Source organism: Clostridium sp. Marseille-Q5894, from assembly GCF_946902305.1.
Taxonomy (GTDB): Bacteria; Bacillota_I; Bacilli_A; order Erysipelotrichales; family Coprobacillaceae; genus Thomasclavelia.
On sequence record NZ_CAMPPT010000009.1, the window covers coordinates 1 to 57,671 of the forward strand.

Annotated in this window: 43 protein-coding genes (1 of these 43 running past the window's edge); 37 read left to right on the forward strand and 6 right to left on the reverse strand. The window is 30.4% G+C overall.

Annotated elements, in window-relative coordinates; translation table 11 throughout:
- Positions 1-229 precede the first annotated feature (229 nt).
- The 7 genes from OC535_RS12415 (at position 230) to OC535_RS12445 (ending at position 14,522) form a co-directional block, all read left to right on the forward strand.
- The gene (locus tag OC535_RS12415) at positions 230-1,468 is read left to right on the forward strand and encodes an AAA family ATPase (protein WP_498823957.1); all 1,239 of its coding nucleotides are present in this window, start codon (positions 230-232) and stop codon (positions 1,466-1,468) included.
- Positions 1,455-2,129 (forward strand): RloB family protein, encoded by a 675-nt coding sequence (locus OC535_RS12420; protein WP_498823958.1) that lies wholly within the window; start codon positions 1,455-1,457, stop codon positions 2,127-2,129. The genes OC535_RS12415 and OC535_RS12420 overlap by 14 nt, the downstream gene beginning before the upstream one ends.
- 433 nt (positions 2,130-2,562) lie before the next feature.
- Positions 2,563-3,231 carry an HAD family hydrolase gene (locus tag OC535_RS12425; RefSeq protein ID WP_024721327.1) on the forward strand — a complete coding sequence of 223 codons (669 nt, stop codon included), beginning with the start codon at positions 2,563-2,565 and terminating at the stop codon, positions 3,229-3,231.
- Entirely contained in the window at positions 3,228-3,908 is a 681-nt protein-coding gene (locus OC535_RS12430; RefSeq protein ID WP_024721328.1) for a DUF554 domain-containing protein, read from the forward strand. The genes OC535_RS12425 and OC535_RS12430 overlap by 4 nt, the downstream gene beginning before the upstream one ends.
- 148 nt (positions 3,909-4,056) lie before the next feature.
- Positions 4,057-6,750, forward strand: a complete 2,694-nt coding sequence (locus tag OC535_RS12435) for a purple acid phosphatase family protein (RefSeq protein ID WP_498823959.1) — start codon at positions 4,057-4,059, stop codon at positions 6,748-6,750.
- A gap of 48 nt (positions 6,751-6,798) precedes the next feature.
- A complete protein-coding gene (locus tag OC535_RS12440) occupies positions 6,799-7,965 on the forward strand; it encodes a YibE/F family protein (RefSeq protein WP_498823960.1) in 1,167 nt (388 codons plus the stop codon).
- Positions 7,966-8,153: 188 nt separating this feature from the next.
- Positions 8,154-14,522 (forward strand): GH92 family glycosyl hydrolase, encoded by a 6,369-nt coding sequence (locus tag OC535_RS12445; RefSeq protein WP_498823961.1) that lies wholly within the window; start codon positions 8,154-8,156, stop codon positions 14,520-14,522.
- A gap of 314 nt (positions 14,523-14,836) precedes the next feature.
- Here the strand turns inward: OC535_RS12445 and OC535_RS12450 are convergent, their stop codons facing one another.
- Positions 14,837-15,121 (reverse strand): transposase family protein, encoded by a 285-nt coding sequence (locus OC535_RS12450; protein ID WP_498823962.1) that lies wholly within the window; start codon positions 15,119-15,121, stop codon positions 14,837-14,839.
- Between the two features lie 995 nt (positions 15,122-16,116).
- Between OC535_RS12450 and OC535_RS12455 the strand changes: the two genes are divergently transcribed.
- Positions 16,117-17,358: an IS256 family transposase gene (locus OC535_RS12455; protein WP_498822983.1), complete on the forward strand. Its 1,242-nt coding sequence runs from the start codon at positions 16,117-16,119 to the stop codon at positions 17,356-17,358.
- 102 nt (positions 17,359-17,460) lie between these two features.
- Here the strand turns inward: OC535_RS12455 and OC535_RS12460 are convergent, their stop codons facing one another.
- Both OC535_RS12460 and OC535_RS12465 read right to left on the reverse strand, forming a co-directional pair.
- On the reverse strand, positions 17,461-18,414 hold the full coding sequence (locus tag OC535_RS12460; RefSeq protein ID WP_498823963.1) for a PD-(D/E)XK nuclease family transposase: 954 nt from the start codon (positions 18,412-18,414) through the stop codon (positions 17,461-17,463).
- Positions 18,415-18,539: 125 nt separating this feature from the next.
- Positions 18,540-19,346 carry a PD-(D/E)XK nuclease family transposase gene (locus OC535_RS12465; RefSeq protein WP_498823964.1) on the reverse strand — a complete coding sequence of 269 codons (807 nt, stop codon included), beginning with the start codon at positions 19,344-19,346 and terminating at the stop codon, positions 18,540-18,542.
- Between the two features lie 322 nt (positions 19,347-19,668).
- Between OC535_RS12465 and glpK the strand changes: the two genes are divergently transcribed.
- The gene (gene glpK, locus OC535_RS12470) at positions 19,669-21,162 is read left to right on the forward strand and encodes a glycerol kinase GlpK (RefSeq protein WP_024721333.1); all 1,494 of its coding nucleotides are present in this window, start codon (positions 19,669-19,671) and stop codon (positions 21,160-21,162) included.
- A 56-nt stretch (positions 21,163-21,218) separates the two neighbouring features.
- On the opposite strand, the gene OC535_RS12475 is transcribed toward glpK, so the two are convergent.
- Positions 21,219-22,538, reverse strand: coding sequence for an aspartate kinase (locus tag OC535_RS12475; RefSeq protein WP_227053700.1), 1,320 nt, complete (start codon positions 22,536-22,538; stop codon positions 21,219-21,221).
- A 346-nt stretch (positions 22,539-22,884) separates the two neighbouring features.
- On the opposite strand from OC535_RS12475, the gene OC535_RS12480 reads away from it, so the two are divergent.
- The 5 genes from OC535_RS12480 (at position 22,885) to OC535_RS12500 (ending at position 30,253) form a co-directional block, all read left to right on the forward strand.
- Positions 22,885-23,562, forward strand: a complete 678-nt coding sequence (locus OC535_RS12480; protein ID WP_498823965.1) for a DUF969 domain-containing protein — start codon at positions 22,885-22,887, stop codon at positions 23,560-23,562.
- Positions 23,559-24,569 (forward strand): DUF979 domain-containing protein, encoded by a 1,011-nt coding sequence (locus OC535_RS12485; RefSeq protein WP_498823966.1) that lies wholly within the window; start codon positions 23,559-23,561, stop codon positions 24,567-24,569. Before OC535_RS12480 ends, OC535_RS12485 begins: the two co-directional genes overlap by 4 nt.
- Positions 24,570-24,579: 10 nt before the next feature.
- Positions 24,580-25,221, forward strand: a complete 642-nt coding sequence (gene pcp, locus OC535_RS12490; protein ID WP_227053699.1) for a pyroglutamyl-peptidase I — start codon at positions 24,580-24,582, stop codon at positions 25,219-25,221.
- On the forward strand, positions 25,221-25,646 hold the full coding sequence (locus OC535_RS12495; protein WP_227053698.1) for a gamma-glutamylcyclotransferase family protein: 426 nt from the start codon (positions 25,221-25,223) through the stop codon (positions 25,644-25,646). Before pcp ends, OC535_RS12495 begins: the two co-directional genes overlap by 1 nt.
- Positions 25,647-26,560: 914 nt before the next feature.
- A complete protein-coding gene (locus tag OC535_RS12500) occupies positions 26,561-30,253 on the forward strand; it encodes a LamG-like jellyroll fold domain-containing protein (RefSeq protein ID WP_498823967.1) in 3,693 nt (1,230 codons plus the stop codon).
- 264 nt (positions 30,254-30,517) lie between these two features.
- Here OC535_RS12500 and OC535_RS12505 read toward each other — a convergent pair whose 3' ends face one another.
- Together OC535_RS12505 and OC535_RS12510 are read right to left on the reverse strand one after the other, a co-directional pair.
- Positions 30,518-31,759, reverse strand: a complete 1,242-nt coding sequence (locus tag OC535_RS12505; RefSeq protein WP_498822983.1) for an IS256 family transposase — start codon at positions 31,757-31,759, stop codon at positions 30,518-30,520.
- Positions 31,760-31,881: 122 nt separating this feature from the next.
- A complete protein-coding gene (locus OC535_RS12510) occupies positions 31,882-32,532 on the reverse strand; it encodes a B3/B4 domain-containing protein (protein WP_024721809.1) in 651 nt (216 codons plus the stop codon).
- Positions 32,533-32,659: 127 nt separating this feature from the next.
- Between OC535_RS12510 and OC535_RS12515 the strand changes: the two genes are divergently transcribed.
- From OC535_RS12515 to OC535_RS12625, 23 genes are all read left to right on the forward strand, one after another.
- Positions 32,660-33,325: a response regulator transcription factor gene (locus tag OC535_RS12515; protein WP_498823968.1), complete on the forward strand. Its 666-nt coding sequence runs from the start codon at positions 32,660-32,662 to the stop codon at positions 33,323-33,325.
- On the forward strand, positions 33,322-34,329 hold the full coding sequence (locus tag OC535_RS12520; RefSeq protein ID WP_498823969.1) for a sensor histidine kinase: 1,008 nt from the start codon (positions 33,322-33,324) through the stop codon (positions 34,327-34,329). The genes OC535_RS12515 and OC535_RS12520 overlap by 4 nt, the downstream gene beginning before the upstream one ends.
- A gap of 73 nt (positions 34,330-34,402) precedes the next feature.
- A complete protein-coding gene (locus tag OC535_RS12525; RefSeq protein WP_024721812.1) occupies positions 34,403-35,170 on the forward strand; it encodes an ABC transporter ATP-binding protein in 768 nt (255 codons plus the stop codon).
- On the forward strand, positions 35,157-37,151 hold the full coding sequence (locus OC535_RS12530) for an FtsX-like permease family protein (protein ID WP_498823970.1): 1,995 nt from the start codon (positions 35,157-35,159) through the stop codon (positions 37,149-37,151). Before OC535_RS12525 ends, OC535_RS12530 begins: the two co-directional genes overlap by 14 nt.
- A gap of 119 nt (positions 37,152-37,270) precedes the next feature.
- Positions 37,271-37,885, forward strand: a complete 615-nt coding sequence (locus OC535_RS12535; RefSeq protein ID WP_498823971.1) for a pentapeptide repeat-containing protein — start codon at positions 37,271-37,273, stop codon at positions 37,883-37,885.
- Between the two features lie 88 nt (positions 37,886-37,973).
- Complete coding sequence (gene typA / locus OC535_RS12540; protein WP_498823972.1) at positions 37,974-39,797, forward strand: translational GTPase TypA; 1,824 nt, start codon at positions 37,974-37,976, stop codon at positions 39,795-39,797.
- A 462-nt stretch (positions 39,798-40,259) separates the two neighbouring features.
- Positions 40,260-43,523: a glycoside hydrolase family 3 N-terminal domain-containing protein gene (locus tag OC535_RS12545; protein WP_498823973.1), complete on the forward strand. Its 3,264-nt coding sequence runs from the start codon at positions 40,260-40,262 to the stop codon at positions 43,521-43,523.
- Positions 43,524-43,751: 228 nt separating this feature from the next.
- The gene (locus OC535_RS12550; RefSeq protein WP_024721817.1) at positions 43,752-43,970 is read left to right on the forward strand and encodes a DUF6465 family protein; all 219 of its coding nucleotides are present in this window, start codon (positions 43,752-43,754) and stop codon (positions 43,968-43,970) included.
- 155 nt (positions 43,971-44,125) lie between these two features.
- A complete protein-coding gene (locus OC535_RS12555; protein WP_498823974.1) occupies positions 44,126-44,284 on the forward strand; it encodes a hypothetical protein in 159 nt (52 codons plus the stop codon).
- Positions 44,285-44,286: 2 nt separating this feature from the next.
- The gene (locus OC535_RS12560; RefSeq protein WP_227052255.1) at positions 44,287-44,796 is read left to right on the forward strand and encodes a methyltransferase family protein; all 510 of its coding nucleotides are present in this window, start codon (positions 44,287-44,289) and stop codon (positions 44,794-44,796) included.
- A gap of 258 nt (positions 44,797-45,054) precedes the next feature.
- Positions 45,055-46,479, forward strand: a complete 1,425-nt coding sequence (locus OC535_RS12565) for a hypothetical protein (RefSeq protein ID WP_498823975.1) — start codon at positions 45,055-45,057, stop codon at positions 46,477-46,479.
- 4 nt (positions 46,480-46,483) lie between these two features.
- Positions 46,484-47,527 (forward strand): class I SAM-dependent methyltransferase, encoded by a 1,044-nt coding sequence (locus tag OC535_RS12570; protein WP_498823976.1) that lies wholly within the window; start codon positions 46,484-46,486, stop codon positions 47,525-47,527.
- A gap of 174 nt (positions 47,528-47,701) precedes the next feature.
- Complete coding sequence (locus OC535_RS12575; protein ID WP_498823977.1) at positions 47,702-48,430, forward strand: DUF4430 domain-containing protein; 729 nt, start codon at positions 47,702-47,704, stop codon at positions 48,428-48,430.
- A gap of 13 nt (positions 48,431-48,443) precedes the next feature.
- Positions 48,444-49,283 carry an energy-coupling factor transporter transmembrane component T family protein gene (locus OC535_RS12580; RefSeq protein WP_227052260.1) on the forward strand — a complete coding sequence of 280 codons (840 nt, stop codon included), beginning with the start codon at positions 48,444-48,446 and terminating at the stop codon, positions 49,281-49,283.
- Positions 49,276-50,796, forward strand: a complete 1,521-nt coding sequence (locus tag OC535_RS12585; protein WP_227052262.1) for an ABC transporter ATP-binding protein — start codon at positions 49,276-49,278, stop codon at positions 50,794-50,796. The genes OC535_RS12580 and OC535_RS12585 overlap by 8 nt, the downstream gene beginning before the upstream one ends.
- Complete coding sequence (locus tag OC535_RS12590) at positions 50,793-51,479, forward strand: ECF transporter S component (RefSeq protein WP_498823978.1); 687 nt, start codon at positions 50,793-50,795, stop codon at positions 51,477-51,479. The genes OC535_RS12585 and OC535_RS12590 overlap by 4 nt, the downstream gene beginning before the upstream one ends.
- Positions 51,479-52,594 (forward strand): prenyltransferase/squalene oxidase repeat-containing protein, encoded by a 1,116-nt coding sequence (locus OC535_RS12595; RefSeq protein WP_227052265.1) that lies wholly within the window; start codon positions 51,479-51,481, stop codon positions 52,592-52,594. Before OC535_RS12590 ends, OC535_RS12595 begins: the two co-directional genes overlap by 1 nt.
- 191 nt (positions 52,595-52,785) lie before the next feature.
- Positions 52,786-53,055, forward strand: coding sequence for a phosphocarrier protein HPr (locus OC535_RS12600; RefSeq protein ID WP_024721824.1), 270 nt, complete (start codon positions 52,786-52,788; stop codon positions 53,053-53,055).
- 38 nt (positions 53,056-53,093) lie between these two features.
- The gene (gene ybaK, locus OC535_RS12605) at positions 53,094-53,573 is read left to right on the forward strand and encodes a Cys-tRNA(Pro) deacylase (protein ID WP_227052267.1); all 480 of its coding nucleotides are present in this window, start codon (positions 53,094-53,096) and stop codon (positions 53,571-53,573) included.
- 2 nt (positions 53,574-53,575) lie between these two features.
- Positions 53,576-54,073, forward strand: a complete 498-nt coding sequence (locus tag OC535_RS12610; protein WP_498823979.1) for a cob(I)yrinic acid a,c-diamide adenosyltransferase — start codon at positions 53,576-53,578, stop codon at positions 54,071-54,073.
- Positions 54,074-54,175: 102 nt separating this feature from the next.
- Entirely contained in the window at positions 54,176-55,861 is a 1,686-nt protein-coding gene (locus tag OC535_RS12615; protein ID WP_498823980.1) for a phospho-sugar mutase, read from the forward strand.
- Positions 55,862-56,894: 1,033 nt separating this feature from the next.
- Positions 56,895-57,557, forward strand: coding sequence for a response regulator transcription factor (locus tag OC535_RS12620; RefSeq protein ID WP_498823982.1), 663 nt, complete (start codon positions 56,895-56,897; stop codon positions 57,555-57,557).
- Between the two features lie 99 nt (positions 57,558-57,656).
- On the forward strand, positions 57,657-57,671 hold the start of the coding sequence (locus OC535_RS12625) for an ATP-binding cassette domain-containing protein (RefSeq protein WP_498823983.1). The gene runs 897 nt beyond the window's last position; only the first 15 of its 912 coding nucleotides appear in the window; the start codon lies at positions 57,657-57,659; its stop codon lies off the right edge, out of view.

Sequence of the window (57,671 nt, forward strand, 5' to 3'; positions counted from 1 at the left end):
TGTTGTTTTTTTAATAGTTATTTTGTAAGACCATCCCCCTAAAGTTGACCCCCAAAGTAGCCCCCTAAAGTTGTGACCCCTAAATTATTTGAATAGCCTTAGATAGTCAAAATATGTTGACTATTTTTTTGTGTTTTATAATTATTAAATGATTTTTAATGACATATTTGTGTAAATTTCTCAAAAAAATTGTTATAAAATAAGAAATATGCTATATTGGAGGTGTAGGATGGTGAGTTTTATGCTTGTGCAATTTACAGTAAAAAATTTTATGTCATTTAAGAATGAAAATATTTTAGATTGGAGTGCAGTTAATGCTTATAAAGAACATAGTGATAATTTAATTTTTGTTTCAAATAAAGAAAAGTTTTTAAAGGTTATGTCAATATATGGTGCTAATGCAAGTGGTAAAAGTAATATATTGATGGCGTTTAGATTTTTTCGGAAAATTATTAGGGATTCTTTTAGTAATGCAAATAATGAATCTTTTGAAGAAATAAATAGTAATAGTATTTTGAAGAAGTATTATCAGCCATATGCTTTTTGCAAAGAAAAAGAAGATACAGAGTTTGAATTAATTTTTATTATTGGCGATAAGGAGTATCAATATGGATATTGTTATAATGATCAATGCATAAATTATGAATGGTTGTATCAAACATCATTAGAAACTAATCGAAAAAAGATAATTTTTGAAAGAAGTAGTGATAATATTGAATTAGGTTCATCAATAAAAAAAGAGTGTCAAAAATATATAAATGAAATTGATAATGATGTTTTAGTGCTATCTTTTTTTAATCGTCTTAAATTAAAAAATAAGTTATTTAATGATGTTTATAATAGCATTATTAAAGTCCTTGTTTTTTGTGATGAGTTTGATGATATGTATTCTCATTTATTAGTAGATATTTTAATTACATTTATTGATAATGAAAAAGATAATTTATTGCAATATTTAGAAGCAATTGAATCTGGAATAAGTGATATTAAATATAGGAAAGATAAAGATAAAGTAAGTATTTATACTTATCATAAGGGATTAGATAATAATGAATATAAACTAGATATAGATAATGAATCTGCTGGTACTGTTAAAAGTTTAGCTTTATATGCTTTAATTAAAGTAGTAATAGCTAGTGGACAAGCTCTTTTTTTTGATGAATTAAATATTAAACTGCATCCATTGTTGCTTAAGTTTATTATTGATATGTTTAATAACAGTAGTACTGGTGCGCAGTTGATATATACTACACATGATGTTACTTTATTGAGTAATAAATTTTTTAGAAGAGATCAAATATGGTTTACTCAAAAAGATCAATATGGTATATCAAAATTGTATTCTTTCGCTGAATTTAAAATAAGAAATGATGCGTCTTTTGAAAAAGATTATTTGGGTGGTGTTTATGGAGGAATACCGTATTTAAAGGATTTTGAAATAGGGAGTGAAGATAATGGGGAAGGATGATATATTTAAGAAAAAGAGAGCCGAAAGACGAAAAAGAAAATTTGAAAATAGGCAGCCACATGCTCATTCTTATTTGATAATTTGTGAAGGTAAGGAAACTGAGCCAAATTATTTTAATGGTTTAAATACAAAGATTCAGAAAAAAATAGGTGGTCAAATTAAAATAGAATCTATCCCAATTATTGATGTTATTGGTGAAGGTCAAAATACAACATCATTAGTAAATATTGTTGAAAAAAGAGTTAGGCAAGCAAAAATAATATATGAGAATATATGGATAGTATTTGATAAAGATGATTTTGAACAATTTGATAAAGCAATCAAGGAAGCTGAATCAAAGGAATATAAGGTAGCATGGAGTAATGAATGTTTTGAATTATGGCTATTATTACATTTTTGTTATATAGATAGTGCACTTTCACGGAAGGTATTATTTCAAAAAATGACAGAAATATATAATGATTATGGATATAATCATAATTATCAAAAAAATGATCCAAATATTTATAAATTTTGTAGTGAAGTTGGAAGTGTTAAAAATGCTATAGGAAATTCTAAAAGACTTATGAGTAATTATAAACCAAGTCTTTCTCCCTCAAAATGTTCTCCAGGGAACACTGTGTATCAACTGGTTGAAGAATTAATAGGTTATTTAAATTAAAGGAATTAGCAAATACTCATTTTATTCAAAATAACAAACGAGAGTGCGTATATTATTTAGTAATGAGTTTAGAGTAATATTTTGTGGTCAATCTAAATCCTATATCCATCAAGATCTAATGAGGAATTGTTACCCATTCAGGATCGGGTAAATCCTCTATTTTCAATTTTCAGTTGTACCTTATCTAATGAGGAATTGTTACTTTTTGCTTTTTCATAGAAATATTATTATTAAATAATAGTTGCACCTTATCTAATGAGGAATTGTTACTCAGCTGCGTATCATGCAATGCTGGAAATTAATTCATGTTGCACCTTATCTAATGAGGAATTAATAAGTTATTTATTTAAAGAATTAGTGATAATTGTTTTATTTAAAATAATGTAGTAAGATAAAAGAGCGTATATACGCTCTTTTGTTGTGGAGGATGGAAATGGAGTTAAAAGTAGTAATATTTGATATGGATGGGTTGATGTTTGATACTGAACCGATTGGGGCAAAGTGTTTTAAAACAGCGGCTAAAAAGTATGGTTATATAGTTGATGATGAATTTCAGATGGGATTGATAGGGATGAATGTTCATGATCATGTTCTTAAAGTTAGGGCTAAGTTTGGTGATGATTATCCAGTATTTGAGATAAGAGATTTAGCAAAGAAGTTAAAAATGGAGTATTTTTATGAATATGGCTTACCAATCAAAAAGGGTTTGAAAGAGCTGGTAGCTTATTTAAAAGAAATGGGAATCAAAATTGCGGTGGCTTCGTCATCGTCAATTGATTTGATCAATGAGTATTTAGAGTTATCAAAGATGGAAAATGAGTTTGATTTTGTGATTGGCGGTGATGCGGTGCTTCATGGTAAACCTAACCCAGAATTGTTTTTAAGAGTATTAAAACATTTTAATATTAGTAATGATGAGGCATTAGTATTAGAGGATTCTTGTAATGGTATTATGGCTAGCCATAATGCTGGAATACCAGTTATTTGTGTACCGGATCTCGTTGTTAATGGACCAGAAATTTTAGCCCTTACATATAAAACTTTACCGTCTTTATTTGAAGTTAAAGATGAGATTGCAAGTATTTTAGGAGATAATAAATGATAGGAACGATTGTAAATACAGCTGCGGTTATTATTGGCGCAAGTATTGGCTTATTGATAAAAAAGGGGATTCCTAAACGAGTTGGCGATGCGTTGATGAAAGCATTAGGATTATGTACGCTTTTTATTGGGATTAGTGGTGCTTTTAAAGGTGAAGATACGCTAGTGATGATTATTTCCATGGTTTTAGGAACTTTGATCGGTGAGGCTGTTGATATTGATAAACATGTTAATAGTGGGGTTAGAAAGATTGAAAACCGGTTTACAAAGAAAAATAGTGAGAATAGTATTTCTCAGGGCTTTATTACAGCTAGTTTATTGTTTTGTATTGGTTCAATGACGATCGTAGGGGCCATGAATGCCGGTCTTTTAGGTGATAATACAATGTTATTTACTAAATCGACTTTAGATTTTTGTTCATCGATCATTTTTGCTTCGACTTTAGGAATCGGGGTATTGTTGTCAGCGGGATTTGTTTTAGTCTATCAAGGGGGATTGACGCTTTTAGCGATAGCTGCTGCGCCCCTGTTAAGTACGACTGTAATTAATGAGATGACTTGTGTGGGATCTTTAGTTATTATTGCGACAGGACTTAATTTATTAGGGATTACGAAATTGAAATTGATGAATTATTTACCGGCGATGTTTTTACCGATCATTTTATGTTTGTTTATGTAATTTGTTAAAGAAATGTTATTTTTAGGATAACATTTTTTTCTTTGTTTTAAGATTAAGTTAAAATAATTAAGTGTTAGTAAAGTCTATTGTTTGCTGGATTTTTGAGTGCTAAGATGTGCCTGTAAAAATTTTACAAGGAGAAATGGAAATGAAAAAACAAAAGAATAAAGCATTAAAAGTTTCAATGGCAACTTTAGCATTATTAATGGGTACCGGTTATGTAGCTAACAGCTATCAAGTATTACCTACATATGCTGATACTGTAAAAACAACTGAAGCAGTTAATTTGATCAATGCTTCAACAACATGGAAATATTTAGATAACAACGTTGATCCTGGTAGCACTACAGATCGCACTGCCTGGACTAAAGCTGATTATCAAGATGCTGACTGGAAAAGTGCAGCTGGTAAATTTGGTGCTAAAAATGGTCAATTAGCTAGTTTAGGTGGTAACTTTACACCAACCGTATTATTAAATCAATATATTGAAGGAACTAATGACGATATTCCAGCATTCTTTTTTAGAACAACAGTAAATATTGATAGTTTAGATAATCTATCTTCAATTACTGGTAATCTTTATTACGATGATGCAGCTATCGTTTATATCAATGGGGTAAAAGTAGCCGCATTTGATGAACCAGCTGGTGGTTTTGATTCAAATATGTCTTATGGTGGTTCTAACGCTAGCACACCAAAAACTGGTGAAATCAATCTAACTAAAGAACAATTAACAGATGTTTTAAAAACTGGTGAAAATGTTATTGCTGTAGAACTTCATCAGGGAAGAGCCAGCAGTTCTGATATGTATTTAGAATTTGCTAATTTACAAATGAATTATGGGGAACCGGAAGTAGAAGTTGAACAAAAAGCTCTTAACTTAACAGTTGGTGAAAACGAATCAGAAATGAATCTTACCTGGTATGCAAATACTAGTGAAGCTGGAGTGGTTCAATTAGCTAAAGCTGGAGCGATGATCAATGGTGAATTCCCAAGTGAGTTTGTTTCAATCAATGCTACTAGTGATCAATCAAATGATAATGGTTTCTACTACAATCAGGCAACTATAACAAATCTAGAAGAAAATACTAAATATGTATATCGTATCGTAAATGGTGATAAAGTAAGTCAAACTTATGATTTTACAACAAAGGATTTTGATGGAAGTTATAACTTTGTCTTTGCCGGAGATCCTCAAATTGGTGCTAGTGGAAATGAAGCAAGTGATACTGAAGGATGGGGTAAAACATTAGAAGATTCTGTTGATAAATTCAATCCAAACTTCATTTTATCAGCTGGTGACCAGGTAAATACAGCTAGCAGCGAGTCTCAATATAGTGGTTATTTAGAACATGAAGAACTTACCAATGTTCCTCAGGCAACAACTATTGGTAACCATGATTCAAGTTCAAATGCTTACTCACAACATTTCAATTTACCAAATGTTAGTGATAAAGGTGCCACTACTGCTGGAAGTGATTATTGGTATGTTTACAATAATACTTTATTCATGGATATTAATACCAATAATATGTCAACAGCTCAACATAAAGCATTTATGGAAGAAGCAATCAATGCTAATCCAAATGTTCGTTGGAAAATCGTGGTCTTCCACCATTCAGTATATTCAGTAGCTAGTCATGCGGTTGAAAGTGATATTTTACAACGTCGTGAAGAATTAACACCAGTATTTGATGATTTAGGAATTGATGTTGTTTTAATGGGACATGACCATGTTTATGTTCGCAGTAATATCATGAAAGGAATGCAGGTAGTTACTGATACAAGTAACCTTGATAGTGTAACTGATCCTGATGGTATCTTATATGTAACCGCAAATTCAGCTTCAGGAAGTAAGTATTATAATATTAAAACTAATATTAGTACAGAATTCGTGGCTAAGATGGATCAATCTAAACAACGTTCGATTTCAAATATTGAAGTAAGTGATGATCAATTTAAAGTAACAACTTATTTATATGATGCTAATAGTGATAATTGGGCAACATTAGATACTTTTACAATTAATAAAACTGTTGCAGCAGCAGCTGATAAAGCGTTCTTGAAAATTGCTATTGAAGAAGCTGATAAGATCAGTCAAACTGATATCGATGCTTTAGTTCCCGTAGTAGCAAATGAATTTATGGCAGCTCTTGCTAATGCTAAAGATGTTTATAATGATCCTAATGCTACTCAAGAACAAGTCGATGATGCCGGAACACGTTTGGCTTACATCATGCATTTCTTAGATTTCAAAAAAGGTGATAAAGAAGCTTTACAAAAAATAGTAACAACGATCGAGGGACTAGATGAAACTAAATATACGCCAACTACTTGGCAGACAATGTTACCAGCTTACGAAAAAGCAAAAGAAGTGTTAGCTGATGAAAATGCAATGCAGGATGAAATTACAAAAACGCAAGAAGCTTTAGTAAGAGCATACATTGATTTAAGATTGATCCCTAATAAAGATCTTTTGAATGATTTAATTAAACAAGCTGAAGGTTTAAAACGCGAAAATTATAGTGAAGCAAGCTGGAACCTATTACAAAATACCATAAATTCAGCACGTGAAGTTTTAGAAAATGAAAATGCAACTGAAGAACAAGTTACTGATGCTCAAACAACATTAAGTAAAGTTCTTGAAAGTATGGTAATGAATGAAACTAATAAAGTTGAAAACACAACGACAAAACCAGCAACAAGTACATCTGTTAAAAAAGGTGATAAAGTAGCTACTGGTGATAATAATGATCTATTAGCTTATGGAACATTGTTATTTACGGCTTTAGGATGTTCAGTAATTATATTTAAATCAAGAAAAAATAATCAAGAGAATTAGACAGATATAGTGGTAATGATATTACCACTATATTTTTAGAGGTAATACATGGAAAAGTTTATTAAGGAATTGAAAGAAAATAAAATTGTAATAATAGTTATTTTATTGACGATGATAGTCTCATTATTATTTAATAATTATTTAAAAAAAGATTATTCAAGAGTTAATAATGATACTACTGATTTTGTTAAGGGAGAAGTTGTTGAAGTGACCAGCAGTAGTATTGAATACGATGAAGAGTTAAAAATTAATCTTGGTAAGCAGGTTGTTAAAGTTGAAATCTTAGCAGGAAAGAACAAAGGAAAGACGGTGACGATGGATAACTATTTAACGGCTGCTCACAACATTGAAGTTAAAGTGGGAACTAAAGTTATTATTTCGGCTGATGAACCAGATGGAATTGATGCGTATTATACGGTTTATAATTTTGATCGTAGTTTAGGAATGATCATATTTACATTGATCTTATTTATGGCCGTTATTACGATAGGTAAAGGAAAAGGGGTAAAATCAATTATTGGTTTAGCTTATACTTTATATTTAGTTATCTTCTTTTTATTACCAACGGTATTTTCTGGTTATCCGCCCGTATTTATGAGTGTGATTTGTGTGATTCTTTCAACGATCGTAACTTTAATGTTGTTGAATGGTAGATCTAAAAAAACTTATGGAGCAATAATTTCAACGATCTTAGGCGTTGTTTTAAGTGCAGGATGTTTTTATTTGATGTCGCTTATTTTAAGTATTAATGGTTTTAGTAGTGATGAAGCTGAGAGTTTGGTCTTGATTACAAGAGCGACTAATTTACAGATCAAAGAAATATTATTTGCGGGAATTTTAATTTCTTCATTAGGAGCAATCATGGATGTTGGGATGTCAATTGTTTCATCGTTATACGAGGTATATCATCATCAGCCTAATTTAACGCGAAAAGAGTTGTTTAATTCGGGAATTGAAATTGGTAAGGATATGATCGGAACAATGACTAATACATTGATTTTGGCTTTTACGGGAAGTGCTTTTATATCGTTATTAGTGTTATTTTCATATAATGTCGATGCTTTACAGCTATTGAATTCTAATTATATTGCAATTGAATTTGCTCAAGGAATTGCGGGGACTTTAGGAATCGTTTTAACAGTACCGATTGCTTCCTTTATTGCAACGATGATCTTGATTAAAAATAATGAGGATGAAGAGTTACTGATTGATTAAGTATAGAATTTTTTATTCCTATTAATAATCTTTTCATCTTTCTCAATATAAAAATTATCTCAAATAAATTAATTAATTGCTTATTTTTGTAAAAAAAAGTTACAAATTTACTACCTTATTTAAAGATATGTCTCATGATAAAATTGATATATCAGGAAGATCAGATTAAAAATATAAAGGAGGATACGATGAAAAAATTTAAAAAACTAGCAATTATTGCTTTAGTCGTGACAATGATTACTAGCTATATTCCGGTTATGGCAAAGGAAAGTACAGATGACGAAGATTACACTCAATATGTTGATCCTTTTGTGGGAACTGATGTCGACTATGGACAACAATTTCCTGGTAGTGTTGTTCCTTATGGGTTAGTAAAACTTAGTCCGGATACTTATCCCCATACTAATGATGATCATGCGGGATATGACTATAGTAAAAACAGAATTGCCGGATTTTCACATACTCGAGTTGAAGGCGTAGGTGGACAAGGTGCTGGTGGTGATGTTTTAATTACACCGACTTATGTAAATTATACAAGACGTCCTGAAGCGAGCAGTAAAGCAATGTTGTACTCACATGATCAAGAAAGTGCAACACCAGGATATTATGAAGTAGAATTAACACCTAAAACAGGTAGTGATGAAAACGCTGTTGATAATGAAAGCTTAGGAAAAATTAAAGCAGAAATGACAAGTGCAATTAGAACGGGCTTTCATCAATACACTTTTCCTGAAGATGGCAGTGTATCACTATTAGTCGATTTGAACTATACATATCACGGCACAGATATTCGTAATGCAGTGATGGAAATTGATGATTCTAATGATGATTTTACTGCAATAAGTGGTCGTTTTAGTGGAAAAAATGTTAGTGGTCATGGAAAATATACACTATATTTTTATTTAGAAACGCAACAAAAAGTAAGTTCATTTAAAACATGGAATGGTAGTCGGCTTTATGATAAAGATAGTCAAACTGGAAATGATCTAGGTGTCATTTTGAATTTTGATGCTAAAAGTAACGAACCAGTTAGAATCAAAGTTAGTCTTTCAACTGTAAGCAGTGAACAGGCTAAAATTGATATGCATAATGAGATACCAGATTGGGATTTTGATCAAGTTAAAGCTGATGCTAAAGATGCTTGGAATGATGTATTAGGAAAAATCAAAATCGAAAACTCAGCTCAAAGTGATCCTGATGGTTCATTGAAAAAATTATTTTATACCCATTTATATCGGATGTTTATGACACCAGTAAATGCGACAAGTACAAGTAATACTTATCGGGCTACTGATGGTAAAGTTTATGAGGCTAATGATTATGTCCATTATGATTCATGGACATTATGGGATGATTTTAGAAAATATCCAATGATCGGTCTAGTAGTACCAGATGTTTATAAAGACATTATTCGTTCTTTAGCTGATACTATGACTACAGGAATCGGAACTTGGGGAATCGATAGTCAAACAGTCCCAACAGTAAGAACGGAACATGCGGTAGCTTTATTAGCTGATGGGGCAGCTAAGGGATACATTGATTATGAAAATTTATTACCAGCTTATCAAAAAGCCAAAGAAATTGCTGATGCAACAGTTAACAGCGAAGTTGAGGCTTTAGGATATGTACCTGGTAGAGTAGATAAAACAGTTGAATTTTCTTATGATGATTGGGCTATTGCTTTATTGGCAAAACAATTAGGTAAAGAAGATGATTATCAAAAGTATTTAAAAAGATCATTTAATTATTTAAATTTATATCGTGAAAACGCTGTTGGTGATATGGGTATTTTATGGCCTAAAGATGCAAATGGCAATTGGATGAGCGCTGATCCTGAACGTTATGGTGATAATGGTTTGTATCAAGGAACTTTATGGCAATATACCTGGTGGGATTCTAATGATGTAAATGGTTTGATGAATGCGATGGGTGGTAAAGAAAATGCTTTAACAGCTCTATCATATTTATTTGGGGAACAAGATCCAAATAATGGTAAAGCTATGTTACATACTAATACGAATGAAATTGATTTACATACCCCTTATTTATTTAACTATGCTGGTAAACCTAGTAAAACCCAATATTGGATCAGACAAATATATACTAAGGAAACATGGAATCGTTATAGTGGTACGGGCGAATATAATCCACCACGTTTTGAAAAAGTATATAAATTAGATCCTCAAGGATTAATGGAAACAATGGATGATGATGCAGGTACTATGGCATCAATGTTTGTCGGGGCAGCAATGGGCTTATTCCCATTAACGCCAGGTGATACAACATATCAAATTGGAACACCTTTCTTTGAAAAAATGACTCTTGATGTTGGAAATGGTAAAACATTTACGATAGAAGCTAATAATGTATCTAGTGATAATTTTTATATTCAATCAGCAACTTTAAATGGTCAAGAATTTAATCAAACATGGTTAGATTATTCACAGATCATTAGAGGGGGAACATTAAGTTTTAATATGTCCAATACACCATCATCATGGGGTGAAGACAGTGCTGCTGCATTTTCAAGCAGTGATTATGTAGATACATCTATTTATAGTGATGATAATATTAGTTTTTCTACGAAGACATTTAATGAAAGTGAAGCTAATGATGGAACGATCAGTGATGTAATAAATGTTAATGTTAAAAATACAACTTTTAATTCAATTGATGAAACAATGATCACTGCCCAAAATATTCCTAGTGGTTTAACGTTGAAAACTGAGCTGGTAGATGAACATAATTTAACATTATCATTAGAAGGTAAAGCAGATAAACATGATATATTAGCTAGTATTGATAATTTACAAGTAACATTTAGTGATCAGTTATTTGCTGAAGCAATCGATAGTAATAATAAAACTGTTAATTTAAGAGTTAATTTTGAAGATCCAATGTTGACATATAGCCAAAGTTCTTTACCAGAAAATGAAGCTAATGATGGAAGTATCAATGGTGAAGTGGCGATTGAACTAACTGGAGATATGTTTACTGGGGATAATGGAGAAGATTTTGTAAACAGTAAAAAAGTTGTTTTTGCTAATGTTCCTGAAGGTTTAACACCTCAAGTAATTAAAGTTAGCGATACTAAAGTAAAATTATCATTTACTGGTAAGGCATTAAGCCATGATCAAAAAGTTAGTGATATTAAAATAAGTTTCCAGGATAATGCTTTTGTAAGTGGAAATGCTAATATGATAACAAATAGTTCATATGGTGGTTTACAAGCTTTAGTACTTGATTTTATAACTGACTGGAAATTAAAATTAGCTAATTTGATTGACCAGGCTAATGGATATCATGAAGATGATTATACAAAGACAAGTTATCAAAAATTAAAGACTGAAATAACTAATGCTGCTAGTTTATTAGAAACTGGTGATAATCAAGAATTACAAACAGCATATTTGAATTTAAGTAATGCAATCTATGATTTAAAAACTTCACAAGATGGTTTTAATCAATTAGAAGGCGAATCAAGTGATCTTAATTCTGGTAATGGATTGAAAAATGAAAGTATGAATCTAGGGGGAACTTATGATAATGCCTGGATAGCATATGAAAAACTAGACTTTACAAAACAGGATGTAAGTAGTTTTACAATTCGTTATGTCAATAATAGTACTCGTTGTGCAAGTGATGCTCGAATTGAAATCCATACAGATAGTTATGATGGTCCACTAGTACAGACGATCGATCTACCAGCAACTGGTTCTAGCTGGAATGATTATCAAGAAATAACAACAATGATCGAAGATGCTAGTAAATTAAATGGGGAAATTCATGATGTATATTTTGTATTGAAAGGAACGACATCTTCAAGTAACCCATATATTATTAATTTAGATTATGTAAGATTTAATAGTGAATTGATTTTAAATGCTAATGAACGAATCGAAGCTGAAGAATTTAATGATAAATCTTCAGGAATCGTTAATGACGGTTCGAATATTGGTGGTGTTACTAATAATTCTTGGACAGCATATAAAAATATTAAATTTGATGGTAGTGAAAATACTTTTGAAATCAGATATGCTGGTCAAATAAAAGATACATTTAAAGATGCTAAAGTTAATGTTTATCTTGATAGCATGGATAGTACCCCAGTTACAACAATTACTGTTCCTCCAACGGGAACAAACTGGAGTCGTTATGTAACTAATTCAATTAAGTTAGATAGTAGTATTGAAGGAATTCATACAGTTTATTTGCAATTTGTTGGTAGTGAAGCTAATAAAACATATGTTGCCAATGTTGATTATTTTAGATTTGTAAAAGCTTTAGAATTAAATGTTGTCAGTGAAGGTAATGGTTTTGTTAGTGTTCCGGCACCTGTTGCTAATGGTGATGTAACTCTTACTTTTACACCAGATGATGGTTACATGGTTAAACAAGTTTTAGTCGATGGTCAAGAAGTTGACTATGATCTTAATTCAAATCAATATACATTAAAAAATGTTATTCAAAATCATGATGTTAAAGTAATTTTCGCTCTTAAAACTAGTGATAAAACATACGGAATTTATCAATTTGAAGACTATGATCAATGGAGTGGCGGAAATTTAAAAGTTGAAACAAGTAAAGATAGTAATGGTGATAGTTTAACTAATATCGGCGGAACTTATGATGGCGCTTGGATAAAATACAGTGATATGGAATTTGATGGTCAAGGCTTAAATTCAATCGATGTTAGATATGTAAATAATTCTAGTCGCTGTGGAAGTAACGCGCGTTTAGAAATATATTTAGATGAGATCAAAGATAATCCGGCGGCTACTGTTTTACTTCCAGTAACAGGAAGTGATTGGAGTGTTTATAATACTACTACTGCTATTTTAGATGGTTCAATTACTGGTAGACATGATGTTTATGTAGTAATGAAAGCAGATGTAAGCAGCAGTTATCCATATGTAGGTAATTTTGACTGGATTCGTTTTAATGAGGCGCCTAAATCAAGTTATGGACAACTAGAAGCTGAAAATAAGACAGAGATGTCAAGTGGTTTACAAATCGAAACATCTAAAGATTTAGAAAATAATTCGTTAATAAACATTGCTCATACTTTCCCAGGGGACTGGTTAAAATATAGTAATTTAAATTTTGATGGTAAAGGATTAAGCGAAATTTCAGTTCGTTATGCTAATAACACTAGTCGCTGCAATAGTGATGCTCGGTTAGATTTCTATTTGGATAGTCCAGAAGGAACTCCTTTTGCATCAATAAATTTACCAGGACGTCAAAGCAGCTGGTCAGATTATCAAGTTGCTACAGTTACATTAGATCAAGTAATTAGTGGTAACCATGATTTATATGTAGTGATGGCAGGTAGTGATAGTAGTAAATATATTGCTAATATAGACTGGTTTAGTTTTAAAGAATTAGATTATGATAAAACAAGCTTAGAGGCATTGTATCAAGAAAGTTTAGTGATTCTAGATAATCAGAATATGTATACTGAATCATCATTTAATAGCTTTAAAGAAGTTATGGATAGTACAAAAATTATTCTTGATAGTAATGTTGTGACTCAAGAAGTAATTGATAACCAAATAACTTTATTACAAAATGCAATTGATCAATTAGAAATAGCAGTTGAAAGTGATAAAACAGCATTACAAATGGCTGTAGATACAGCTAATACATTAAAAGCTCAAGGAGCTTTAGACAATGTCGTACCAGCGGTAGTAACAGAATTTGAAAGCGCATTAGCAGAGGCTGAAAGTATTTTAGCTGATACAAATGCAGATCAAACAACAATTGATACTTCATTCTATCGTTTAGCTAATGCGATTCATATGTTGGAATTTGTAAAAGGTGATAAGACTGCTTTAGAAGCCTTGATCAATGAAGCAAATAATTATGTAGAAGAAAACTACACACCAGATTCATGGGCAGGATTCAAAGAAGCCTTAGATGCAGCAATTGAAGTCATGAATGATGAAAATGCTTTAGAAGCTGATGTAGTAGAAGCGTTAAATAACTTAAAAGATGCCATGACAAGCTTAGTAATCAAAGTAGATAAAACAAAATTACAAGAAGCATATGACAAAGTAAATGGCTTAGATAAGAGTCTATATACAGAAGGAAGTGTTGCCAACTTAGCAGAGCCAATGGCAAATGCTAAAGCCGTATTAGAAGATCCAAATGCAACACAAACAGAAGTAGATAGTGCTTATAAAGCTTTAATTGAAGCATACTTAGACTTAAGATTAATTCCAAATAAGGATCTATTACAAGGATTGATCAATAAGGCAAATAGCTTAAATGCTGCAAATTACAGTGCAAAAACATGGTCAGTGATGGCAGAAGCATTGGAAAAAGCAAATGCCGTATTAGATGATCCAGAAGCAACACAGGCAGAAGTGGATAATGCTAAAGAAGCTTTAACAAAAGCAATGGCTGGATTAGAAGTAAATGAAGCAAGCAATCCAGTAAAAGCCGGTGATACAACAGCAAGTGTAGCTACTGGTGATGAAATAAATATTAGGATTTTTGCAATAGGATTATTATTATCAGCTGTAATAATTTTAAGAAAGAAAAAAGAATTAAGCTAATTTTTATTGGTATGCAATAATTTGTTAATAAAAAAGAGATCATGAACCTATTTGGTTCTTACTCGATAATGGGTAATTAAAAAAGAAAAGATTTCAAAAAATGATCATATTTAATAATCATTTAAGAAATCTCTTTTTTAATGTTTACCCTAAAGTAAGAAAGAACGGGTCTCTAAATTTCCGTGGGGTTTTAAAAAATGAGACTCTAAAATAAAGTGGGGTTTTGGTGACCCCACTTCTGTTTATAGTTGAAAAAGTATCATTCAATACCGTGGGGTCAAGAATGATACTTTTAATATGCCGAAACAACCATTTTATTTAATTATTATCTGTTTTTTAAAGTTTTTGTGACAGTCTTTACATATAAATCTTCTACATCTGTAATTGATGACGGTTTTATTAGTGTTGAAAATAGAATGAGTAATTTTCTTTGATTTATAGGTTTTAACATTAGCATTCAAACTACTGCAACAGGGGCAGGATTTAATCTTTTTAGTTAAAGTAACATTAATGTTTATAATATCGCGAGATCTAACAATATTGATATCTTGAATATTGTCAGGTTGTAAACCCAATAAATTTATAGTATCATAATCCATGAGATAACACTCTCCTTTCAAATATGGTTGTATCTGCAAAAACAATCATATCATGAAAGGATTTTTTCATACTATAAGAGTACCCCACGAAAGTTTAAAGTACAAAAAAAGCCGACCCCATGAAACTTTATACCTAGGGGTCGACCCCACACTAATTTAGATATCGGAAAGAACCCTATTTAATGGTTGATGATCTTTTTCTATTTATTAATATTCTAAACTTGTTTTTAGTCCAATTAAGTCTATAAAAAACTAGTCAAGTATTTCATGATACAATAATCAATTAGGAGGAGAAGGAATATGAGGGAATTAAAAGAATTGTCAAATAGCTTAAATGATACTGTAGAAAAATTAAGAGAGGATAAAGATATTTTAAAAGCTGTAAAAAGACTGCAACAAATAAAAAATAAGTAAAACAAAATAATTAAAGAAAATGTTTAAGGGTATCGATAAAATTAGATACCCTTAAACATTGGTAAGATCTATGTAATTAAAAGTATATTAAGACAGTATTTGAAATTTAATTAATAACAAGAGTTTATTCAATACAATTATTTAATTAAAAATGAATTTTACTATGTATATTAATTACAAAAATAAATTCTATAAAAAAACAAATATATCATGTTTTTTTATTGTTGATGATAGAAGGTATTACATTTAAGAGTCAATGATCTCTTAAAAAATGAGTAAACAGCTGGATATATAATTGATTAGAAATGGATGATGGGGCGTGATATGATACACCGATTACTAGAAAACGTTTTCTACTATTGAGATAAAGGAAGTACTTTTTATAAATACTTCCTTTATCCTCTAAAATAATCTACACATTTTTGTCGACAAATCCATATATATTATCTACTAGTTGCTTTAATTGTTCAAAATCATCTTCTGGGAGTGTAAAATAAAGTGTGTAAGTAAGTAATATGTGTTATATTACTGCTACACACTTTTCTTATTATCAAAATTAAAAATATGGAGGTTAATGAAATATGGCAAGAATAAAAAGAGATCCAAAAACAGTAGCTTTGGCTCAACAAATTATTGATACTTATAATCCACAATCAGCACAGGATATGGATGAAGCTTTAAAAGATATTTTTGGACCATTATTTGAATCAATGCTTCAGGGAGAAATGAACAACCATCTTGGTTATGCATCTAACAGTAAAGAAGAAAAAAAGACATTAAACAGAAGAAATGGTTATTCTCCTAAAAAAATAAAAACATCAAGAGGAGAATTAGATATTAATATACCTAGAGACAGGGAGGCATCTTTTGAACCGCAAATTATTCCTAAGAGAACGAGAGATGTTTCGGACATTGAAAATAAAGTCATCTCAATGTATGCAAAAGGAATGTCTCAAAGAGATATATCAACCACAATTGAAGATATCTATGGATTTTCGGTTTCTCATGAAATGATTTCCGATATAACCGATGCTATCATTCCTGAACTGGAAAACTGGCAAAACCGACCACTATCTCAATGTTATGCATTCTTGTTTGTTGACTGTTTATATGTGACAGTAAGAAATGATTATGAGGTAAAGGAATATGCTGTATATGCTGTTTTAGGCTATGACATCAATGGAAACAAGGAAATACTGGGGTTATGGTTAAACGAGACAGAAAGCAAGCATAAATGGATGCAGATTTTTGATGAAATCAAAGCGAGAGGTGTGGAAGATGTTTTCTTTATATCTATGGATGGTGTTAGTGGACTTGAAGATGGTGCGAAAGCAATATTTCCCAATGTTGTGGTACAAAGATGTATTGTCCACCTTATAAGGAATTCTATTAAATATGTCCCAAGCAAGGATTATAAGCGATTTACACAATCATTGAAAAAAGTTTATGGAGCTCCTAGTTTAAAGGCGGCCAAAAACGCATTTGAAACATTCAAGAATGAGTGGAAACAATATCCGGGAGCAGTTGATGTATGGGAAAGGAACATTCATCATGTAGAACAGCTGTTTGATTATGGATCAGCCATCAGAAAAGTTATGTATACAACCAATGCAATTGAAAGTGTCAATTCAAGTTTTAGAAAGGTCATAAAAAAAGGAGCATTTCCAAATGAGACAGCGGTATTAAAAGTGTTATATTTAAGAGTTCTTGAATTATCGAAAAAATGGTCAGGTGGGCGTGTATCAAATTGGGCAATGGTTATGAATCAATTAATGATGGATGATAGATTTTCAACAAGAATCCAAAAATATTTAGAAAAATAAAATGACCTATATATACTCGATATAAGTCATTTCTATAGTTCTTTGACAATTTAATAAAATTACTTACACAAATTTCTTGACATTCCCGACAATTTAATAAAATTACTTACACAAATTTCTTGACATTCCCTCTTCTTTAAATATATATTCGTATATTAATTTAATTTGTTTTTCATTCAAGCCTTCTATCCATTTACTACAATCCTTTTGATATCTTCCCTTGAGTAATTCAACAAGCATTTCTTTTTTTCCAATCTCAACACCCTGTTCAATACCTTGCTCGATACCCTGTTTGATTCCTTCTTCAATCCTTTTGGCTGTCTTTTCTTCGCGTTCCATCTCTAAGGATTCAGTTCTAAGCTTCGCTAACGCTAACTGGTTCGCTAATGACCATATCGGCTCATTACTTCTAAACTTGTCATACATCTTTATCACCATCTCCACTATATCTTCTTCTCTTTCCTTCATTATAGCAGTGTATTCATTTTTTATAAACAAATAACATAATCTTTCTAAATCATTTAATTCTGCGATTCCTTTTTCCTTGATGATCTTATCGATATGTCTCATCTTGATAAAATAGCGGTAATTAAGATTTTCTTTTTCCAGCTCTCCCTGATCATCTCGAAACGCATAATCTTTGATCAAACAATCATCATCTTCATTGATAAAGATGATTTGATATACCGGTCTTAGCTGATGATATTTTTCACCAGTATCGATCTGTTCTACTAACAGTCTGTCACCATAGAACTGAAAGCGGGTACTTTCGCTATTACTATTGCCAGCCATTTGCATCTCGATATCAATGACTCTGCCTTTTTCATCAACAGCACAGATATCAAGGATAATATTTTTAGCGAGGACCGTATTTTGATTGATTTCAGGATTTTTAACGATCATTTGTTGGCAGTCAAGATGAGTGACAGATTTAACGATAAACTTCCTCAGTTTTATAGATTCTAAAGTATCTCTGGAAAGCAGGTATTTAAAGAACAGGTCATTATTAAAGCGAACATTATTGTTATTATCGATAACAGTTTTTTCATGAATCATATTTTTTCCTCCTCATTATCTTTTACAATCTAAAAAGGAGAATTGCTTTTATAAATTGAAAAATATTCAAATAAAAATATAAACAGACAAAACTGCTTAATGTTTTGTCCATTTATTTTTTATCACTAATATTTACCAGCTTCTATCCTTTGTTTAAATACTTCAAAATCATCTTCTTCAAATATATATTCATATATTAATTCTATTTGCTTTTCACTCAAGCCTTCTATCCATTTTGAATAATCTTTTTGGTAACGCTTTTCTAACATTTTTATACAGCGATTACGTTTTTCTCTTTCAATACCTTGCTCGATGCCTTTTTTGATTCCTTCTTCGATTCTTTTGGCTGTCTTTTCTTCGCGCTCCATCTCTAAGGATTCTGTTCTAAGCTTCGCTAACGCTAACTGATTCGCTAATGACCATATCGGCTCATTACTTCTAAACTTGTCATACATCTTTATCACCATCTCCACTATATCTTCTTCTCTTTCCTTCATTATAGCAGTGTATTCATTTTTTATAAACAAATAACATAATCTTTCTAGATCATTTAATCCTTCAATTCCTTTTTCTTTGATGATTTTATCGATATGTTTCATCTTGATAAAATAGCGGTAATTAAGATTTTCTTTTTCCAGCTCTCCCTGATCATCTCGAAACGCATAATCTTTGATCAAACAATCATCATCTTCATTGATAAAGATGATTTGATATACCGGTCTTAGCTGATGATATTTTTCACCGGTATCGACCTGTTCTACTAACAGTCTGGCCCCATAGAACTGAAAGCGGGTACTCTCGCTATTACTATTGCCAGCCATTTGCATCTCGATATCAATGACTCTGCCTTTTTCATCAACAGCACAGATATCAAGGATAATATTTTTAGCGAGGACCGTATTTTGATTGATTTCGGGATTTTTAACGATCATCTGTTGACAGTCAAGATGGGTGACAGATTTAACGATAAACTTTCTCAGTTTTATAGATTCTAAAGTATCTCTGGAAAGCAGGTATTAAAAAAACAGGTCATTACTAAAGCGAACATTATTATTATCGATAATAGTTTTTTCATGAATCATATTTTTTCCTCCTCATTATCTTTTACAAGATAATTAGAGAAATTACTTCTTTTTTATAGAAATATTTTATGGCAAAAAATTACAGAGATGTTTTTTGCTGTCAGCAATAATTATTTATGATAGAATTATTTAAATGATAACATTTTCATTTAGTTTAAAGGAGGAAAGAATAGTGTCTAAATATGTTATGGCTTTAGATCAAGGTACAACGAGTTCACGGTGTATAATTTTTGATCATCAAGGAAGGGTTGTTGCTAAAGCGCAAAAAGAATTTCAACAAATATTTCCTAAACCAGGATGGGTAGAGCATAACCCATTAGAAATATGGTCATCACAGTTATCAGTGATGATTGAAGCTCAGGCGTTAAGTCATACAAAGGCAACAGATTTTGTAGGAATTGGAATAACTAATCAACGAGAAACTACCATTGTTTGGAATAAAGAAACAGGGGAACCGATTTATAATGCAATTGTGTGGCAATGTCGCAGGACTGCTGAAATGATTGATAAATTAAAAGAAGATGGCTTAGAAAAGAAAGTTATTGAAACAACGGGATTAATACCTGACGCATATTTTTCGGCTTCTAAAATTGCCTGGATATTAGAAAATGTTGCTGGTGCAAGACAATTGGCGAATGAAGATAAATTGTTATTTGGAACAGTCGATACTTGGCTGATTTATAATTTAACAGATGGTAAAGTACATGTTACTGATTATACAAATGCCTCAAGAACGATGTTGTTTGATATTAAAAATTTATGTTGGGATGAAGAATTATTGGCATATTTTAAAATACCTAAAAGTATGTTACCGGAGGTTAAACCATCTAGCTGTATTTATGGTTACAGCAAAGAAGGAATTTTAGGTGGAAGTATTCCTGTTTGTGGAGCAGCTGGAGACCAGCAGGCGGCATTATTTGGTCAATGTTGTTTTGAAGCTGGAGAAGCCAAAAATACGTATGGTACAGGTTGTTTTTTATTGATGAATACAGGTAATAAAATATATCAATCAAAAAAAGGCTTGATTACGACTATTACTGCTAGTGATAATAATGAGGTGAATTATGCTTTAGAAGGAAGTGTATTTGTTGGTGGAGCAGTAATGCAATGGTTGCGAGATGGTTTAAGAATGATTAAAAGTGCACCTAAATCAAGTGATTATGCGACAAAAATAGATGATACAAATGGTGTATATTTAGTTCCGGCTTTTACCGGATTAGGAGCTCCTTATTGGGATCCATATGCTAAAGGAACGATCGTTGGCTTGACAAGAGGAACTGGCAAAGAACATTTCATTAGAGCGGCATTAGAATCAATTGCCTATCAAACTAATGATGTTATTCAGGCGATGCTGGAAGATACAAAAATTGATTTAAAATGTTTAAAGGTAGATGGTGGTGCTAGCGCTAATGATTTTTTAATGCAGTTTCAAAGTGATATTTCTAATTGTTTAGTGCATCGTCCCCAAATAATTGAAACTACTGCTTTAGGTGCAGCGTACTTGGCAGGATTAGCAGTAGGTTTTTGGAAAAGTAAGGATGAAATAAAAAATAACTGGCTGCTTGATCAAGAATTTACACCAGTTATTAAAGATGATCAAAGAAAAAAATTATTAGATGGCTGGGCAAAAGCGGTACGTTTTACATTGATGTGGAAAGATGTTTAATGAATATCAAAAATAGCTAATTTGAGATAATTCAAATTAGCTATTTAAATACATAATTAATCTTCAGTAATAAACATTTTATAAATTGCACGAATAGCATTATTAAAATGAACATTTTTAACACCGACAATGATGTTTAATTCAGAAGATCCCTGGTCGATCATCTTGATGTTAATATTTTCATTTGCTAGAGCAGTAAAGACTTTTGCAGCAGTACCACGACCATCTCTCATTCCTCTACCAACGATAGCAATTAAAGCTAGATCAGATTCCAATTCGATTGAATCAGGATGCACAGCTCGGTGAATTCCTGATAAAATTTCTTGTTCTTTATCAATAAATGATTCAGTTTCAACAACGATTGTCATTGTATCAATACCTGAAGGTGTATGTTCAAAAGATAAATTATTATCCTCTAATACTTGTAAAACGCGACGACCAAAACCAATTTCACTATTCATCATATCTTTTTCAATCATAATAGTTGCGAACCCTTTTTTTCCGGCGATACCAGTAATAACATGGTCCGGTTTATGACAAGTTGTTTCGACGATCAAAGTCCCTTCATCTTCAGGGCGATTTGTATTTTTGATTTGAATCGGAATACCTTCATTACGAATTGGGAAAATTGAATTTTCATGTAGAACACTTGCCCCCATATATGATAATTCTCGTAATTCTTTGTATGTGATCGTTCCAATTGTATCAGGGTTTCTAACGATTCTAGGATCAGCAACTAAAAATCCTGACACATCTGTCCAATTCTCATATAAATCTACATGACCATTACGGGCGATGATTGAACCAGTAACATCACTTCCCCCACGTGAAAATGTTTTGATCGTATTACTACCATCATTTAAAGAACCATAAAAACCAGGAATAACTGCATTTTTTACTTCACTTAAACGTTTAGATAAAATTGGATCAGTTTTTGCTTCATCATAATTTCCATGTTCATCAATGAAAATGACTTCACTAGCATCGATGAATTCGAATCCTAAATAATTAGCTAAGACAATACCATTTAGATATTCACCACGACTAGCTGCATAATCAATACCAATTTTATTTTGAAAAGCTTTTTTTATTGTTACAAATTCTTGTTCTAAAGATAAATCCAGTTTTAACTCATCGATGATACTTTGAAAACGAGCTTTAACTAGATTAAAGTTGTCTTCAAAAGTTTTTTTATCTTTAGCGTTATATGTTTGATATAGTAAATCTGTTACTTTAATATCTTCTTTGAATCGCTTACCAGGTGCTGAAGGCACAACATAGCGTCGTGATTCGTCACTTTTAATGATTTTAGCTACCTTTTTAAATTGAGTTGCATCAGCTAGTGATGAACCTCCAAATTTGACGATTTTTTTCATAATGTTCCCCTTTATATAAATGTTTAATAAAAAAATACCATTTTTTAAAGCATACATCAAGTTAAATCTTGAAAAAGAAGAGAATTTATCATAATTTGATCATAAGACTAAATTTGATAAAAATATGATTATATCATGAAATTGTAATTATCATTGTTTATTGTAAACTTGATGGTGGATAAGTAAATACTCTAATATTTATTTTAAAATCAAGTGTATTAATTATATTAAATGTCTATGAAATAATGAAAATTTTGAATTAGAAATTTAGTTGATAAAAAATAGTTAACTTATTTGTAATATATGATAGAATTAAATTATAATTTAAATGAAAAGGAGAGCACATATGGAGTATATTAAATTAATTGGGATCGTCATAATTGTTGCTGGCTTTGCTTTGAAATTAGACGTTTTGGCAGTAGTAATCGTTTCAGGAATTGTGACAGGATTAGTATCTGGATTGGATATTATTGAAATTTTAGAGATTTTAGGGGAATCTTTTGTAAATAACCGGTTAATGTCCATTTTCTTGATCATTTTTCCAATTATAGCTATTATTGAAAGATATGGCTTAAAAGAACGAGCTGCTTTTTTAATTGGGAAAATAAAAAATGCAACAGCTGGGAAAGTATTATGTATTTATAGTGTAATACGTTCTATAGCTTCAGCTTTAAATGTTAGAATTGGTGGGCATGTACAGTTTGTTAGACCATTGATTCTACCGATGAGTGAAGCTGCAGCAAAAGTAGCAAAAAATTCACCTTTAACAGAAAAAGAGGGTGAAAAAATTAAAGGATTATCAGCTGCAGTAGAAAACTATGGAAACTTTTTTGCTCAAAACTGTTTTCCTGCTAGTAGTGGAGTTGTTTTGATTCAAGGAACATTAGTTGAATTGGGATATCAAGATGTGACATTATCGATGATTGCATCTTCATCTGTTTATATTGCAATTATTTCAGTCGTACTTACTTTTGTTCAAGTACTTTGGTTTGATAAAAAAATGAAAAGAGGGAGCAAAAAATGATAGATTTTATAGGTACATATTTACCAGAATTATTTTATGCTTTATGTGGACTTGTTAGTTTTGATACAGCATATCGAGCAACAAAAAATGAGGAAGCTAAGTTAGGGACTTCATTATTCTGGTTTATTTTAGGTGTGATTTTTATGTTTGGTAAAATAATACCTCCACTTGCAATAGGAATATTATTAGTAATCATGAGTTGTTTAACAGCTTTTAAACAGGTTAAGATGGGTAAATTTGTAGAATCTACACCAGCATTTCGAAAAGCTGCTAGTAAGAAGGTTAAAAATAAAATTTTTATTCCTGCTGTTGCAATAGGAATCATGGCTTTGATTTTATCTTTTATTCAATATACAGGTGATGGATTTTATTTTGCTTTTAGGTCAATTGCAATAAAATTGATTTCATTTAGTAGTGATGTAGAAATTAATATGACAGCTTTAAACGGAGCTGTAATGACAGGGGTAGCTTGCTTAGTGGCATTATTGCTGGCAATTATTATTTGTCGACCAAAAATGTCAGAAACAAGATCAGATACTTCACGACTTTTAATGCAGGTTGGTGCCGCCTGTCTATTACCTCAATTATTAGGGGCTTTAGGTAGTGTATTTTCAGCTGCTGGAGTTGGTGACGTTATTTCAAATATGATTTCAAGTATTATTCCAGTAGGAAATCCTATTATTGGCGTCGTAGTTTATGTTTTAGGAATGGTCATTTTTACAATGATCATGGGAAATGCATTTGCTGCTTTTACCGTTATTACGATTGGTATTGGATATCCGTTTGTAATTGCTCAAGGTGGTAATCCGGCTGTAATTGGTGCTTTAGGGATGACAGCTGGGTATTGTGGTACACTCATGACACCGATGGCGGCTAATTTTAATATTGTTCCTTGCGCAGTTTTAGAAACAAAAGATCAAAAATGGACGGTTATTAAAGAACAGGCGCCAATGGCTTTGATCATGATCGTAATTCATATTATTTTAATGCTTGTATTAGGTTTTTAGGAGGAAAGTTATGAAGATATTAGTAACAGGTTTTGACCCATTTGGTGGTGAAAAAATCAATCCAGCAATTGAATCAGTAAAAAAACTGCCTGATGAAATTGCCGGTGCCAAAATAATTAAATTAGAAATTCCAACTATTTGTCATCAATCATTAGATGTAATTGATAAGGCTATCGAAGAGTATGATCCTGATATTGTCTTATCGATTGGACAGGCAGGGGGACGAAGTGATATTACAGTAGAGAGAATTGGAATCAATATCGATGATTGTCGGATTCCTGATAACGCAGGTCAACAAATCATTGATGAGCCGGTTTTTAAAAATGGACCTGCTGCTTATTTTGTTAATCTTCCAATTAAAGCAATGGTAGCGAAGATTCAGGCTTGTCAAATACCAGCTTCAATTTCAAATAGTGCTGGAACTTTTGTATGTAATCATGTTACTTATGGAGTAAGACATATTATTGAAACTAAATATCCAGGGAAAAAGAGTGGTTTTATTCATATTCCATTTTTGCCTCAGCAAGTAATTGATAAAAAGAATATGCCGTCAATGTCATTGGAAACGATTGTAAATGGATTGACAGCAGCTATTGAAGCAATTGTTGAAACAAAAGAAGATCTTAAAATTACAGGTGGTACAACACATTGATGAATGAAAAGATATTTGTTTATGGTACATTGCGCCTAGGCATGTACAACTATGATCAATATTTGAAGGATAAAAATAGTTTTAGGCAATTTGCTTATGTTAAAGGAAAACTGATGACGCTTAAAGGAAAGAATTATCCTGCATTATTATTAGAGGGAAGTGATATGGTTCGCGGCGAAATACATGAAGTTGATTCTAAATTTATAGGTGTTTTAGATGAACTTGAAAGTTATTTTGGTGAAAACAACACTGATAATGAATATAATAAAGTGTTTTGTGATATCTATGATGATAATAATAAAGTAATTGATCGTATTCCTGTTTATGTATATAATACTGGAAACAATGGAAATGTTCAGTTATTAGATAAGGTTATTGAATGTGGTGATTTTTTTAAGTACGTTACATTGAATAAACACTATTAATGGTTTGAATACAAAAAATCACAAATTTTAGAAATGAAAAGATTTTATAAAGAGCTGTTTTTATGCAGCTCTTTTATTATAAATATTTTGATGCCTATTATTGAAAAGGTTACAAGTCTTACTATATTTGGGTATTCAATGATTCTATGAATCTAAACCTACTTTTGATAACTAGTAGCTTGCTTTATATTGTCCATGTCTTGTCAATAAGTTTAATATTCAAACTGTAAATAATGATTGCGATTGTTTTTAAAGATGAGGAAAGTTATTTTATTAAAAATATAAAGAATATTAATCAAATATCGATGATCATGAATTTTAAATATTATTTTTGAGATAAGATATTTTTGATTATCTCCCCAGTAATCATTTTTAAGAATTATTAAATTATTTGGTGACTAGAAAAATTTGTCTATAACTACAATTGTTGGTAACAAGTTAAAAAAAATGTTACCTTTTTTTATACAGAGAAGACGAATTTGTGAATATTAAAAAAAAGATGGGATGATATAATGTTATTATATGGGGAAATTGATAAAAAGAAGGTGATTCATGAATAATCGAAAATACTACTTATAGTAAAAATGGGAGAGTTTATGATGAAAGTAATAGTTATTTTTAATATGCTATTACTTTATATTATATATTAATGTTTGATTATTATAGTGCTGATGAGTACTTAGTAATTATTATTATGGATTAAATTTATTTTTGATGTTTTTAACTATTAACTTATAATGAAATTAAGTTAAATAAAAAAACAAATTATTTGTTTAAGATTAGTGTTATGTATGTGTTGAAAAGTGAATGGGTTATAAATAAAACTAGTTTAAGCGCTTTTAAAGTGTTTAGATATGTATTATTGATGAATAAATTAATTTTTAACACGATCAAAAACACAGAAAGGAAAAATGATGAATAAATTAATAAAAAAAATTAAAATAATTAGTCTGGTAGTTTTACTAGTTAGCAGCATTTGTTCAATTGGATGGATACCTAGTCTGTCTGCTTTGACAATAGATGAACATACACCAGTTTTGTATTATAATTTTGATGATGAAAGTGCTGTTGATCAAATGGGAAATTATTCTGGAACATTAATAAATGAGCCACAGTTTATTAATGGAAAATCTGATTTTGGTAAGGCTATGAAAGTAACAGGTAAAAGTTATCTTCAGTTACCTGCAAATTTTAAATTATCAAATCAAGATTTTACACTGTCTTTTTTAGTACAATCATTAGAAACAAAAAATGATACGGTTTTGTTCGCAAATAAAGATGGTGTATCTGGAAATGCTGATGGCTTTGCGATTATGAATTATAATGGGGTATTTGGTAATGTGGGATATAATGGTAATCGTTATGATACATCTTCATATTCACGTGATGAGACTGTACTTGATGGAAAATGGCATCATGTGGTAATAACTGCAGATCGTGATCAGAGTTTAGCGTTATATGTAGATGGTCGTTTATCTAGTGAAAATAAAAGTTTTAGCGAGTTGGCAGGAATTTCATTAGATACAGCATCTAATTATGTCTTAGGGGCAGGTAGTACCGGTGAGTATCTTCAAGGTGCGTTATATGATGAGTTTATGGTTTATGATGCGGCATTATCTTTAGAAGAAATTCAATCTTTATATTTAAAATATGCTGATGATGTTGGAACTGAATTACAAGAACAGCTTGATGCTTTAACTGCAGGAGAAGTAAGAGTTTCATTAGGTGCTGATCTTGAAATGAAAGCTAGGGCAGTTACAACATTTATAGAAAGTCAGTTAGATGATAGTCTTGGAGTCAGTGTTGCTGCTTGGATGGTTAATGACAATACTTATTTAGTTAGCTTATCAAAAGCAGGAGTAACTGTAAGTAAGCAAATGGAATTTAGTTTTGTGGAAAAAGATGTACTTACGGTGGCTACTTATAATATTTATGGTTGGGGTTATCCTAATTTAAATTCTATTAATGAAAAATTAAAAGAAATTGATGCTGATATTATTGGATTACAGGAAGCAAATCATCAGTTAGATGGTAATGGTCAAGTAGAGCAGTTAAGTAATATAGGAACATATCCATATTATGCTTTTAAAGAAGGATATGGAAGTAGTACTTTTTGGGGTGGTAGTGCTATTGTTTCTAAATATCCATTAGCTGATAAAGGTGGGGCGAATTATGAGATCAATGATGATACTAATCGTTCTTATGTTCGAGCTACTATTCAAATAGATGATAAGGAAATTGCTTTATATAATACTCATATTGTATGGCTAAGAGATCCTGAATTATATGCTCAATATAAACAAGCTCAGATTAATGAATTGATTGAAGCTGTAAATAATGATCCAACACCATATAAGATTATTACTGGTGATTTTAATTCTGATCAAAGTAAAGAAGAATTAGATCAGATGTTATTGAATTTTAATGATGCAAATGGTTGTAACAATGTATGGTTTGAAACGGGAGAAATGGATTCTTCAATGGTGATTGGATGCATCGATCATATTTTTACAACTACTAATATTGAGTTTGTAGACATTGATGTAGCAAATGGGGCTCCATCAGATCATGATATTTTATATGCGGATTTAAGACTCAAAGATTCAGCTACTACATTGCCTACTCAACTGTTGGATTACACTTTAAAAGATGCTAAGACTTATTTAGCTAATGAAGCTAGATATGAAAGTGTTGGAATAAATAATTTAAAAATGGTTGTAAATGAGATTGAAAATCAACCAGTTACCGAAGAAAATCGTTATCCTAATGTTATTGCAATTCGTGAAGCTATATCTAAACTACAAGAAAAGGTATCACCTATTAGCGATCCATTCATTTATTATAACTTTGATAATGATGTTAATAATCAATATCAAAACTATGATGGAAAATTAGTAAATGACCCTAGTCTTGTTCCAGGATTTAAAAACAATGCTTTAGAAATCGGTGAAGGATATGTCGAAATTCCGGGAATGAAACTTGGTACAGAAGATTTCACAATTTCATTCTGGTTTAAATCTAATGAAACGAAAAATGATACAGTAATTTTTGGTAATAAGAGTGGCGATTCAGGTAAAGATTTGGGTATCTTCTTCTGTAATTATGATGGCTTATTTGGAAACGTTGGAACTGGCAGTGTTAGATATGATACCTCAGCAAATAATCGTGATAAAATAGCTATGGATGGTAACTGGCATCATCTTACAGTTGTAGGTGAACGTTCAAAAGCACTAAGTCTTTATGTAGATGGTAAATTATCTTCAAGTAATACTGATTTTGCAAATATTGTAGGATTAAATCTTGATACTAATGATAATTATGTTATAGGAGCTGGTAGTCAAGGTGGATATCGTCAAAAAGGTAATATAGATGAATTTAAAGTATATAACTATGCTTTAGATTCAGCACAAGTATTTAAAACTTATCAAGATTACTTTATCGATAAAACAGAATTACAAGCGTTATATGATGAATTATTAGTACTTAAAGAAACGGATTATACAAAAGATTCATGGACAGCACTGCAAGAAGCGTTAGATGAAGCTAAAACAGTATTGGATAATGCTAATGCAATGCAAGAAGAAGTAGATAATGCAAAAACATTATTACAAACAGCAAAAGAAGGATTAGTAAAAGCAGAAGAAGTAACGGTAAATAAAACCGCATTATCAATAGCAGTTGAGATGGCAGGTAATGTAACTGAATTAGATAAAGTTGTTCCAGTGGTAGTTACCGAATTTGAAGCAGCATTGCAGGAAGCTCAGACTATCTTAGCTGATGAATCAGTTAGTCAAGAAGAAGTAGATGCCTCATTTGCCCGTTTATCAGTGGCAATGCATATGTTACAGTTCTATAAAGGTGAAAAGAGTGAATTACAAGATTTAATTGTACAAGTAGAAGGATTAGATGAAAATAAATTTACTGTCGAATCATGGCAAACATTAGTAAATGCTTTGCAAGAAGCCAAAGAAGTAAACGACAATGAAAATGCAATGCAGGAAGAAGTAGATGAAGCAGTAAAAAATCTACAAGCAGCAATAGATAATTTAGAAGAAATAAAAGAAGTAGATAAATCGTTATTAGAAGCAATGGTAAATAAAGTATTAGGATTAGATGGAAGCAGATATACAGATAAAACATGGAATGATCTAATCCCGGTATTACAAGAGGCCCAAGAAGTATTAGCTAATGAAAGTGCAAGTCAGGAAGAAGTAGATAATGCCTATAATGCATTAGTAAAGGCATACTTAGAGTTAAGATTAATCCCAGATAAGAGTTTATTGCAGGAATTGATCGATAAAGCGCAATCACTAGATGGTGCAAATTATAGTGCAAAGACATGGAATGTGGCAGTAGAAGCATTAGATAAAGCAAAAGAAGTATTGATTGATCCAGAAGCAACGCAAGAAGAAGTAGATAATGCCAAAGCTGCATTAGCAAAAGCGGTTGAAGGATTAGTAGTAGATAATTCTCCAGAAGTAAAATCAGGAGATACAAGCTTTGTAAATAATACTGTTGTAACAGGAGATGCTGCTTCGTTAATGTCAGGATTAGTAATGCTGGGTGCATTAGGTGGCTGCCTATATTTATTTAAAAGAGAAGAATAAAGATTGTAGAAAATTAAGTCTTGAAAAGTTTTAAAAGAGGGTTAGTAAATTTACTAATCTTCTTTTAGCTCATTTATAAAAATTGAATGAATTAAACAATTATTATGTATACTTAAATAGGTAAGGAGATAATAATTTTTTATAAAAAAGATGATACTCTAAATATTTTTATTACTCGGGAATGTCAAGAAATTTGTGTAAGTAATTTTATTAAATTGTCAAAGAACTATAGAAATGACTTATATCGAGTATATATAGGTCATTTTATTTTTCTAAATATTTTTGGATTCTTGTTGAAAATCTATCATCCATCATTAATTGATTCATAACCATTGCCCAATTTGATACACGCCCACCTGACCATTTTTTCGATAATTCAAGAACTCTTAAATATAACACTTTTAATACCGCTGTCTCATTTGGAAATGCTCCTTTTTTTATGACCTTTCTAAAACTTGAATTGACACTTTCAATTGCATTGGTTGTATACATAACTTTTCTGATGGCTGATCCATAATCAAACAGCTGTTCTACATGATGAATGTTCCTTTCCCATACATCAACTGCTCCCGGATATTGTTTCCACTCATTCTTGAATGTTTCAAATGCGTTTTTGGCCGCCTTTAAACTAGGAGCTCCATAAACTTTTTTCAATGATTGTGTAAATCGCTTATAATCCTTGCTTGGGACATATTTAATAGAATTCCTTATAAGGTGGACAATACATCTTTGTACCACAACATTGGGAAATATTGCTTTCGCACCATCTTCAAGTCCACTAACACCATCCATAGATATAAAGAAAACATCTTCCACACCTCTCGCTTTGATTTCATCAAAAATCTGCATCCATTTATGCTTGCTTTCTGTCTCGTTTAACCATAACCCCAGTATTTCCTTGTTTCCATTGATGTCATAGCCTAAAACAGCATATACAGCATATTCCTTTACCTCATAATCATTTCTTACTGTCACATATAAACAGTCAACAAACAAGAATGCATAACATTGAGATAGTGGTCGGTTTTGCCAGTTTTCCAGTTCAGGAATGATAGCATCGGTTATATCGGAAATCATTTCATGAGAAACCGAAAATCCATAGATATCTTCAATTGTGGTTGATATATCTCTTTGAGACATTCCTTTTGCATACATTGAGATGACTTTATTTTCAATGTCCGAAACATCTCTCGTTCTCTTAGGAATAATTTGCGGTTCAAAAGATGCCTCCCTGTCTCTAGGTATATTAATATCTAATTCTCCTCTTGATGTTTTTATTTTTTTAGGAGAATAACCATTTCTTCTGTTTAATGTCTTTTTTTCTTCTTTACTGTTAGATGCATAACCAAGATGGTTGTTCATTTCTCCCTGAAGCATTGATTCAAATAATGGTCCAAAAATATCTTTTAAAGCTTCATCCATATCCTGTGCTGATTGTGGATTATAAGTATCAATAATTTGTTGAGCCAAAGCTACTGTTTTTGGATCTCTTTTTATTCTTGCCATATTTCATTAACCTCCATATTTTTAATTTTGATAATAAGAAAAGTGTGTAGCAGTAATATAACACATATTACTTACTTACACACTTTATTTTACACTCCCAAAAAGCCAATTGTTTTGGCTTTTTATAATATTTTACCAGTTCCACCGCAATAGTAAGTGATAACAGTAATTAATTCTCCAGCAACATTTTTAACATAGTTATAGTCAGTTTTTTCGTTTCCTTGCACAATAAAGAAAATATCTTTAGAATCATTAGTAACTTTAGTTTTATTGACTTGACGAACTTCAAGGTAACAGATGATTTCATTGTTATCATCAATATAGCTGTATACATTAGCAGGAACTTCTTTGGGTTCCTCTTGACCAAGGGGAATGAATAATTCTTTGCCATCTGTTAATTTTAAACTTACATTACCAGTAATTTTATCAATATCATGGGCACCTAAGGCTAATTTAGATTCCATGGAAATAATATTATAAATATCAACAACAGGATTGATTCTTGTAATATCATGACGTTTTTTTAATAATTTAATTAAGTTTTCACTGGCAGGTATATTTTTACGTTTAGAAACACCTATTTTTTTATGTAAGTCATAAAAACCTTGAATAATTGGATCGTTTACATCTGATGATTTAAGTAGTCTTTGACTGTGAATATTTAAATAATCATTGAGACTATCACTATAATGATGATTATTTATTCCTGTAATACGCACGCCGATACATTTTATACCCAAATCTTTTACTGCTTGTTCAACTGTGAATTCCATATATATATCCCTCTTTTCCTATCTTTATAGTATGATTAAAATATATATCAAAATAATAGTTTTTTCAAGCAAAATGTTAACGTGCTATTTTATTAATACTTGTGTATAATATAGACGAGGTGAGAAAATGGCAAAAATATTAATTATTGAAGATGAAGAAAAACTTCGTGATGAATTAAAAGTTTACTTAAAGAATAATGGCTATATAGTAGAAGTAATTACCTCTTTTGAAAAAACATTAGATAAAATGATTTCTTTTGATGGTGATTTGATTTTATTGGATATCAACTTACCTAATGTTAATGGACAGTTTTTATGTAAAGAATATCGAAAAAATTCATCAAAACCAATCATCATTGTAACAAGCTGTAATAATGAAATGGATGAATTGATCTGTATAAATTATGGTGCTGATGATTTTGTTACTAAGCCTTATAATCCCTTGATTTTATTAGCTAGAATTGAAGCTGTTTTAAAAAGAACTAAAGCATCTTATGATAATATGCTTAGTTATCGAGACATTAAATTAGATGTATCAAAGAGTTTAATTATAAAAAATGAACAAACAATTGAATTATCTAAAAACGAATTAAAGATTTTATATTTTCTTTTAACTAATCGTGGTCAAATTAAATCTCGAGAGGAAATTATGACATATTTATGGGATAGTGATATGTTTGTAGATGATAATACTTTAACTGTTAATATTAATCGTTTACGTAAAAAATTAGCGGATATTGGATTAAAAAATGTGATTTGTACAAGAAGAAAACAAGGATATATAATATTATGAAGCTATATGATTATTTAAAAAGTCAGATAATTAGTATTTTAATTATGATAATTACAGTTGCATTAATTTGGATAATTTTATGGGCTTTTAATTGTCCTTACTTTTTAGTTTTTTATATTCCTTTTTTGATTTTAATTTCATTTGGTTTAATTTATGGGTATGATTTTTGGCGGAAAAGAAACTATTATAATCGTTTTATGCAAAGATTAAATGATTTAGATGAAAAGTATTTAATTACAGAGTTAATTGACGAACCACATTTTATTGAGGGAAAAGTAATGATTGAAAGTATTTATGAGATAGATAAAGCGATGAAAGAGCATCTTAACAAATCGTTATTTTGTCAAAGTGAGTTAAAAGAATATATAGAAATGTGGTGTCATGAGGTGAAGACACCAGTAGCAACGAGTCAGATGATTATTGAAAATAATAAAAATGAAATAAATGATAGTATTAAAGAAGAATTGGTCAAGATCGATGATTATGTTGAACAAGTTCTTTTTTATGCGCGAAGTGAAAATGTTGAAAAAGATTATTTGATCAAAGAGGTTTGTTTACAGGATGTTGTAAATACAGTTATTAAAAGGAATAAGAAAGATTTAATTAGTAAAAAAATCAGGATTGATTTAGATGATCTAAATATAGTTATACCTAGTGATAAAAAATGGCTAGAATTTATTTTGCATCAGATTATTAATAATGCAATCAAATATAGTCAAAACCAGCCTTTTATTCATATCTATGCTCAAAAATATAAAGATCATGTTGAATTAATGATTCAGGATAATGGAATTGGAATTCTAGAAAGTGAAATTGACCGTGTTTTTGATAAAGGTTTTACTGGTAGTAATGGGCGTAATTTTAAAAAGAGTACGGGAATTGGCTTGTATTTATGTAAAAAATTATGTTTGCGTTTAAATCATCAAATCAAGATTGCTTCAAGTCATGGAAATACAGTAGTGACGATAATATTTCCTAATAATTCTTACATAACCTTACATTAATGTAAGGTTATGTTATTTTATTCGATGGAAGAAAAATATGTAATAGATATAATAGTTATTGAGGTGAAGATAAATGGAAAAAATATTAAGAATTGAAAGTATTGAGAAATATTATGGTAATAAAAGCAATCTTACTAAAGCCGTAGATAATATTACTTTTGATGTTGATGATGGCGAGTTTTTAGCAATCATGGGTGCTAGTGGTAGTGGAAAGAGTACGTTATTAAACTGTATTTCAACTATTGATAGGGTCACTAGTGGTCATATTTATTTACGAAATGAAGATATTACGAAATTAAAGGGCAATAAATTAACTAAATTTAGAAGGGATTCACTAGGTTTTATTTTTCAAGATTTTAACTTACTGGATACTTTAACATCATTTGAAAATATTGCTTTAGCATTAACGATTCAAAAAACTAATTACAAATTAATCGATCAAAAAGTTATTCAGGTTGCCAAAGCATTAGGAATTGAAGAAATTCTTAACAAATATCCATATGAACTATCAGGTGGTCAAAAACAAAGAGTAGCCTGTGCTAGAGCAATCGTTACTGATCCAGATTTGATTTTAGCGGATGAACCAACAGGTGCTTTAGATAGTAAATCAGCAAGAATGCTGTTAGATAGTTTAAATGTATTAAATTCAAAATTAAATGCAACAATAGTCATGGTTACTCATGATCCATTTACAGCTAGTTATGCTGATCGGGTTATTTTTATTAAAGATGGGAAAATTTTTAATGAAATAATTCGTGGTGAAAATTCACGTAAAGTATTCTTCAATAGTATTATGGAAGTTCAGACATTATTAGGTGGTGAGCTAAATGAAGTTATTTAGTTTAGCATTTAGAAATATTAAAAAGAGTATCAAAGATTATTCAATCTATTTTTTGACTTTGGTTATTGCAGTTGCTATTTTCTATATTTTTAATTCAATTGATAGTCAAACAGCGATGATGTCACTTAATGAATCAAAGATAGACATGGTTAAATCATTAGTAGATGTTTTAGGTTATTTATCAGTTTTTGTTTCGGTTGTTTTAGGTTTCTTAATTGTTTATGCTAATAACTTTTTAATTAAGCGTCGAAAAAAAGAAATAGGGATATATTTTACTTTAGGAATGTCTAGAGCAAAGGTATCATTGATTTTAGTGTTAGAAACAATGATCGTTGGAATTGTTTCTTTGGTAATTGGATTGTTATTAGGAGTGGGGTTATCACAATTAATTTCTATTTTTACTGCTAAATTATTTGAAGCTGATATGACCAAGTTTTCATTCGTTTTTTCAAGTGATGCCTTAATATATGCCATTATTAATTTTGGAATAATTTATGTGATTGTAATGGTTTTTAATATTATTACTTTAAGGAGATTTAAATTAATCGATTTATTATATGCAAGTAGAAAAAATGAAAAAGTTAAAATAAAAAATAGCTGGTTGATTTTTGGAATTTTTATTGTTTCGATTGCAATGATTGGCTATGCGTATAAAATTTTATATGATGGAGCATTGATGAGTGTTGGCTCAGAGTTTTTATTGATGATAGTTTTAGGAGCTTTAGGTACATTTTTGTTTTTCTTATCGGTAGCCGGCTTTTTATTAAAAATATTTCAGTTAAAAAAGAAAACATATTACAAAGGGTTAAATATTTTTATTTTAAAACAAGTAAATAATAAAGTTAATACCCATGTTATATCAACAACAGTAATATCATTGATGTTACTTCTAACGATTGGTATTTTATCGTCATCATTATCAATGGCCAATGCAATGAATGATTCATATCGAAATAACTGTCCAAATGATTTTAGTATACAAAGTTCTCAGGAAGATATGTTAAAAGAATTTAGAAATAATCAGGTTTATCAAGATAATGTAAAAGAAGATTATCAATTTAGTTTTATTAAGTTAGATGGTGTAAACCAAGGTGATTTTATTAGTTCAAATAGTGCTAAATATATGAATATGGAAATTGTGGAAAAACAGCCCATGCAGGTTATTAAAGAAAGTGATTATAACAAAATTTTAACACTTCAAGGAAAAAAGGCTCAGACTGTTAGTCTTGCAAATAATCAATACCAGCTAGTTGCAACACTACCGATGGCTTTGGAATTTTATAATGAATTTCTTGACGGTAATAATACAATTAAACTTGATGATATCACTTTAACAAGTAAAACAAAAAAGGTCGTTGAATTATCAATTATTAACAGTGAAGGTAATGAAGGATTTATTGTTGTAAATGATGCGATAGCTGAAAAATATGGTAGTGAGATGGATGGTATTAATAATTATATCGTAGGTAATTATACTCAAAATAATGAAACTTATGAAAATAAGTTTATAAAATTAATTGATCAATTTAATCAAGATAATCAGGGAGAATATATTATCTCATTTACACGAATCCAAATGAGTGAATCAGCAATTGGAACAAAAGCATTATTTACTTTTATTGGATTATATTTAGGAATTGTCTTTGCTATTAGCAGTGGTACAGTTTTGGCGATAGAACAGTTATCAGAATCTTCTGATAATAAAGAAAGATATCGAATTTTAGGACAATTAGGTGCTAGTCGACCAATGATAAATCGAAGCTTACTTTATCAAATTGGAATTAGTTTTGTTTTTCCATTAGTTGTAGCTTTAATTCATAGCTTTGTGGCATTAAATGAGATAAGCCATATTATTAATTTAATGGTAAGTATTAATATTGCTGATAAAATTTTAATTACTTGTATTTTTATAGTAATTGTTTATGGTGGCTATTATTTAGCGACATATCTTGCTAGTAATCGAATCATTAATGAAAGATGATCGGAAGGTAGAAAAGGAGGTTTCGATGTTGAAATCTCTTTTTCATATTTTGATGATATAAATATGAAGCAGCTTTACTTTAGATATTTAAATTGTTACTATTGATAAGGGGTGCGATAATGAAAAGAAAAGAACCAGTAATTAGTAATTTAGAAGAATCTTTATTTGATGATTGCGATCAGTATTATCAATGTTTATTTGTTGCAGATCCTCAAGATGCTGTGATAATAAAAAACACTTCAATTGATGAATGTAAATTTGTGAAAATTGATTTTAATAAAATAAAATTAGTTAATACTCATTTAGTAGATTGTGTTTTTGAGGGATGTGATCTATCAAATTTAGAGTTTAATAAAATCAGTATTCATCGCTGTCGTTTTGTTAATTGTAAAATGGTTGGAATTGGTTTTATTGATTGTTCAATTAGAGACGTTTTATTTCAAGATATTCAGGGACGTTATATGAATATAGCTTTAGGAAATATGCGTAATGTTGAATTTAAAGATACTTGTTTAGATGAAAGCAGTATTATGGAAGTGGATATGAAGCAGCTGGAATTTAATCATGTTAGTTTAATTAATAGTGAAATATTTAAGACTAGTTTATATGGATTAGATTTAAAGCACGCCAATATTGAGGGAATTAGAATTGATATGTATAGTTTAAAAGGGGTTCATGTTGATATGTATCAAGCAATAGCGCTTTCAGGATTACTGGGAATAATTGTTGATTAAAGATAAGAAAATGATATTATTGACAAATGAAAAAAAATAATGACAAAAAATAATTCTGTGCTATAATGATGAAGTTATAAGAGAGGTCATGATGATGAAGATAAGAAATATTGCAATTATAGCTCATGTTGACCATGGGAAAACAACACTTGTGGATCAATTGTTAAAATTATCTGGTACATTTAGAGATAATGAACAAATTACAGAAAGAGCGATGGATAGTAATGCTCTTGAACGAGAAAGAGGAATTACTATTTTAGCTAAAAATACTGCGATTAATTATAAAGATTATCGTATTAATATTATGGATACACCAGGTCATGCGGATTTTGGTGGTGAAGTTGAAAGAATTATGAATATGGTTGATGGAGTATTGCTGGTAGTTGACGCCTATGAAGGAACAATGCCACAAACTCGTTTTGTCTTGAAAAAAGCTTTAGAAGCTAAAGTAAAACCAATTGTCGTTATTAATAAAGTTGATCGTCCGGTAGTAAGAATCCAAGAAGTAATGGATGAAGTATTGGAATTATTTATGGAATTAGGAGCTGATGATAATCAGTTAGATTTTCCAACAGTTTATACTTCAGCATTACAAGGAACATCAAGTCTTGATGCCGATCTAGCAACCCAAGTGCCTAATATGGATTGCTTGTTTGATATGATCATCAGTGAGATTCCTGAACCGTTAGTCGATGAAGAAGGACCATTGCAGTTTCAACCAGCTTTATTAGATTATAATGATTATGTAGGAAGAATTGGGATTGGTCGAATTCAGCGGGGAAAGATAAAAGTAAATGAAAGTGTAACTTGTGTGCGAGCTGATGGTAGTCATAGCCAATTTAGAGTTCAAAAATTATATGGCTTTTTAGGATTACATCGAATTGAAATTGAAGAGGCTAGTGCTGGTGATATTGTAGCTATTGCAGGACTTGCGGATATTGGTGTAGGTGAGACAGTTTGTACAACAGGAAAAGAGAAAGCTTTACCATTGTTAAAAGTAGATGAGCCAACTATTCAAATGGTATTTGGAACAAATACTTCACCTTTTGCTGGACAAGATGGGAAGTTTGTAACAGCGCGTCAAATCGAAGAGCGTTTGCTTAAAGAAACTAATCGTGATGTTTCTTTAAAAATTGAAAGAATTCCTAATAGTGAAGAATGGATCGTTTCAGGACGTGGTGAATTACATTTATCGATCTTGATCGAAAATATGCGTCGTGAAGGATATGAATTACAAGTATCTAAGCCAAAAGTAATCATTAAAGAAATCGATGGTGTTAAATGTGAACCGTTTGAAGAAGTAAATATTGAAGCTCCAGATGATTGTATTGGTAATGTGATCGAGTCTTTAGGATATCGTCGCGGAGTATTAGAAAATATGGTCAGCAATGATGGCCAGACTAGTGTTACATATACTATTCCATCACGTGGAATGATTGGTTTTATGACTAATTTTTTGACGATGACTAAGGGATATGGAATCATCTCACATTCATTCTTGGAGTATCGTCCAATGGAAGGTGAAACAGTTGGAGAACGATCTTTAGGAGTTTTGATTTCAATTGATAATGGTCAGACTACAGCTTATGCTTTAGGCGGTGTAGAAGATCGTGGGGTAATGTTTGTCGGTCCTGGCGTTGAAGTGTATGAAGGGATGATCGTTGGTGAACATAGTCGTGATAACGATTTAGTAGTTAATGTTACTAAAGGTAAACAATTGACAAATACGCGTTCTTCTTCTAAAGATTCAACAGTTGTTTTAAAACGACCACGAACATTTAATCTTGAAGCTTGTCTTGATTATATTAATGATGATGAATTAGTAGAGGTTACTCCTAATAATATTCGTTTAAGAAAACGTTATTTAAGTGAATTAGAGCGAAAACAACAAAATCGATTAAAAGCGAAATAGATATATTATTTGATTAAAAAAGAGTCTTTAAGTTTTGATGAATCTTATCAAAGTTTAGAGGCTTTAATTTTTTAATGGGTAAAATCGTAATAAGGGAATAATGGATGAATAAAATGGATTTGATTATTAATAATTGATGTAATAATATTATTTATTTAATGTTATTTTTGGATAGTCATTGACATTATTTGTTTAGTTATTTAAAATATATATTAGATGAGATGTTACTGTTAAATCAGGCATGACCTAAGTATAGATATAAGCAAAACGTTTTTGCTTGCTCTACTTAGGTTTTATTTTTAGAAAAAGTAACATTAATTCATTATTTAATTCAAGTACAAATAAAGAAATGGGGTGTAAAAATTAGAATTAGAATTTAGTACTTGACGTAGATAAGTAATAATGCTTGTTGAATTTATTTAAACCGTTGATTTATTTTAAATTAAAGAAGGAGATTAAAAAATGAAGAGATTAGGGAAGAAGAAAATTATTTCATTAATCATGGTTTTATCAATGGTTATTACAACTATTTTTAGTCTACAAATATCTAATGTCGATGCATCAACTAATACTGAAAAAGCAAAAGAACTAGTTAGTAAAATGACATTAGAAGAAAAAATTGGCCAAAAATTAATGTTGTCTTTTAGAAGCGGCTGGACAATGGAAGATGGTACAAAAGTTTCATCAGTTCAAAATATTAATGATGAAATTTATAAAATCATTGGTGAATATGATATTGGTAGTGTTATTTTGTTTGCTGCTAATTTTAATGCAGATGCAACTGTAAATGTTGAATTAACCGATGGTTTGCAAAGAGCTGCAATGGACAAAGATTTAGGTAAAAACAATATTCCGTTATTGATTGCAGCCGATCAAGAAGGTGGAATTGTATATCGTTTAACAGGGGGGGCGGCTTTACCAGGTAATATGGCTTTAGGGGCTACTGGTGATACAGTAAATGCAATAAAAGCTGGTGAAATTATCGGTAGTGAATTAAGTGCAGTTGGGGTAAATACCAATTTTGCACCAGATGCTGATGTAAATAATAATCCTAATAACCCTGTTATCGGATTACGTTCATTTAGCAGTAATCCACAATTAGCAGCTGAATTTACTTCTGCATATATTGAAGGAGTACAAAGTAAAAATGTAGCGACAACAGCTAAACATTTCCCAGGACATGGTAATGTGGCAACAGATTCTCATACAGGATTGCCTTCAATTAATTCAACTAAAGAAGAATTATATCAAACAGAACTAGTACCATTCCAGGCTGCAATCGAAAGTGGAACGGATATGATCATGACAGCACATATTCAATTCCCAAATATTGTTACTGAAGAACTTTACTCAAGTATTAAAGATGAGTTTATGAGTCCACCAGCAACTTTATCTAGAGAGATCTTAACTGATTTATTAAGAAATGAATTGAATTATGATGGAGTAATCGTAACGGATTCCATGACAATGGCTGGTGTAGCAAGTTATTTTGATGTAAATGAAAGAAACTTATTAGCTGTAAAAGCTGGGGTTGATATTTTGGATATTCCTTTTACTGATATATCTTCTTTGGCTGATATGAAAACGAAATTAATTCCATTGATCAATGCGTTTGTTGATGCTTATACTAAAGAAGATGGTTACAATGGAATCACATTATCTGTTGATGAGTTAGATAAATCTGTAGAAAGAATTTTAACTTGCAAATATAATAGAAATGTAATGGATTTGGTTAATGATACAACTACTTTAGCTGAAAAGAAAGCAATTGCTTCAAGTGTGGTGGGATCAGTCGAAAACCGCGAAACAGAAAGATTGATTTCTGCAAATGCAGTGACTGTAGTTAAAAATGAAAATGATGTATTACCTCTTAAATTAACTAATGATTCAAGAGTAGTATTTGCATCTACATATTCAAGAAATAATAATCGCTTTGTTTTGGCTTGGGAAAGAGCAAAACAGGCAGGAATTATTCCTGAAGGAGCAGATTATAAAATTTTACAACACTATAATTGGACAGGATTAAATGATAATGTTAATAGTGCAATAAATTCTGATGGTACTAATTTTGTCGGAACGAATAAAGATGTTTTAGATTGGGGTACTGTTCTTGTTCATGCTTCAGAAATTAGTAGCGCTGGTGGTATAGATGGTTATTTAGTTGCGTGTCCACAATTATTTACTAATTATTGTAAACAGAATGGAAAACAGACAGTTGTTATTTCATTAAATCATCCATATGATGTACAAGCATTCCCAGATGCTGATGCTATTTTAGCAGTATATGGTACTACAAGTGCTGGATTAGATATTACTGAATCATTTGGTGGTGGTACAGTAGGTGCAACTGCTGCGTTTAGTCCTAATTTAACTGCAGGTACTGAGGTTGTTTTAGGTACGTTTGGTGCTTCTGGTAAATTACCAGTAGACATTCCAAAATATGTTCCTGGTTCTAAAGTATATTCTACTGATGAAAATGTGTATGAATTAGGTTTTGGTATTGAATATGAGGCTCTTGCTAAAGAACCAGATAAAACAGCTTTAGTAGATGTTATTGACCAAGTAAAAGGATTAAAAGAAGCTGAATTTACAGCTGAATCTTGGGCTGCTGCGGCTAATGAATTAAATGAATTGCAAGTAGCGTTGCAAACAGCAGAAAATATTAATTTAACTCATAAATTAGCTCAAACGATCGTAGATGAAACTAAAAATAATTTACAAGAAAAATATGCTGCGGTTTTAGATGTATTAGTAATTAATAAAATCGATCAAACAGCATTACAAATTGCAGTAGATACAGCTAATACATTAAAAGCTCAAGGGGCATTAGATAATGTTGTACTTGCTGTAGCAGCTGAATTTGAAACTGCACTTGCTAATGCAGAAGCAGTTTTAGCTGATACTAGTGCAAATCAAGCTACGATTGACAGTGCCTTCTATCGTTTAGCTAATGCTATTCATATGTTAGAATTTGTAAAAGGTGATAAGAGTGCTTTAGAAGCCTTGATCAATGAAGCCGAAAAATATGAAGAAGAAAATTATACGACTGATTCATGGACAGCATTTAAAGAAGCCTTAGATGCAGCTAGAGATGTTATGAATGATGATAATGCTTTAGAAAGTGATGTTAATGAAGCGTTAAATAACTTAACAGAAGCAATTGGAAATTTAGTCTTAAGAGCTGATAAAACAAGATTACAAGAAGCATATGATATGGTAGATGGCTTAGATAAGAGTGTATATACAGAAGGAAGTGTTGCTAACTTAGTAGAACCAATGGCAAATGCTAAAGCAGTATTAGATAATCTAGATGCAACACAAGAAGAAGTAGATAGTGCATATGAAGCATTGATAAGAGCATACTTAGACTTAAGATTGATTCCAAATAAGGATCTATTACAAGAATTGATCAATAAAGCTCAAACATTAAGTAAAGCTAATTATACAGCAGCATCATGGAAGGTGATGAATAATGCGTTAGATGAAGCAATAGCAGTTCTAAATAATTTAGAAGCAACTCAGGAAGAAGTAAAGATGGCAGAAAGTGTATTAAATGATGCTTTAAATAATTTAGTAGAAAATAATGTATCAAAAGTTGATCCAATCAACACTGGTGATTCATCAGCAGTAAAAACCGGAGATAATACATTTGCTCTTCCAATGATGTTAACAGGATTACTAGCTTTAGCGGGCAGTGTAGTAGTGGTAAAAAAGAAAAAAGATTAATATTTATTAAATAGCCGTTAATAGCGGCTATTTAAATTGAGTTGATCTTTGTGCTACTAATATTTGATAAAACATTTTGAATTTTGCTAAAAAAAATAGGAAAATACTAAAAAAAGACCCTTATTTTAATGATTAAATTCAAAAATATATGATAATTACAATAAAATTTGCATAAATTTAAGTTTTATGATATTATAGATGTTGTAGAAACGGGGGATTGAAATAGAGATGAAATCAATATTTGAAGTACAATGCAGAGGTAAAAATGTTAATACAACTGAAATTGAAAAAATGGTAAAAGAGGACGTTAAAGCAAAGGGAGTTAAAATTTCTTCTATTGATACGTTGAATATGTACTATACACCAGAAACTTCTTCAGTGTATTACGTTGTGACTACTAAAGATGGTGAATCAATTAATAACGACGAACCATTAACAGTTGAGTAGTCTTAATATAAATATCCAGAATATATCCAAAAACAAAGAGCGGTATGTAATACCGTTTTTTGTTTTAGAAAATATTATGTCTGTTCGTTTATAATGCTGATTCCACTGTTTTGTAAATGAAAGTAGAAAAATTGGAAGTAAAGAGGTGATTGAAAATGGCAAGAGAATTGTTTTGTCAAGCAGTATTGAAATTTGTACTTGGTTTAGTTCTTGTAAACATACTAATATTTTTTCCGGCTGGAACATTTTATTGTTGGCATGCCTGGTTATTCATAGGAATTTTATTTATACCCATGTTTTTTGCTGGATTGTAATAATGTTCAAAAATCCAGAATTATTGAAAAAACGTTTGAATGCTAAAGAACAACAAACAGAGCAGGATCTTGTAGTAAAACTTAGTGGTTTAATGTTCGTTTTGGGATTTGTCATAGCAGGATTAAACTTTCGTTTTAAATGGATCACATTACCAGAGTGGGTTTCATGGCTGGCAACTGTTATATTTTTATTTTCTTATTTACTTTATGCAGAGGGGTTAAGAGAAAATACTTACTTATCACGAACTGTAGAAATTCAACAAGATCAAAAAGTAATTGGTACAGGATTATATGGTATTGTTCGTCATCCTATGTATAGTGCGACGATTATTATGTTTCTTTCGATGCCACTAGTACTTGGTTCTATTCTTTCATTTATAATTTTTCTTGGATATCCTCTAATAGTTGCTAAAAGAATTAGAAATGAAGAGATATTGCTTGAAAAGGAATTAGAAGGATATATTGAGTATAAAAAGAAAGTGAGATATAGAATAATTCCATTCGTGTGGTAATTTGTTTGTAATTCTGAAAAATCAAGATATATAAAGTAATCTATATCGTATTAAGAAAGTAAAGTGAATTATAGGTATTGGACTTTTTTGATGATAGGGAACGGATTTGAAAATGTTTTGTATTATCTTATATTTTTTATAAAATGATTTTTTAGCTGTTTGAATAAATTAATAATTTTTAAAGATTATTATTTTTAATCTTAGTGGTTAATCGACAAGAAACATGCTATAATTACTTTGTTTTAAGGAGTGGACAAAATGAAAAAAATTATAGCAGGTGTTTTGGCACTTTTATTATTTACTGCCTGTTCAGGTGATGATAATAGCCAAACGCTTTTTGTAGCAGATAAAAAAGGGCATTATGGCCTTGTTGATATAGATGGTGAAAAACAAACTAAGTTTATTTATGATAATTATGAATCAATAGGTAATTATGGATATATAGTAGTTAAAGATAAACAATATGGATATCTTTCATATGAAGGTGAAGAAATTGTTAAGATGGGTAAATATAAAAAATTAGAATCGATTGCAAATATGATCGTTGCTTATGATAAAAACGATAATATTTCGATTTTAAATAATGCTGGTGAAAGTTTATACAAAACTAGTGATAAAACAAAAATAGTTTTATCCGGATTACCTATAATTCATGATAATAATGAATATGTAGTTCTTCATGATACTGGTAAAGTTTTGATAACTAGTAAGGATGAGATTTTAAGTAGTAATATTATTAATGACAATTATATTGCAGTATGTTTTGAAAAATCGTTGAAAATATATGATCAAAGTGATTTGAAAAAAGTTGTTGAGGTTAAATGTGGTGGTAAATATCAATTAATGTCTCATAGTAATAAAAAAGGATATCTATTTTATAATCGAGAAAGTCAAGAGACTTTAGCTTGTGATAATGATGGTGGTGTTATTTTTGAAGCTAAAATAGATCTTGATGATCTATATTTTGATAAATCAGATAATATTACAGGTGTAAAAAACCTAACAACATATTTATTTGATGAAAAAGGTACAGCAACAGCAATTAACAGTTACTATAACGATTTAGATAATTATGTTATAAAAAATACTGAGATGATATATGGGCCTCATAAATTTGTTTATAAAGGAAAAGAAATTGAAGTAAATAATATTCAATTAGATCCAATGGCTTCATATATTACTAAAAAGATTTTTCCTGTCTATGTAAGAGGCAAAGGATATATGTATTATGGATTTGATGGTAAAGAAGCTATTAAGACAGTTTTTACAAGTGCGGAAATTTTTGATCAAAATAATTTAGCGGTTGTTTCTAAAGAGAATGATAAATATTATTTGATTGATCAATCAGGCAAAAAGATATCGAAAAAATATACTAAGATCATACATATTGGTGAAAAATATTATGCTGGTTTTATTTCTGGTAGTAAATATGAAGTAATTGATACTGATGGTAAAAAGGTTATTGATGATAATTTCATGGATGATGGTTATATATTTATATATGATAAAGTAGTCTATGGTATTTTTAATAAGAGTGGAACGAGTTATGTTTATGATATGGATGAACTAGAAGTGATTTTTTCGGTTGAAGGAAATCTAGAGTTTGCTGATGATGGGTATTTTGTTAAAGAAGATAGTGATGGTTATTATTCATTAAGTGGTGAAAAAATTTATACGAGGTAATGAGATGGGTTATTATGTTTATATGCTTGTGCTATTAGCACTAATGCTGGTAGGGGTAAAGTTTGTTTTTTGTGAGTTAGAAGGACATATGGCTAAAAAAAGAGGCTTATTGAACTGGTACTTGAAATTAGCTGAGCCATTTAAATATGCACGGACAAGAAGTATTATTTTCATGTGTATCTTTTGTTACATGATTGTATCTACACAATTTATTTTTTCAATTGAATGGCTGATTGAATTAATTGGATTTGTGGCGGTGGGAGTTATTTTTGATGGTATTAGTCAAGTAGTTGGATATTATTATAATAAGATCCGTTTTAGAAAAAATATTTACAAAGCTGTTGCTGTCAAAGATGAGATCAATAAAGCAATGACATTATCAGATAGTGATCTGATCCAGCAAAGCATGCCAATTTATTCGAGTGCAGAAATAGTTTCAAGATATTTAAATGAACAAACACATTTGGCTGTTATTTCTTTAGACGGAGGTGAATATGTTTCATCATTTGAAAAACTGCCACCTATCACTTATACAGTTGAAGCGCAATATGAAAAAGCAGAAGAAAGGCTTGCTAAGCGAAATGTTAAAGTTACAAGATTAACAGATGAAGGTAAGCTGCCTTTTAAAGATGAACGGTTAGATGTTGTAGTAAATGAATTAACTAATTTTGATAAATATGACTTATATCGTGTAGTTAAGCCAGGTGGTTATATTTTAGTGAATCAGTTAGGTAGTGATAATTATCAAGAATTGATCAATGTTTTTCTTCCTTTTAAGTTGCATGGACATTGGGATTTAGAATCTGGTTCTAAAAGTCTTAGTGAAATTGGTTTAGAGATCGTAGATGGTGTTGAGGAACACGGCTATGTTCGTTTTAATTCATTGACATCTTTTATTCATTTTATGAAACAGATCACGCGTGTTGATGTTACTCAAGATCGATTTATGAATTTCTATGGTCAGGTCTTAAAACAAATAAAAGAAAAAAGTTATTTTGAGCTTACTACACATCGTTTTATGGTAGTGGCAAGAAAAAAAGAATTATAAAATAATGAAAATGACAAGTATTAAATTTCTTGTCATTTTATTGCTTTTAGAAATGATTGATGTATAATGATACTAACTTATTTTGCATAGTTAAGATTTTTGAAAAAATATTAGCTATACAAAGACGATTACTTTTATAGTAAGTTTCTTTTTATACACATTTAGGAGGAAATTGTGAAGAAAATATTAAAAATTACAGTTACTATTCTTGTTTTATTTAATACAGCATGTAAAGCTGGTATTGATAATAATGTGATTAATACTGATATAGTAAAAGTTAAACATAATGGAGTATCTTCGCAAATTGTAGAAGTGGATGAAAGTGGTGAAGTGATTGAAAATGGATCCGATGATACTAATACAATAAATAGTCAAGATACAAATTCAGGTAAAACAAATAATAAAAGTAAAAATTCAATTGATCGTGATAAAAGTAATTCTTCGACTGATCGTGGAAATCAATCTAGCAGTGAAAATAAAAATACTAGTGAAATACAAGATTTTAAAGCAGATGAACAAACGATCAATGTCACAATTGCAATTGATTGTAAAACTATTCTTGATAATTTAGATGATTTAAGTCCTGGATATAGAGAATATCTTCCCAAAAATGGTATAATTTTAGATACGATTTCTTTAAAAATAAAAAAGGATAGCACAGTATTGGATGTATTGAAAACAGTGGATCAAAACTATAAATTAAATTTAAAAACTCGTAAGTCACCATATGGTACGTATATTTATGGAATCGGAAATATTGAAGAAAAGATTTGTGGTGATACAAGCGGTTGGATGTATAGTGTAAATGGTAGTTTTCCTGGAAAGAGTGCAAGCTCGTATCGTTTAAAAGAAGGCGATAAGATCAAATGGCGATTTACATGCAAACCGGGAGATTTAAATTAGAAAGGAGATTGATATGGTCATAAAGAACTTTAAAGAAAGTCATCCCTTAGTACTGTTCATTTATTTTTTATTGATTATTATTTTATCAATTATTCAGCGTAATTATTATTTGATTGCGTTATTAACGATTTCAGTGATCATAGTAGATTATTTTTATAATCAGAATAGCTTTTTTAAAGATATGAAATATTTTATAATTCTAGTTTTGATTATTACGATTACTAATCCACTTTTTGTAATGGAAGGTAAAGATATAATATATCAAAATAGTTATATTATTATCACACGTCAAGCACTGATTTATGGATTAGTATTTGGAATGTTATTAGGCAGCATGCTTTTATGGTTTAAAATAATGAAAAAGTGTATTAGTGATAGTCATATCGTCTATTTATTCGGTTCTATTTTACCAACGTTAGGTCTGGTAGTTGCAATGAGTTTCAATATTATTAATAAGTTAAAGAATCAGTATCAAAAAATAAAAGAAGCTAATTATCATATGCCTGCTAAAAATAAATTTACTTATTATCGTGATGTAGTAGTAATTTTAGTTACTTATGCTTTTGAATCTTCATTAGATATGATGAATTCAATGATTGCAAGAGGCTATGGTAAGACTAAAAGAACAAGTTTTCATTTATATACTTTTAGAAAAGATGATTTATTGAAGTTATTGATTATTATTGGACTTAGTGTGATTTGTTTATGGGGTTATATTGGTTATTATCATGAGTTTTATTATTATCCCGATATTCAAGTTTATCATTTTAAAATGATAGATATCGTATTCTTTTTAGCGTATTTATTATTAGCGATTTTTCCAATATGGTTAGGAGGAAAGAGAGATGTATAAGATTGAAAACTTTAGTTTTATTTATCCTAAAGGAAAAGAAGTGATTCAAGATATTTCTTTTGGTGTAAATAAAGGTGACTTTGTTGTGATTTCTGGTAAAAGCGGTTGTGGAAAAACAACATTGTTGAAGCATCTTAAACCGTCATTGAAGCCTGAAGGTGAAATGAGGGGAACGATTATCTTGGATGAGGAAATTGAAAATGATGATACAAAGATAGGTTTTGTTTTTCAAAATCCTAATGATCAAATCGTCATGGATAAAGTTTGGCATGAAATTGCATTTGGCTTAGAAAATATGGGTATTCCTCTAAAACAAATGAAACGTAGAGTCGGAGAAATTGTTAACTATTTTAACCTGCAAAATATTATTAATAGAGATACACAATCATTGTCTGGAGGAGAAAAGCAACTAGTTAATTTAGCTAGTGTGATGGTGATGAATCCTAAAGTTATATTGCTGGATGAGGCTACTGCTCAATTAGATCCTGTTAATCGTGATGAGTTTATCAAAATAATAAAACAGATCAATGATGATTTTAATGTAACAATCATTTTTGTTGAACATCAATTAGAAGGATTGTTAGATGTTGCTAATCGTTTAATTGTAATGGATGAAGGAAAAATTGTTATTGATGGTGAGATAAAAAAAGCTGTAGATGAAATGTTAACTAAAGAAATATTTGTTGAATCATTGCCTGATTATGTCAGAATATCTTCTTTAACTGACCAATTATGTTTATCTGTTAAAGATGCTAGAAAGGCGTTAATTGATTTTGATGATTTTGATATTAAAGAGATAGAGGATGTTGATACAGGGATTTTGATGGAAATAAGAGATTTGAATTTTGGTCATGATGATATTGTTTTAAAAAATCTTGATTTAGATATTAGACAAAATGAAATTCTTTCGATAGTTGGTGCTAATGGCAGTGGAAAATCGTCATTTCTTCGCTGTATTGCTGGTTTAGTTAAATATCAAGGGAAAGTAACAAAAATCGGTTATGTTGATAAAATTGGTTATTTACCACAAGATCCTACAACTTTATTTTTGAGTGATAAAGTAATAGATGATTTGCTGGCGGTTGATGAAAGTGAAAAAAGTGTGGATATCCAGTTGAATAATTTAGGTATTAGTGATTTAAAAGAAAAGCATCCGTTTGATTTAAGTGGTGGTCAAAAACAATTAGTAGCTTTAGCTAAAGTGCTTTTAACGCAGCCGCAGTTATTGTTATTAGATGAACCAACAAAAGGAATTGATGCTTTAAGCAAAGAAAATCTAGCGGCTTTGATTAGAGGTTTAAGCAAACATATGACGATCGTTGTAGCTAGTCATGATTTAGAATTTGTTGCTAAGATAAGTGATCGTGTCGCAATGATTTTTAATGGACAGATGGAATCAGTTGATACAATGAGAGAATTCTTTAGCCAAAATTTGTTCTATACAACAACAATTAATAAGATCATTAGAGAAAATAATCCTGAGATCGTTTTATTAGAGGACCTTGGCTTATGAAAATAACAAAGAATGCAGTTGTTTTGATCTTGATGGTTTTAATAGCTTTGCTAGGAGTAATTTTATTTAAAGATGAAAGATATAATTTAGTTATTATCTTGATCGTTATGTTATCATGTGTACCGTTTTATTTCAAATATGAACATGATAAACCTAAAACAAGAGAAGTGGTAGTTCTTGCAATCATGATTGCCCTTACTGTGATATCACGAATTATTTTTATGATTACACCTAGTTTTAAGCCGGTGACGGTGATGGTGATAATTTGTGGTGTGGTTTTTGGTCGTGCTTCAGGGTTTATGTGTGGTTCATTATCGGCACTGTTATCTGATTTTGTGTTTGGAATTGGACCATGGACACCATTTCAGATGTTAGCATGGGGAATTATAGGATATATTGCTGGTATATTTGGTAAGCGGCTTTATAAAGATAAATATTTTTTATATGGTTATAACATTGTTTGTGGAATTGGTTATTCATTGATTATGGATTTGTGGTCAGTTCTAGCGATAGAGAATAGTTTTAATTTAACGAGGTATTTGGCAATTATCATGACATCGCTACCAGTGATGTTAGTATATATTGTTTCAAATATAATTTTTATGTTTTTATTAAGTAAGATAATGTTTCAAATCTTACAAAGAGTAAAAATAAAATATGGAATAACGGAGGGAAAAGTTTAATGAAGAAAATTCTAAGTTTAATTGTATCATTAGTTGTTATGGTAACTATTGTTGTACCGGTTAATGGACAATCAGATGCTTTAACTAAAGCACAAAATTATTGGTTGAATAATAAGGAGCTAAGTGGAATAGATGCAATTTTAACTGTTGAAGCACTTGGTTTAGATGTTGAAGATAGTAAAAATGGTTTTGTTGTTGATTATGATTTTGCAGCTCCTGTAAATAGTTATGGTGAAGAAATTTCTTATGAAGATATGGATTGTGGATATTTATCAAAAAATATCATGGCTTTAGCAGCATTGAAAAATGATCCTGCAAACCTTAAATTAGCAAATGGTTCAACAGTAAATTTAATTGAGATTTTAAAATCAAAAATAGATGACGAAGGTAATGTTTTCTATGGTAGTGGGAATCCTGAGTCTAGTACTGCTTATACAATGTATGCTTTGTCAATCGTAGATCCTGATTATGATCTTAGTAAATTGGGTGCAAAATTAGCAAGTATGCAGCTAAGTGATGGCTGCTGGGGTTATAATGGTGCCTGGGGTGGTCCTGATATTACAGGATGGGCTGTTGGGGCATTATCATTATGTGGCGATACATATCAAAGCTCAATTGACAAGGCTTTAACATATTTTATTTCTATTCAACAAGCAGATGGTGCTTTTGTACCAGTAGGTGAATGGAGTGTTGCTAATAGTAATACACAAGGTTGTGTAGTTTGGGGATTATTGGAATATGATGAAAGCATCATAAAATCTGGTACGCTAAAAAATGCTTATGATATGTTAATGACATTTATGTTAGATGATGGATCTTTTGCATATAAAGCCGATGAGGATTATGGTAACAGCTATTCTACTGTACAAGCTGGTTTAGCGTTAGGGGTTTATGAAAATGGTTCATTATTCACTAATATTCGTAATCAATATTTAGGTGATGAAGATTTACAGCCTGAAGAAACCGAAAAAGAAAATGAGCCAGTAAAAACATCTGTAAATGATAGTGATGTTCCGACATCTGTTGAAACAGGAGATGGTGCTTTGATTATGACAAGTATGGTTGTTATGATCGTTAGCGGTGGAGTTTATCTTACAGTTAAAAAATATATTTAATTTACTCTAAATAGCGGTTTTTAAATCCGCTATTTTTAAAATTTATATAATAAATAATGTCATTAAAATTGAATTTTTGTTGATATACAGCGATAATTTGTAAGCGCTAAATTTTGTTCAAAAAGTACTTTAAAACAGACGGTTTAGGTGGTATAATTAGTGTATAGAAATTTTAAGGAGGAGTCATAAAAATGGCAGAAAAATTATCTTTTGTAGTATCTGATCCAGTTGGATTACATGCTAGACCAGCTACTATCTTAGTTAACCAAGCTAGTAAGTTTACAAGTGATATTAAATTAGTTTATAATGGTAAAGAAGTAAACTTAAAATCTATTATGGGAGTTATGTCTTTAGGTGTTCCTACTAAAGCAACTGTAGAAATCATTGCTGAAGGTGATGACGAAAAAGATGTAATCGTTTCTATTGCTAAAGTTATTAAAGAACAAAAAGTAGCAGAATAAGAAGTCTTTGGACTTCTTTTTATTTGTAGGAGGATAATATGTCAAAGTCAGTTAAAACAAATGCTTTAAGATTGTTAGATAAAGCTAAAATCAAATATGAAATAAAAGAATATCAATATGATGAAGAGCATTTAAGTGGTGAACATATTGTATCTCAAGTAGACATGGAAGCAAAAGATATTTTTAAAACTTTGGTTTTAAAAGGAAATAATGACTATTTGGTTTGTTGCATTCCCGTACTTGAAGAAATAGATTTAAAAAAATTAGCCAAGCTTTCTAAACATAAAAGTGTTGCAATGATTCCAATGAAGGAACTTTTAGGAATTACTGGTTATATTAGAGGTGGCTGTTCACCGGTTGGAATGAAGAAGAAGTTTGACACGTATTTTGACAGTTCGGTTGATGAATGTAACAAAATAGCTTTAAGCGCTGGAAAACGCGGCTATCAAATGGTTGTTGACGCTAAAGAATTAATAAAATATTTAGATGCTGTAATTGGTGATGTAATTAAGGAGTAATTATGATTCAATGTTATTATGGTGATGGAAAAGGAAAGACGACAGCAGCGATAGGTCAGGCGCTAAGAATGGCAGGTGCTGGTAAGAAAGTAATTGTGATTCAGTTTTTAAAAGATGGTAATAGTAGTGAAAATATAATGTTGAAAAAATGTGGAATAAAGGTATTGGCCAAAAAGATGCCGGAAATGTTTATTGATATGAGTGATTCAAAAATGATTAAAGAAGTTAGTATTCAGATCAATGATCTTTTTTCAATGATTGATGAAAGCTATGACGGTATTGTTTTAGATGAACTATTGGATGCTTTAACTTTAGGCCTTATTAATGAGGGAATAGTATATGATCGCTTAGTTGATTTAAAAGAAAATCATGAAATAATTTTAACAGGTAGAATGCCTAGTTATAAGCTTAAAACAATTCTTGATTATTCTAGTGAAATAAAAAAACGTAAACATCCTTATGATAAAGGGATAATGGCAAGAAAAGGAATAGAATATTAAGATAAATACACTTTAAGAAATATAAAATATCGTAATTTCATGAACAAAACAAGTAGTCAAAATTAAGGAGATTTGTTATAATTAATACAAGAGGTGAAAAACATGGATTATAATAATGAATATCAAAGATGGGCAGATTGTGAAAACTTGGACCCATCATTAAAAGCAGAATTAGCTAGTATGAGTGGAAAGGAAAAAGAAGATGCTTTCTATATGAATCTAGAATTTGGTACAGCAGGTATGCGGGGAATCTTAGGTGCTGGTACTAATCGGATGAATATTTATACTATTAGAAAAGCTAATGTCGGTTTTGCAAAATATGTATTAGGTTTACCTGAGGGGAAAGAAAGAGGAGTTGCAATTGGATATGATAATCGTCATATGTCATATAAATTTGCAATTGAAAGCGCTAAAGTATTAGCCACTTATGGAATCAAATCATATATTTTTGAAAGCTTGAGACCAACTCCAGAGTTGTCTTTTGCAGTTCGCTATTTAAAATGTGCTGGTGGTATAATGATTACTGCAAGCCACAATCCTAAAGAATACAATGGATATAAAGTTTATGATGATACTGGATGTCAATTGATTCCTGAATGGGGAGATCAAGTTGTTGCTTATGTAAATGAAGTTAAAGATGAACTTGCAATTGAGGTAGTTAGTGATGAAGAAGCTTATCCATTTATTACATGGATCGGTGAAGAGGTTGATGAAGCATATTATAAAGAAGTAATGGCAATTGAAATTAATCCAGGAATGGATAAGAATGATTTCAAAATTGTATTTTCACCACAACATGGTACTTCAAATTTACCAGTTAGAACTTGTTTGACACGTTTAGGATATGATGTTGTGCCAGTGTTAGCACAATGTGCACCTGATCCTGATTTTTCAAATACCGCTTCACCAAATCCTGAAGTCGCTTGTTCTTATGATCTTGCAATTAAAAAGGCTAAAGAAGTAGATGCTGATGTTGTTGTTATTTGTGATCCTGATGGTGACCGTTTAGGGGTTGTTGCTAAACATGAAGGTGAATATGTATTGATGTCAGGTAATCAAAGTGCAGCTGTGTATCTTGAATATATTTTAAGTGAACTTAAAAAACAGAATAAGTTACCTGATAATGCAGTAATGTATAATACAATTGTTACTAGTGATTTAGGAGAATTAGTTTCTAGATCATATGGTGTTGAAGTAGAAAAGACTTTAACAGGATTTAAATTTATTGGTGATAAGATTCGTAAATATGAAAAAACTAAAGAAAAAGAATTTATCTTTGGTTATGAAGAATCTTATGGATGTGTAGTTAAAGATTTTGTTCGTGATAAAGATGCTGTACAAGCAGTAGTAATGGCTGCTGAAGCTGGTAATTATTATAAAAAACAAGGTAAAGATTTAATTGATGTTTTAAATGAATTATATGCTAAACATGGTACATTTAAAGAAAGTCAAATTGCTTTATCTAAAGCTGGTGCTGCAGGAGCTACAAGAATTAAAGAAATTATGGATAATTTACGTAAAGATGCGCCTACTCAAATTGGTGGTGTCAAAGTTGTTAAAGCAGAAGATTATGGAAATAGTACATGTTCTGATGGAACAACAATTGATTTGCCTAAATCTAATGTATTAAAATATTACTTAGAAGATGGTTCATGGATTGCTGCTCGTCCTAGTGGAACTGAACCAAAATGTAAATTCTATTTCTCAATCAAAGGAACAGATGCTGATGATGCAGCAAACAAAACAGAAATATTCCAAAAAGATATGATGAATATTATCGGTGAATAAGATACTTAAAAATATTCAACGATAGAACAAAATATTAAAAGTCTGAGAAATTCAGGCTTTTTTAATTTAGAGTGCAAAGTCTTACAATGTTCCAAGTTTAAGACAATAAAAATAGATAGAAATCTAGAAAGAGGGTTCTTACTCGATAATGGGTAATTAAAAAAGAAAAGATTTCAAAAAATGATCATATTTAATAATTATTTAAGAAATCTCTTTTTTAATGTTTACCCTAAAGTAAGAAAGAACCAGAAAGAGAGGGTTCTTACTCGATAATGGGTAATTAAAAAAGAAAAGATTTCAAAAAATGATCATATTTAATAATTATTTAAGAAATCTCTTTTTTAATGTTTACCCTAAAGTAAGAAAGAACCAAAGAGAGTACTATCTATTTTTTATATAAATATATAAAATAAGCTATCATCCATATTAAATGAGATACCATTATTTTCTTGGTATTATTGTGGTATAGAAAGATAGATTGAATTTTTAATGACATTGGATTGAAGTTGTGGTTGAATACAGCAATAAAGGAGGTGTGAATATGGATAAGATTAGTATAAATGATTTTCCTAGTTTAGATGGTGTATCTCTTGTTCCTACAAAAAATTGTCACTTTGAATTATTAGAAGGGAAAATGAGATTATATAAGAAATAAAAAAGATATATAAATTGAAAAGATGATTTTGTGGGTTCACAACATTGAATGGATATCTTTTTTAATAAAAATGGAGTGGCAGTTTCAAATCCTGTTGAAGTAATGTTGTATCTACAACAAGATACGTCGATGCTGAAAATTTGGTACAAATGAAATGCTGAAATCAGATGTAGAAACACTATCCAATGAAATCAAACAATTACGAAAGAAGGTAGTGTTTTATGAGAAAATTAGATAACGTTCAGTTTCTATCGAAACAAAACTACTATAAATTCAAAATGAAGATAATTAGTTAGATATAAAAGCATGCTACTAAAAATACATACTTTTGTATTATTGAAACAAGTGCTATAATATGATACGAAGGTGATGAAATTGATGAAGATTTTAGTAGTAGAAGATAATAATGATATTAATGAAATGATTGTAAAATGTCTTTCTAATGTAGGATATGTGTGTGATCAGGCGTTTTCTGGAACAGAAGGATTGTTGTATTTCAAAAATAATCAGTATGATCTTTTAATCTTAGATCTTATGTTACCGGGTATGAGTGGCGAATCTCTTTTGGATGAAGTTCGCAAGAATTCAGATGTTTCTGTTATTGTATTGACTGCAAAAGATTCTTTGGACAGCAAGGTAGAAGTACTCAGATCTGGTGCAGATGATTATCTGTGCAAACCTTTTGAATTAGAAGAATTGCTTGCAAGAGTTCAAGTTCAATTTCGCAAAAGAAATAAATCCACAATAAATCTCTTTTATAAAAAATTGATCCTAGAAGGTGATATTTACGATGGAGTTATGGATGGACATTTACTTCAGCTTACTAGACATGAATATCTAATTTTGGAGTTGTTAGTAAAAAATCCCAAGCGTGTATTTACTAAGCAAGAAATCTATGAATACGCATGGAATGATACTTATTATGGAGATGATAAGACCATTAACACGCATATGAGTAACATTCGTAAAAAGTTAAATCAATTTCAAAAGGAAGAATATATTAAGACTGTATGGGGAATTGGATTTAAAATGGCTGAATAATCAAATTCAGCTTTTTCTTTATACTTTCTTTATATTTGCTTATCACTTTCTAAAACTTTGCCGACTATACTTTGTATTGTAATCAAGGAGGAATACAAAATGAATGAAGTCGTA

Excerpts from the sequence above, each read along its gene's own strand:
- OC535_RS12415 (WP_498823957.1), top strand. The coding sequence starts at position 230 with ATGGTGAGTTTTATGCTTGTGCAATTTACAGTAAAAAATTTTATGTCA.
- OC535_RS12420 (WP_498823958.1), top strand. The coding sequence starts at position 1,455 with ATGGGGAAGGATGATATATTTAAGAAAAAGAGAGCCGAAAGACGAAAA.
- OC535_RS12425 (WP_024721327.1), top strand. The coding sequence starts at position 2,563 with ATGGAGTTAAAAGTAGTAATATTTGATATGGATGGGTTGATGTTTGAT.
- OC535_RS12430 (WP_024721328.1), top strand. The coding sequence starts at position 3,228 with ATGATAGGAACGATTGTAAATACAGCTGCGGTTATTATTGGCGCAAGT.
- OC535_RS12435 (WP_498823959.1), top strand. The coding sequence starts at position 4,057 with ATGAAAAAACAAAAGAATAAAGCATTAAAAGTTTCAATGGCAACTTTA.
- OC535_RS12440 (WP_498823960.1), top strand. The coding sequence starts at position 6,799 with ATGGAAAAGTTTATTAAGGAATTGAAAGAAAATAAAATTGTAATAATA.
- OC535_RS12445 (WP_498823961.1), top strand. The coding sequence starts at position 8,154 with ATGAAAAAATTTAAAAAACTAGCAATTATTGCTTTAGTCGTGACAATG.
- OC535_RS12450 (WP_498823962.1), bottom strand. The coding sequence starts at position 15,121 with ATGGATTATGATACTATAAATTTATTGGGTTTACAACCTGACAATATT.
- OC535_RS12455 (WP_498822983.1), top strand. The coding sequence starts at position 16,117 with ATGGCAAGAATAAAAAGAGATCCAAAAACAGTAGCTTTGGCTCAACAA.
- OC535_RS12460 (WP_498823963.1), bottom strand. The coding sequence starts at position 18,414 with ATGATTCATGAAAAAACTGTTATCGATAATAACAATAATGTTCGCTTT.
- OC535_RS12465 (WP_498823964.1), bottom strand. The coding sequence starts at position 19,346 with ATGATCGTTAAAAATCCCGAAATCAATCAAAATACGGTCCTCGCTAAA.
- OC535_RS12475 (WP_227053700.1), bottom strand. The coding sequence starts at position 22,538 with ATGAAAAAAATCGTCAAATTTGGAGGTTCATCACTAGCTGATGCAACT.
- OC535_RS12480 (WP_498823965.1), top strand. The coding sequence starts at position 22,885 with ATGGAGTATATTAAATTAATTGGGATCGTCATAATTGTTGCTGGCTTT.
- OC535_RS12485 (WP_498823966.1), top strand. The coding sequence starts at position 23,559 with ATGATAGATTTTATAGGTACATATTTACCAGAATTATTTTATGCTTTA.
- pcp (WP_227053699.1), top strand. The coding sequence starts at position 24,580 with ATGAAGATATTAGTAACAGGTTTTGACCCATTTGGTGGTGAAAAAATC.
- OC535_RS12495 (WP_227053698.1), top strand. The coding sequence starts at position 25,221 with ATGAATGAAAAGATATTTGTTTATGGTACATTGCGCCTAGGCATGTAC.
- OC535_RS12500 (WP_498823967.1), top strand. The coding sequence starts at position 26,561 with ATGAATAAATTAATAAAAAAAATTAAAATAATTAGTCTGGTAGTTTTA.
- OC535_RS12505 (WP_498822983.1), bottom strand. The coding sequence starts at position 31,759 with ATGGCAAGAATAAAAAGAGATCCAAAAACAGTAGCTTTGGCTCAACAA.
- OC535_RS12510 (WP_024721809.1), bottom strand. The coding sequence starts at position 32,532 with ATGGAATTCACAGTTGAACAAGCAGTAAAAGATTTGGGTATAAAATGT.
- OC535_RS12515 (WP_498823968.1), top strand. The coding sequence starts at position 32,660 with ATGGCAAAAATATTAATTATTGAAGATGAAGAAAAACTTCGTGATGAA.
- OC535_RS12520 (WP_498823969.1), top strand. The coding sequence starts at position 33,322 with ATGAAGCTATATGATTATTTAAAAAGTCAGATAATTAGTATTTTAATT.
- OC535_RS12525 (WP_024721812.1), top strand. The coding sequence starts at position 34,403 with ATGGAAAAAATATTAAGAATTGAAAGTATTGAGAAATATTATGGTAAT.
- OC535_RS12530 (WP_498823970.1), top strand. The coding sequence starts at position 35,157 with ATGAAGTTATTTAGTTTAGCATTTAGAAATATTAAAAAGAGTATCAAA.
- OC535_RS12535 (WP_498823971.1), top strand. The coding sequence starts at position 37,271 with ATGAAAAGAAAAGAACCAGTAATTAGTAATTTAGAAGAATCTTTATTT.
- typA (WP_498823972.1), top strand. The coding sequence starts at position 37,974 with ATGATGATGAAGATAAGAAATATTGCAATTATAGCTCATGTTGACCAT.
- OC535_RS12545 (WP_498823973.1), top strand. The coding sequence starts at position 40,260 with ATGAAGAGATTAGGGAAGAAGAAAATTATTTCATTAATCATGGTTTTA.
- OC535_RS12550 (WP_024721817.1), top strand. The coding sequence starts at position 43,752 with ATGAAATCAATATTTGAAGTACAATGCAGAGGTAAAAATGTTAATACA.
- OC535_RS12555 (WP_498823974.1), top strand. The coding sequence starts at position 44,126 with ATGGCAAGAGAATTGTTTTGTCAAGCAGTATTGAAATTTGTACTTGGT.
- OC535_RS12560 (WP_227052255.1), top strand. The coding sequence starts at position 44,287 with ATGTTCAAAAATCCAGAATTATTGAAAAAACGTTTGAATGCTAAAGAA.
- OC535_RS12565 (WP_498823975.1), top strand. The coding sequence starts at position 45,055 with ATGAAAAAAATTATAGCAGGTGTTTTGGCACTTTTATTATTTACTGCC.
- OC535_RS12570 (WP_498823976.1), top strand. The coding sequence starts at position 46,484 with ATGGGTTATTATGTTTATATGCTTGTGCTATTAGCACTAATGCTGGTA.
- OC535_RS12580 (WP_227052260.1), top strand. The coding sequence starts at position 48,444 with ATGGTCATAAAGAACTTTAAAGAAAGTCATCCCTTAGTACTGTTCATT.
- OC535_RS12585 (WP_227052262.1), top strand. The coding sequence starts at position 49,276 with ATGTATAAGATTGAAAACTTTAGTTTTATTTATCCTAAAGGAAAAGAA.
- OC535_RS12590 (WP_498823978.1), top strand. The coding sequence starts at position 50,793 with ATGAAAATAACAAAGAATGCAGTTGTTTTGATCTTGATGGTTTTAATA.
- OC535_RS12595 (WP_227052265.1), top strand. The coding sequence starts at position 51,479 with ATGAAGAAAATTCTAAGTTTAATTGTATCATTAGTTGTTATGGTAACT.
- OC535_RS12600 (WP_024721824.1), top strand. The coding sequence starts at position 52,786 with ATGGCAGAAAAATTATCTTTTGTAGTATCTGATCCAGTTGGATTACAT.
- ybaK (WP_227052267.1), top strand. The coding sequence starts at position 53,094 with ATGTCAAAGTCAGTTAAAACAAATGCTTTAAGATTGTTAGATAAAGCT.
- OC535_RS12610 (WP_498823979.1), top strand. The coding sequence starts at position 53,576 with ATGATTCAATGTTATTATGGTGATGGAAAAGGAAAGACGACAGCAGCG.
- OC535_RS12615 (WP_498823980.1), top strand. The coding sequence starts at position 54,176 with ATGGATTATAATAATGAATATCAAAGATGGGCAGATTGTGAAAACTTG.
- OC535_RS12620 (WP_498823982.1), top strand. The coding sequence starts at position 56,895 with ATGAAGATTTTAGTAGTAGAAGATAATAATGATATTAATGAAATGATT.